The following is a 57,671-nucleotide window of genomic DNA, read 5'->3' on the forward strand; positions in this document are numbered from 1 at the left end:
ATATTTATAGTTTAGAGTAGTATTTTTACAAAGTCAAATTTGTAAAACTTTTTATGAATTTTATAAAAAATAAAATCAACTCTTTACTATTTGCGTAAAAGAAAATATAATTAAGTATATAGTATTTTTAACTTATATTTGGGGAATCAGTAATGGCTAAGAAATAATATCTAATTTTCATCGTCTAAAATCCTCTAAATCATCGGGATTTTGTCCTTGAGAATAGGTCGTTATTTCTAAGGCACTCATTAGCTTTTTAATAAATTACGACTGGAGATGTTTTTGTGAGAATTTCTGGCATAACTTATACACAAAGAAAACGTAGAATGCCAAAAAAATTTATTATCTCAGTAATATTAATATTATTGTTAGCCGCTTTGGTTATATCAGCTATTTCCGTATATACTGCATGGGATTTAACAAGACCTGAAAAGTTGGACTTACCTGTTTTTTCAGCAAACATTGTTCCTGAATACGACAGTGTATCCTTTAAAGATATAAACGATGAGCTTACTTTAAGGGGCTGGTTTTTTGATGCACCTGAAAGTAACAGCACAGTCATTCTAGCTCATGGCTACGGTCAAAACAGACTACCTTTTGGGGAAAATACCATTGAATTAATTAAAAGCTTTTTAAATGAAGGATATAACCTTTTGACTTTTGATTTTAGAAACTCTGGAGAGTCTGAAGGTAAAATAACATCTGTAGGCTACCTTGAAAAATATGATTTACTTGGTGCAATTGAATATGCTAAAAGAAGGGGTTCTGATGAAATAATACTTTTTGGGGTTTCTATGGGAGCCTCAACAAGTATTCTGGCCGCTGCTGAAAGCCAAGATGTAGATGCAGTGATAGCAGACAGTCCTTTTTCTGACCTTACCATGTACTTAAATGAAAACCTCAGCGTATGGAGCAACTTACCTTCTATACCCTTTGATAAAACCACTTTACTTGCTGTAAAACTTGTATCAGGTGTAGATACTAATGACGTAAGTCCAGTAGATGATATAGATAAAATTTCACCAAGACCTGTATTGCTGATTCACAGCACAGATGACGAAACAATACCTGCCAAACACAGTCGCCTGCTCAAAGATGCTTCAGATAGCACTGTAGAACTCTGGGAAACATCCGGTGCAAGTCATATTAAAACTTATGAAGAATATCCTTATGAATATATAAAAAGAATATTTGACTTTCTAAAAATTAATGAAGAAGAATCAGAAGAAGAATCAGAGGAAGCCTCAACTACTTCTTCTGATCAATAAAATATGACGATGCTCTCTTGTCTGAACCTTGGCTGTAAACATTATTGGCTTTTCTGCCTTGATTTATTTTTTTTATCTTTCCTCCCAAGCCACCAAGTATATCTTTTATTTTTTCGCTATTTTGTTTCTCAACTTCACCAATCTCTTGAAGTATTCCTTTTATTTCACCTGTCAACTTTTGAAGTTCTTCAGCCTCTTTTACATTTGAAGTCTCCAGATTATCCAAGCTTTCAATTTTAAACTCCTGCTTAATTTTTTTATAACAGGCTCTAAAATCTTCATCGTTTTTATTTATTTCTTCAATTTTCTTTTGCTTGTCATCTAGTAGCTTCTCAAGACCTTCCACACCTTCTTTTTCTATTAACTCAGCTTGAGCCTTAGTCAGATAAAGTATGTCTTTTACTTTCCTTTGCTTTTCCTTTGAAATCTCTGTAAGTCTTCTAAGGTACTTCTTAAGTTGATTATCCATTGTATAATTCTCTCCCATTAGCCGCTCTGGGCTTTTTTATTTTTGTTTTTAGCAATTTTTATAGCCTGAGACCAAGTATCTCTCAATTCTTTTACCATATTTAATACTTCTTCAACAATTGAAGCTTCCTTTTTCACATTGGCTTCTAAAAGCTGCCTGTGCATATAATCATATAAAAGCTCCAACTGCTGCGAAACCTCATAATTCATATCTAAAGTATTTTGAAACTCTGCAATTATTGCTTGAGCTTTTATTATTGCTGTATTAGCTTTCTCGATTTTTTTGTCGTTTAAAGCCATCTGTGCCTGCATTAAAAATTTAACAAGACCATTATATAACATAAGAGTTAATTCTTCACTGCTTGCTGTATAAACTGTGTTTTCCTTATATTGCCCATATGGGTTACTGTTCATCATTAAAGACCCCTCCAAATTCTCTTTGTAAAGATTTTATATTCCTAGTTGCTGCATAAGCCATTCAGATTGGCTCTGCATTTGGTTTAACATTTTTTCCATAGTAGCAAATCTTTGATAGTATGATTCCTCTCTTTGATGCATTCTATCAATCATTCTTTCAATTGTAGAGTCTTTTCGGTTTATTTCATTTTCTATTGTATTGTTAAACTCAGTTGTGTCTCCTACTATACCTGCTCTTTCAAGCAATTCCCCTTTTCTTCCATCCGACCCTCTGGTAATTCTTATATTTTGATCTAGTATGTTATGTATTCTTTGAGTTATTCCACTTTCATTATACCTTTCAATCATTTTTTCACCATCACCAGCAACATCATTTTCAGAATGTTGTGAGGTATTTGTAAATAAATTAACCACTTCATTGAAATTATTATTAAGAGCTTCTCTTAATTTTTCTTCATCAATGTTAAGTTTACCCCTTTCAAAATATGCACCAGTTGTTATTCCTACATCAAAAATACTTATAGAAGAACCTTCCACATTGTCAAATAACGCTCTTCTCATATCATTAACCATTCCAGACAATAACCTGTCATTATTCAACAATCCTGATTTGGCCTTTTCTTCCCATTTTTCAATCTCATCATCACTCATAGCTTCTCTTTGTTCTCTTGTAAGAGGTCTATAGTCCCTATCTCTTTTTTCATTTATTAAACCATTTGTTTCATCTAAAATGTCATTGTAGCTTTCAACAAAACCTTTAATATTATCAACTACAGCATCTACGTCATTGTTAATATCAATTGTTACCGGCTCTGTTGAAATTCCATTTAATGAAAATTGCACTCCATCAATTGTAAACTCATTACTGCTTCTTTTCATGTTTTCCACGCCATTTAATGTAAACTCCGCATCTGTTCCCTCACTATATGTCCCATCAACAATCCCCAATGATTTTAACAGTCCATTTTCATCACTTGTGTCTTCAAAGGTAATTGAAGATGCTGCACCTTCAACTGTAGATGTCAAATTAAATTTGTCATTTAAAGAATCATACTGCATCCTTACACCAGCATCACTATAATTTATCGCATTCATAACATCTCTTATATTTGCATCTTCATAACTCTTGCCCACATCTATAACTGTGTCATTTATTGTGAAAACAACATTTTCTTCTGGATTATCTATATCTAGGCTATTAATAAAATTATTTTTAATGCTGTCAAGTCCTGATATTAAGGATATTCTATTGCTGGTATTGTCTTCTGGTGCAAACCCCAATTTTTCAAGACCACCTGACGCATTGCCACCATCAGCCAACATTAAAGTACTTCCATTTAAAAGCACATCAAACTCTATTCTTCCTTCTTCGCTGGAAACTTCTATTTTCCCTGCCCCAAATGCATCTGCTAATGAAGCATTAATACCATCAACCATATCATTAATATCACTGTAATTTTCTAAATCAATAGTTTTTGTAACTCCATCTAAAGTGACATTAATAGATCTTTCACTTAATTCAAAATCATCTACAGCTTCACTTCCAATTATATTTCTGGTAATGTTTGAAGCACCCTCAATTTTAGCACCTGACGCCAATGCTTCAACCTCTATACTGTGTGTTCCGCTTTCTGCTGATGAATCTGCAACTGCTGTGGCTACTGCTTCATTACTTGAATTTATATCAAATGAACTAAAAGCAGATGGAGATCTGAAATTTGTTTCAGGTTTTAAAAGGTTAAAATATTCATCAGAAAACCCTCTAAGCTTATTTGTAATATCCCTATATGCATCTCTTTCCCACTCTAATAATTGTTTATCTTGCTCAACTCTGCCTACTTTCATTTTTTCAGCTCGCATCATTTGACTTATCATATGATCTGTATCAATTCCTGATGCAAGACCTGAAAATCTTAATTGATTGTTATCCATTCCTGTCATTCCATGTACTGGCATGATTTACCTCCTCTCATCTACTATTATGCCGGCTAATTCAAACATTTTTGCCACCATATCTAAAATTTTTTCAGATGGAATTTCTCTCACAACTTCATCTGTCTCTTGGTTAATAACTTTAACCATTATTTCTTTTGTTCCCTCATGTATGGAAAATTCCAATTGAGTTTTAGTTCCTACTATTGATTTGTTTGCTTTTTCAATGGCATCAATAAGTACATTCTCCGAAATATCTACATTCTTTTGATTAGGATTGCTTTTCTTTGTATCCGTGTTATTATTCTCTAGGTTGCTTTTTTTGGCACCAGTAACATCTCGTGTTGTATCCTGGCTGTTTTTTGATTGCATTGCAGTAGCATCCATGCTATCAATTTTCATAAATATCCCTCCGTGATTTTCTTCTCACTATTATTATCGGATTTTTATCTCACCTAGTTTACAATTAATTTCAGAACAGGGGAAGGATTTTCTTATATTTCATCATAGAAAAAAGGGGTAACCCCCTTACCTTAAGGCAAGAAAATCACCCTTTCTGATTTTTAAATGTTCACATCAATATTTTTACCTAAGCTTGGATTTACAGCCTGCTCCATCTGTTTTGTGTTTTGATTCAGCATCTGGGTCATATCCTGCATCTGCCTTTTTCCTGTGTCCATTGCCATTTTTAATACTGAAATTGAAGCCTGCTGCTTAATTTGTGATTGACTCAGCATAGTTGACATTGCTGCAACATCCATTTTATCAACTCCTTTACCCTATCCATTGTCCATAGCACTACCTAATCAGACAAAGATTTTTCAATTTCAGATTTCCAGTCTGAAAATGTTGGAAGCATTTCATTTGTAATACTCTCTTTTAAATTAGATTCAGTTTTATTTTCATAATTCTCCACAACTTTATTCATAGAGTCTTTAACTTTAGATGTAAGAGCGTCTATTTGACTTTCTGGAAGTTCTTCCTGCATTTTTTGCATTACCTTTTCAATACATGCAACCCCCTGCATGGTATCTTCTAAAACTAACAATGCTTCTTCATATCGCAGTTCTGAAAGTTGCTTTTGTACATGAGTGATTCCTTTCTCCATTGTTTCAAGTAGCGGAAATATCTGCTTTACAACCTCGGTATTCTTGTTCATCGACATTCAACCCCCTTTGTCTTTCCTGTATTATAGAAAGACCTGAACGGAAAATTTTAAATTTCTTTGTTTTTTTATTATATCGTCAAATTTCCTTAAATTCCTTATCACTTTTTCAAAAAGACAGAAAGACAGGGGGACAGACAGGGGGACGGTTCTCTTGTCTCATCCATATTCCTAATTAATTACAACATTTCTCGTGTCTGACTTCCAATCTACATGGACTCCTAATGCTTTTGCCATATATCTAGGTTATCTCTCATTATTTCCATAGATTGTTCTGAAAATCATTTACAAAAACATACGCTTATATTCTTATCAAAACGCCTTCCTATAAGGTTTTTAGACATCCTTTGTAATGGCAAATAAACTTTAACAGTTTTTGTTCAATAAGATTTTACGATATTTACCATTAATTGTCAATCAGGTGTATAAATAACGACATTTGCACAAGCCCAAAAAAATAAAAATGAGACAAGAGAATCACCTCCATGTCTCACATGTTTTATAATCTATTTTTAAAAAATTTGCTGTCACTAATCACCTTTGCAAAAAATAAATTTCCTGTTAAATCCTACGCTCTAAAAAATTAGCTTTGTAGTTCTTCTTTTATTTTTATTACTGTCTCTTTATCTAACTCTGTTATTTTTGCAATAAAGTCTACATCTGCACCCTCTTTTATTGCTTCCCTCGCTACCTTAAGTGCTTTTTTCCTTTCGCTTTCTTTTGCAATAGCTGGATTGTATAATGATGTTAACATAGTTTCAACCTCCTTCTCCACTTGTTTATATTCTCCATATTTATTATATATATAATCTGATATACTTTTTAGCACCAATAATATTCTCTCAAAATCACTTGATTTTATTTCTTCCTCCTCATATAACTCTGCTGACCTTTTTCCTACACTTTCAATTACTTTTATCAGTTTATTAAATTCAATTTTTATAAGCTGAGCTTTCTCTTCATGTGCTTTACTGCTGTTTGAAATATTCTCTATTGCCTTTCGTGTATTAAATACCTGAAATGGCAACAATGCATACATTTTCTTATTTATTAACTCCTCTTGAGTGTATTCCCAATACTTCATTGTTGGAAATTCATATTGTTCTATGCTTCCATCTGGCTTTCTTATTTTTAGCACTATCATGTCTTTTATGTTTTGATTTTCTTCTAAATATATCACTGACTGCTTTGGAAAATCCAGTACTATTTCTTCTCCTTCTTGGTTACATGTCAATTCCAATGCTTTTTCAAAACCATATCTAAACATCCTTATTGCCATCATTTTATCATTTTGTGTCTGAAATTCTATGTGGTAATTTACCGAGCGTTTTTCACTCTGAACTGTTATGAACATGTCTCCTTGAATCTTCTTTAAGTTATCTTGAAAAAACTCTCCATTACCATATTCTATTTTCACTTTTTTATAGTCATAATTTTCATCAAATAACCCATTTAATAAATTCACTGTGACCTTTTTTGATAACTTAAACATTACCTTCATCATCTGATCAAGTTTTATCTTTTCTTTCTTTTTGTTATTCATTTCAAACTCCCCCACTTGCTTATATTATACCATATTCAATTTATTCACTGCAAATTTTAAGTTTTACAGTGTTTTACGAGCCAACCTTTAGAATAGTTTTAAGCTTCTTGTTAAGCAAAAACTAAAACAAGGGAACTTGCCATTCCCTTCTCCGTCCTTCGAGTGATTTTTCTGTTTATTCAAGTACAAAAAGTGAGACAGGAGAACCGTCCCCCTGTCTCACTGTCTCACTTTTGAAATGGAATTTATCCTAGTAATTGAAGCACTCCTTGTGGTGCTTGGTTTGCCTGAGCAAGCATTGCTTGAGCAGCTTGTTGAAGTATGTTTTGTTTTGTAAATTCCATCATTTCTTGAGCCATGTCTACGTCTCTGATTCTGCTTTCAGCAGCTTGTAAGTTTTCTGCTGAATTATCAAGGTTAGAGATTGTATGCTCAAGTCTATTTTGGTATGCTCCTAAATCAGATCTTTGAGCTGATACTGTTTCTATTGCATCGTTTATTACACTTACAGCTGCAGTCGCTTTTTCATGATCTGATACGTCCAATGCATATTCTGTTCCTGTATTTGTTGTTCCGTCTGTTACTTCTTTTATATCTACATAGTTGGCTTCTGCTCCATTGTTAGCTGTAACAGTTCCACCAGTTTCAGTTCCAGTTATTCCTAGAGCATTTGATCTCATGTCATCTAACTCTATAGACATACTTTGAGCAGTATTAGCACCAATTTGAAGGTTAGCTGTGAAAGAACTGCTTCTTCCGCCATCTTCAACGGATACAGAACAGTTTCCATCTTCACCATTTTCAGCTGCTACAATATTAACCTGTGTTGCAGTGTCTTCATCAACTTCAACAGTGTAATTATCAGTGCTGTGTGAGTTTAGCTGACTAGCTACTGTTGTAGCCAATGCTTCCTCTACTGTTCCTCCACTTTCTGCTACTCCATATGCTTCACCAAGACTGATTCCTATAGCCGAACCTGTGTATGGACCATCAACTGGATTATAAAACTCAAACTGCTGACCGTCAACAGTGAATCCTGTACCTACCAGCTCATCAAGAGAATCTGCATCTGTATAACTAGCTAAATCAATATTGATTTCTGCTGCTGTATATTCTGTACTACCTACCTGTGCATCAACAGCACCGGCTAAAACATCTTGATCAGCTGTCTCTGCTATGTAACCTTGGTCACCGTAATATTCGCCGCCATCATCCTCACCTAATGCATATACTGCAAATTCATTATCAGCAACACCATTTATAACAGTGGTAAAACCAGTACCACCGCCAACAACATTAGTATGAGTAGCTGCATAATTGCCAGAAAGCACATCATTTTCTGCAATTATTTCATTTAATGCATTTGCAATTGCTTCTGTTGCATCTGCATCTTCTACTTCACCATTAAAATTTAAAGTTGCAGAATTTCCTGTTACACTGTCAGTGTCTAAAGCCATAGTATCATCATCTAGACTATCATCTTGAGAAAATGTAACGGTTATTTGTTCTCCCTGAATGGTCATTTGAAGTGTATCTCCATCACCTACATTAATGCAATCAGTACCACTAACATCAACAGTATCAATTTCAACCAATTGAGCTGCCTGAGTGTGGTCAGTCTCGCCACCTTCAGGACTGCTTTGTGTTATAAGTCCTGATGCCTCAAGTCTTGATACTCCTCCACCGTCTAACAATTTCTGTGTGTTAAACTCAGTGGTATTACCTATTCTGTTAATCTCAGAAGATAACTGATTTATTTCCTTCTGAATTTCCTCACGGTCTACACCAACATTGGTATCATTGGCTGATTGAACTGTCAACTCTCTCATTCTTTGAAGAATAGAATGAGTTTCATTTAAAGCACCTTCTGCAGTTTGAATCATGGAAATACCGTCTTGAGCATTTCTTGACGCTTGACTCAATCCTCTTATCTGACCTCTCATTTTCTCAGATATTGCAAGACCTGCTGCGTCATCCCCTGCTCTGTTGATTCTAAATCCTGAGGATAACTTTTCCATTGATTTTGAGCCTGCATTGTTTGTGATTCCCAATTGTCTGTGAGTGTTCATTGCCATTAGATTATTGTTGATACGCATATAAAATACCTCCTTGTTTTTTTAAGAATCAATCATCCTTGATTGATTCAGTTTTGGTTTATATATAACAAGTCTTCGGCCGCAAGGCTTATTACCAATAAAAGATTTTCTTATTTTATATATCGTTATAAAATGAATTTAACTTAATACTTTTATAGGAAAAAATGAATTGTATAAAAAAATCTAAGACCTGCTACTTTGGCAAGTTCTTTAAGTTTACCTTCTTTACATCTGCTGCCTTTTTATTTTCATCTTGAATTTCAAGATGAATTTCTTTTCTGTGAATAGAGACATTTTTTGGTGCATTGACGCCTATTCGCACCTAATCTCCCTGTACATCAACTATTGTGATTTCTATATCATCGCCTACCACTATAGACTGATTTTTCTTCCGTGTCGACACCAGCACCTGTTTTTACCTCCTGTCTTCCCAGTTCCCCTACAATATAGTGTCTCACGCAATATCTATCTGTGTCAAAAACAACCTGCATACCTTTATTGTTTTTTGTGTTGATAATTATAGGTGCTTTAGTGTTCATACTGATTTTTTCAACATCTTCTGTTACAATCACTATGGACATACCATTATTTCTTCCAGCTTTTCTATTTCAAGCTTTTCCACCGCTTCTAGGGGTATTTCTCCATCATAGTCAGCTACAATGGTCATTAGCTCCACCACTGCAAATGCCAAATTGGTATCGTCAATGCTCTGCATCCACCTAAAAGGAAAACATTCTTGCATAATACCCTTCTATATACATTTCTTCTCTCAATTCTACTGAAATATCATCCTTTTTAGATATTGCGTTCATCATTTTATTTACACTTTCCTCACTGAACTTACTGCTTAACATATCCTTAACCATCTTTACATTTTAACTTTCTCCAACGACATTTACATTCAAATACATATCAGTTTCAGCATCATCTAGACTGCTCTTAAATACATACCTAGCATATAAATACCTAGTGCAAAATTTCGTAAATTCATAAGCATACTTAATCCAACTTTTATGATTGTTTTGAGCATTAAAATATGCTCACATAATTACTGTGTCTTGCACTAGGCACTTCATACCCATTAACATGCACTGGTTGGTGTAATTCATATAACTTTTCAGCTTCTTGTCTTTCATGTGCTTTAACCCTCATAAACCATCTTGGGTCTTTTATATAGTTTTTTAATCTTAAAGCCATAGTAGCCACCTGTGCTCTCGTAGCTGTTTCTCCAAACCCAAATACTCTTAATCCATCTTCTGCCCAGCCAGAACCTTCTGTTAAGTAATTATCAAATGTAGCGTTTATATAATATCTTTAAATATTACTTCTATACTGTTATAAGGCTCTACATCTAATGCTTTACATGTATATTTAATCATTTTCTCACGTGTAATTGGTTGATTTGGATCTATCACCTCATCATCTTCTAATACTCCCTTTTCCCTACATGAATCAATGAATTTTTCATACCACTCCCCATAATCTTCCTTCGATTCTACTTCATCATCAATTAGTCTACTTATTGTGGTTAGGTATTCTGCGTAAGTAATTTGAGTATTTGGCGAGTATTTACTATCACTAACACCCACTACTAATCCGTAAACTCCAGCCTCCATTACATCATTATAAAACCACCACCTTCTTTAACATCATCAAAACTTGTATTTTTTGTCTCTACTTGACCCTTAATATTATCACCGTATAAGCTAACTGCGTCACTTTCTTCATCTAACCTTACCTCTTTTCTTTCTTTAGCAGCTTTTTTATTAGCTTCGTCAATCTCTCCGCACCATATACCTCAATTTTTATCTCCCCCACATCCTGTATAAATACCTCTACATCCTCCGTTGTAGCTTTTAATGATACTAGCTGCTCTAATATTATAATTCCAGTAAGGTCTGGAATTACCAATCTTTTAACTCTCATAAACTTTCTATCCATTTTTTTAGTTTTCCTTTATATTCTTTTTTTCATAAAAGAGTATATAATCCTTCGCCACCTCTATATTTAAAAAAGTCTCTTTAAAAAATTTATCATGTGGATTCTGCATCTTCATCTCATCACCTGCCTACTTCTATTATATCATGTAATCATTTATTGTAAGATAATATTTTTATTTCTATAAGGTTTTCAGACATCCTTTGTAAATGGCAAATAAATTTTAACAATTTTTATTCAATAATATTTTACGGCATTTACCATCAATTGTTAATAAAGTGGATAAAGCACTAAAAGAATCCGTATACACCCTAAAAACACAAAAATGAGACAAGAAAACTACCTCTATGTCTCACATGTTTTATAATCTGTTTTTCAAAAAATTTTCTGTCACTCATGACCTTTGCAAAAACTAAAATTCATGTTGAATTTTGCTCTCTAAAAAATTAGCTTTATAGTTCTTCTTTTAGCTTTATTACTGTCTCTTTATCCAACTCTGTTATTTTTGCAATAAAGTCTATATCTGCCCCCTCTTTTATCGCTTCCCTCGCTACCTTAAGTGCTTTTTTTCTTCTCCTCTTTCTTCTCCTATCTTTCTGTTTTCTTCTGTTTATTCAAGTGGAGAACCGTCCCCTGCTTGAATGGAAAAAGTGAGACAGGAGAACCGTCCCCCTGTCTCACTTTGGAATGGAATTTATCCTAGTAATTGAAGCACTCCTTGTGGTGCTTGGTTTGCCTGAGCAAGCATTGCTTGAGCAGCTTGTTGAAGTATGTTTTGTTTTGTAAATTCCATCATTTCATCAGCCATGTCTACGTCTCTAATTCTGCTTTCAGCAGCTTGTAAGTTTTCTGCTGAATTATCAAGGTTAGAGATTGTATGCTCAAGTCTATTTTGGTATGCTCCTAAATCAGATCTTTGAGCTGATACTGTTTCTATTGCATCGTTTATTACACTTACAGCTGCAGTCGCTTTTTCATGATCTGATACGTCTAATGCATATTCTGTTCCTGTATTTGTTGTTCCGTCTGTTACTTCTTTTATATCTACATAGTTGGCTTCTGCTCCATTGTTAGCTGTAACAGTTCCACCAGTTTCAGTTCCAGTTATTCCTAGAGCATTTGATCTCATGTCATCTAACTCTATAGACATACTTTGAGCAGTATTAGCACCAATTTGAAGGTTAGCTGTGAAAGAACTGCTTCTTCCGCCATCTTCAACGGATACAGAACAGTTTCCATCTTCACCATTTTCAGCTGCTAAAATATTAACCTGATGAGCATCAGTTTCATCAACTTCAACAGTGTAATTATCAGTGCTGTGTGAGTTTAACTGACTTGCTACTGTTGTAGCCAATGCGTCCTCTACTGTTCCCTCAGCTTCTGCTACTCCATATGCTTCACCAAGACTGATTCCTATAGCCGAACCTGTGTACGGACCATCAACTGGGTTATAAAACTCAAACTGCTGACCGTCAACAGTGAATCCTGTGCCTACCAGCTCATCAAGAGAATCTGCATCATCATAACTACTTAAATCAATATTGATTTCTGCTGCTGTATATTCTGTAGTACCTACCTGTGAATCAACAGCAGCATCTAAAACAGCTTGATCAGCTGTATCTGCTATGTAACCCTGGTCGCCATAGTATTCGCCACCATCATCCTCACCTAATGCATATACTGCAAATGCATCAGCACCAACAGTACTTATATCAGTGGTAAAACCAGTATCACCGCCAGTAACATCAGTATGAGTAGCTGCATAATTGCCAGAAAGCACATCATTTTCTTCAATTATTTCATTTAATGCATTTGCAATTGCCTCTGTTGCATCTCCTTCTCCTACATCACCATTAAAATTTAAAGTTGCAGAGTTTCCTGTTACACTGTCAGTGTCTAAAACCATTTCAGTATCAGTTACACTATCATCTTCAGAAAATGTAACGGTTATTTGTTCTCCCTGAATGGTCATTTCAAGTGTATCTCCATCACTTACCACAATATTATTACTATCAGTTTCAATATCAACCAATTGAGCTGCCTGTTCATGTGTGGTAATACCACCTTCAGGACTGCTTTGATCTATAAGTCCTGATGCCTCAAGTCTTGATACTCCTCCACCGTCTAACAATTTCTGTGTGTTAAACTCAGTGGTATTACCTATTCTGTTAATCTCAGAAGATAACTGATTTATTTCCTTCTGGATTTCCTCACGGTCTACACCAACATTGGTATCGTTGGCTGATTGAACTGTCAACTCTCTCATTCTTTGAAGAATAGAATGAGTTTCATTTAAAGCACCTTCTGCAGTTTGAATCATGGAAATACCGTCTTGAGCATTTCTTGACGCTTGACTCAATCCTCTTATCTGACCTCTCATTTTCTCAGATATTGCAAGACCTGCTGCGTCATCCCCTGCTCTGTTGATTCTAAATCCTGAGGATAACTTTTCCATTGATTTTGAGCCTGCATTGTTTGTAATTCCCAATTGTCTGTGAGTGTTCATTGCCATTAGATTATTGTTGATACGCATATAAAATACCTCCTTGTTTTTTAAGAATCAACCATCCTTGATTGATTCAGTTTTGGTTTATATATAACAAGCCTTCGGCCGCAAGGCTTATTACCAACAAAAGATTTTCTTATTTTATATATCGTTATAAAATGAATTTAACTTAATACTTTTATAGAAAAAAAATGAATTGTATAAAAAATCTAAGACCTGCTACTTTAGCAAGTCCTTTAAGTTTACCTTTTTTACATCTGCTGCCTTTTTATTTTCATCTTGAATTTCAAGATAAATTTCTTTTCTGTGAATAGAGACATTTTTTGGTGCATTGACGCCTATTCGCACCTGATCTCCCTGTACATCAACTATTGTAATTTCTATATCATCGCCTACCACTATAGACTGATTTTTCTTCCGTGTCAACACCAGCACCTGTTTTTACCTCCTGTCTTCCCAGTTCCTCTACAATATAGTGTCTCACACAATATCTATCTGTGTCAAGAACAACCTGCATACCTTTATTGTTTTTTGTATTGATAATTATAGGTGCTTTAAGGTTCATACTGATTTTTTCAACATCTTCTGTTACAACCACTATGGACAATACCATTATTTCTTCCGGCTTTTCTATTTCAAGCTTTTCCACCGCTTCTAGGGGTATTTCTCCATCATAATCAGCTACAATGGTCATTGGCTCCACCACTGCAAATGCCAAATTGGTATCGTCAATGCTCTGCATCCACCTAAAAGGAGAACCTTCCTCTCCATCATACAGCACAATAAAGCGCCTCTGATTTTCAAAGCCAGGTATTCCATCCTCAAAGCTTATTATTTTTTCTTCATCAACATCAATTTTTCCAAAATGTTTTGTGTTTAAAATCATTTTCCCCTCCAGCTTACACATATTGGCTTACATTGTTCCCGATATACTCTATATCCACCGAATAACTTTGCTGCATATAAATATTAACATTTCCTGATACATAGTTTGAATTAAGACTCTGAGGTACAAAATTTTTCTGTACACTGTTAAGAACAACATTTGAACCTCCCTCAAGTTCTCTTTTTAGTTTTCCTTCCTCAAGTGTTATCTCAGGCCCTGTCTTTGGAATGAAATCTATATTAAAATCTTTTTTGGTATAGGAAGCTCTTTTGGCAAATTCTACAATAGGATCACCACCTTTATGTATTGCAGCCAAACGATCTCCATCTGATGCTTTCCTTGCAATATATTCCATGACCTTTTGATAACTTATTTGTGCATTTTCTTTTGTAAGGTCTAGAGGCTTTTTCAACCCAGCACTTGCAAATGCCTCATACTGGTCTATCTTTACCTTTGGAGGCTCTGTTTTTATTTTCATTTTAGCATGGTTTTGCTTAAGCTCCAACCTTGCCATGTCGGTTTTAGTTTCAAGTCGTGCAGGTGTGGTTTCAATACCAAGTCTAGCATGTGTAGTATTAATGCTAATATCCATATATACCACCTCTAAAATTTACTAAAGCCTCAATGTTTAGCTTTAGCTAAACGGGTTCACTGCTCATTGTCCTACCTTAAAAAATCCATCAAAGACGGTTGTATTACTCTAGCACCACCTGCTAGAGAAGCATTATACACATTTTCTTCACTTTTCAGAAGCATAATATTTTCTGCCTGATCTATATCTTCATTTTCGCTCATAAGTTTTGTGAAGTTAAAAATATTTCCACTTAGTCTATTCTCAGTAAGCTCAAGTCTATTATACCTTGCACCCACATCAGCACGTACTCTTGAAAGATTGTCCATGTGATTGTCTATATCTCCAAGAAGTCCACTTATTGTCTCATGGTCACCTTCATTTAATGCAGTAATGAGTCTATCAAAATCCTCCATCACAACACTGGTATCTCCTTCTACTGCTTCTTCACCATGGTTAAAAACATCTCCACCTGTTAAATTGATATGTATGTCATCTCCTATACCCACTTCATATGTTATTTCCTGTGTATTGCTTACATCAATTGCAAAGCTGCCGTCTTCATCTAATAGATTCTGGTCAGTCTTGAATCCAGAAAAAACATACCTTCCTGAATATGTTGAATTTCCAAGCTTAATTAGCTGAGTCTTTAACTGCTTAACCTCTTCTTCTATTTTTTGAGTATCCTCTGGAGTTGTTGAACCATTTGCTGCCTGTACCGACAATTCCCTTGTCCTATGAAATATATCTGACATATCTCCTAATGCAGACTCTGTTATTTCCATCCAGGACATTGCATCCTTTACATTTCTGTCGTATTGCTCTAAGCGCGATACATCTGTTCGCAATTTTAAAGCTCTTGATGCAACAACAGGGTCATCTGAAGGAACGTTTATCTTTTTTCCAGTGGCAAGACGATCCTGTATTTTTTCCATTCTTCTAAGGTTTGTGCCTATATTGTTTACCATATTGTTTATAAGCATTTTGTTTGTTACTCTCATATTAACCCCTCCACCACTTTTGTCATATTCCAACTCTATTTACAAGCAAATCATATATTTCATTCATTGTATTTATCATTCGAGCCGCTGCTGTATATGCATGTTGATGTCTTACCATATCTGCCATCTCTTCATCTAAAGACACTCCCGAATCTGAAAGTCTTCTGTTTTCAATCTGTTTGGTTAAAATCTTTTGGTTGTCTGCAAGCCTTACTGCCTGCTGGGAGTCGACCCCCATAGTGGATACTATTGATACCATAAAGTCCTCTGGTGCCCCTTCTGAAAACATATGAGGGTTGTGTCGCATTTTTATCAATTCATTTAAATTAACTATATTACCTATTTCCTCAGGTGCATCTGCTGCTGCTATTGTGCTTAAATCTTCCATTATGTCAGCTGACACTGAGAAGTTTTTGGCAGTTAAATTCTCATACCTAGCCTCTATATCATTCATACCTGAAGCTCCATCTATAAAGTCTTCACTGTTTACAGGCTCTCTATCTTCTCCTGTCATTGTAAAAAACCTTGTACCTGTAACTGGGTCATTTCCATCATAAGAAATACCATATCCATCTGCATGTCCCATTCCATCATTGCCATCAATATATCCTTCATTAAATGACATGGCGAAAGTTCTTACAAACTCATCTAGTTTTTTTATATAAAAAGGTATCCCTTTATATACAGGACTTCCATTTTCACCTTCATTTCCATCTCTAACATCAAGCAAACCCTTTAATTCTCCGCCTTTTATATCAAGGCTATTTCCATCTTCCCATTCTACCCTAAAGAGGTTTTCAATATCCTCATCATTTATCTTTTCATCCCTCTGTTTAACTGAAAGAGAACTAAAATGAAAATGATTTACAAATGCCTTTCCACTTATGGTTATAATCATTTTTTTGTCTTCTTCCCCATTTGGAAGCTTCCCTGTCACCACTTCATTTGCGTCTATATTTACAATTCCCGAAAGCTGATCTATTAAAACAGTTCTCTGATCTCTAAGGTCGTTTGCACTGTTCCCATCCAACTCTGAATTGTATATTTGTTTGTTTAGCTGTTGAATTTGCATTCCTAAAGAATTTGCCTCTGCAACCTTTGTATCTACCTGATAATTCAAATCATTTTGAAGTTCTTCAAAGTGGTTGGCTAAACTGTTAAAATAATTTGTAACAGTCTCTCCTGTCTGTCGTACCAAAGACCTTACTGCAAGGTTTCCAGGATCTTTTGAAAGCTCTTGAAGGGAATCGAAAAATTCATCTAGTATGGCATTAAAACCACTTTCGGAAGGTTCACCCAACATAGCTTCCATATCACCTAGTACTGTTTTTTTTGCTTCCCACTCATTAAAAGCCGTATTTTCACTCCAGTATTTAAAATCCAAATACTCATCTCTGACTCTATCAATCCCAATAACTTCAGATCCTGTACCCAGCATACCTGTACCGTCAAGTAATGCCATCGGCCTTGAGACGACCTGATCGGTTTTTTGCCTAGAAAAACCAGGCGTGTTTACATTGTTAATATTGTGATTTATAACATCTAAATTTTTCTGGGATGTATAAAGCCCTCTTTGTGCGACGTTAAGTCCATAAAAAGATCCTCTCACAGATCATCACCTCCCTACGATTCCCATTCTGCTAACTACCGTCTCTATCATTTCATCTAAAACATTCATTGTTCTTGCCGAAGCAGTATACCCAAATTGATACTTCATCATTCTTGTCATTTCTTCATCCATGGATACACCCATTATTGACTGTCTCTGTGCATCTACTGAACCCACTAGCTTCATCTGGTTTTCACTTATTCTTTCAGCCTCTGATCCTCCATTTCCTACACCAAGTACTATTGATTGATAATAGTCATCTGTAGTAAGTATTCCTTTATAATCCTGAATAAATGCCCTCTGTCTCAAACTAGAAATCTCTATACAAATGCTATTGTCTCCACTGTCTCCTTCGGTAGAGGCAACTATATTATTTAAATCTGAAAGATTTTCATTTAATTTTATATTTTCCATCTCTAAAGGATACTCTGAATTTATAGTTGTAAAAAAGTCATCTCCATCTTCTGGTGGATTACTTAAAGTTTTTCCACTCTTGTGTATGTAATTTATTTCCCTTACAAGTATATTTATCAGGGCATTTAATTTTTTATTCAAGTCAGACACTATGTCCAAAGAATCAGGTACAACACTTATTTTATCATTTATATCTTTGTTCATGCTTCTATAAACTTTTGTCATGGCATCTAAAAAGTCTTCAACCTCAATATTATGAAATTCTCCATTTGTTTCACCAGAAACAGTCTCCCAAGCATCTACAACATCGGCTCCAAAACTTGTTTCATCCTTTACTACGGAAGTATTTAAACCTATTGAATTTAATCTGTCTGCATAATCTTGAGCCTGAGCATCTGTAATATTTGAACCTGTTCCGCCTTCACCTGTAAAGACAAGTGCATATTTATTTGAGTTTTCCCTGAAATCATCTGCATTTTCTAAAATATTTACAACACCTTCAAACTCTGTTCCGCCACCGGCATCTTCTTCAATATTGTCAACTTCATCCAGTAATCCTTCAATATCATTTCCAAAATTAATTTCTTCCTCAGTTGCTCCTCCATATAAAACCAACCTGTAGTTGGCATCAAGCCCTATTTTTTCTGTTCCCTCAACATATTCCTTTATTGATTCTTTTACACTGTCTAAATAATCATCACCTGCATTTGAAACATCAACTGCAAACGTTATATCAGACATTGTATTTGGGGTTCCATTCTCTATGCTTCCCTTTTCTCCAATAACTTCCCCTCTAGACTCCATAAGCCCTTTTATTATGCCGCTTCCAGCTGGCAATTCCACACCTGAATCTTCTAGCACAGGAACATAAAATTGTCCACCTTCTGGATTCTCCACTGCTTTAATATTTGTGTTTTTATCTCTATGTACCAGAAAAAAACCTCCACAGGTTATGTCAAGCTGACCATCCTGCATTTCTCTAACCTCTACATTAAGAAGCTCTGACAGCCTGTCCATCAATAAGTTTCTCTTATCCCTATAGTCATTTGCATTATCCTCAGTTGCCTCTACCTTTAATATCTCTACATTTAAATCTGCAATTTGACGTGTAATGTCATTTACTTCATCTATTCTAACCCTTAATTCAGAGTTTAAGTCTTCTTGCAACTTGCCAAGCTGACTTCCCATATGGTTTATGTGATAGACAAGAGATTCTCCTCTCTGTCTTACCATTGCTCTGGCTGTAAGGCTGTCTGGTTCTTTTGAAAGTTCCTGCCAGGAATCCCAGAATTGATTCATCACATCCTGCAAACCACTTCCCATAGGTTCTGCCAAAATAGCCTCAACATCACTATAAGTTTTTGACCTTGTTTCCCAGTATCCCAAGCTTGTACTTTCCTGTCTATATATATTGTCCAAAAATGAATGCCTTATCTGTCTTGTCTCCTGTATATCTGCACCAAGCCCAATTTGTTTTTGACAATCCAGATTAACGTTAGGACCTGTAGCAATCATAGACTGTTGCCTAGAAAATCCCGGTGTATTTACATTTGATATATTATGCCCTGTTACAAAAAGGCCTCTTTCATTTACATACATTCCAGAACGAGCTGTTTGAAAAGCACCAAATCCGACTGACATAGTATTACCTCCATGTATTGTTGCTATTTTAAAGTTTTAAATCCATATATGTTTTTTTCTTTTCTTCATTTACTTCTCCATTATCACCATAGTTATTATTACTTTCGGTTGCAGAAGATAAAATGTTTAGTGAAAAATCAATATAATCTATGGAATTTTTTATAAGCCTTGAATTTAAATCATTAATATCCTTAAGCTCTGTTAAGATATTTCCTATCTTTTCTTTATAGTCAATAAGTTTTTTTGAGTTCTCTTCATTTAAATGCTCTGAAAGTTCAGAAACTGTTAGTTCAGAAGATTTTATATTTAATTGATTGGATATTTCCTCAATACAATTTTCCCTTAGAATTTCTAGTTTTCCTATTTTGATTACAAATGACTGTTCAAGTTTAGTCATCTCATCAAGCTCTGACACCTTCCCACCAATAATTACATCTGTTTTGTCTTTAGATATTTGTAAGATGTTTTCATAGATACGTGATTCCTCATTTAATACATCAATTAGCGAATTTAACTTTTCGTATTCCATCCTATACACCACCTGAAATTTATTTTGTAATATGTTATTTCTTGGCCATTGCTAAATAAACTTTTTGCGGGAAAATCACGAACTTAATTCGCTGTTAACCCGCAAATTTGAAATGAAACTATAATTTTTTTTCAGTAAGCCCTTTTAGTACACTATTCGCAATATCTTTTCCACTTACCTGATAATTTCCAGACTCCATTTGATTTTGAAGCCTTTCTACTTTGTCCTTTCTAATATCAGGAACATCTTTTAAAGCTTTCATAGCAGTCTGAAAGTCCTTTGCCTGACCTGAAATAGATACCACGTCTTTTTTGGATGTTGCCTTGCTAGCTTTGTCTGCCTTATTAATGTTTTTTTGACTGTCATACACTCCGTTTACCTTTGGGATCTCTCCCCGGATTTTCATAAGTACCACCTACCTCCTCCTGGAAAAATTTTATATATTTAACACCTCAGTGCTACCTAAATATTATTTACCTTACTTATATATTAAACTGTATTTTTTACTGTGTAGTAAGAGAATATATAATATTTAATTAGCACTGTATAGTATTAATATCATCATTAGTTCATCAATTCTTTCCCCCTATATAAATATTATCGTCCAATATAAAAAATAATTTAATACATTTTTTGTTTTTTATCAATACTTATACTTTAATCTTAAAAAATGTAAATCTATCTATCTTTTCTATTTAAATATCTCATTCCTGAGCCTTTCTTTTTTCCTTCCCTTTCATTTTCTCTATCTTTCATCATCGACTTGCTCATCTGACTGGTTGTTGCCCTGATACTATCAACAACACTGCTAGAACACTCCTTACAAAATCTCCCGCTGCTAATTGCTTTTCCACATTTTTCGCACTCTAATAGCATATTCCCTTCACTTCCAATTATCTCTAAGCGTTCATCTCGCAAATATGACTTTATTCTTCGCACACTTATTTCTAATTCGTTTGATACCTGAATAATAGATGCTTTAGGATTGTCATATAGATAATCCTTCACCCTTTGAAAATCCTCCTCATCCTTTTTTTTACAAGTTGGACAAATAGGATAGCCTCCTAAATGATTGAAAATTTTACCACAGCTTTTACAATTCCTAACATCCATAACCTTCATTACCTCCTATATTTATTATTGATTGTTTTTTTTGCCTAACTTTGTCTGTTTAAAATTAAGTAAACTGAAAGTAATGAAAACAAACCCTGTAATTGCTAAATATTTTTTCTATATAATATATTTCGTCAAATAAAGTGAGAAACTTTATCATAATAACATAAATATCTTGCAATAATTTATTAAATATGAAATTCTCGTATTCCTAAAATTTTCTGCCTGATGCTAAAACAGCAACAAACACCTTTTTAGCACCAGCTTCTTTTAATGTACGACTGCACTCATCTAGAGTGCTCCCTGTGGTCATTATATCATCAAATAGAAGTATGTGTTTATCTTTTATTTGAGAAGGATCTACCACCAAAAAAGCCTTTTTCACATTAAAAGGCCTTTTATATTTAGGCAAAAGACTTTGACTCTCGGTATTTTTCACCCTTTTTAATAAATCGGATTTTTCTTTTATTTGGATTAATTTGCTCAGTTGATTTGAGATAAGATATGCCTGATTGTATCCTCTAAATTGTTCTTTCTTTTTATGAAGAGGTACACTGATTATTAAATCTATATTGGGAAGATTCTCTGTTTTGTTTATTTTATCCGCCAAAAGTCTAGCAAAAACCTTATAATAAGATGTTTTGTTGTAGAATTTATATCTTATAATCGCATCTTTTAAAATCCCGGTGTATTTACACATGCATATTATCCCATCGTAAAAATCTCCCGTCTTAATTATTCTGTTGCCTTTAAGGAAGGGGATTTTAGATGGACAGTTGTTGCAAATACATTCTTCGCTTTTAACATCCAAAATTTCATTGCAAAATATACACTTTGGCGGAAACAATAAATTTCTAAGCCATTTTATCATTTTATCACCAGCTAGTATGCTATTTTTATCTCTTAATACAATTTAATAATTTCCCTGCCAAATCTGAATTTCTACTGGTTTCCCTGTCATTTTGAATCATCTGTTGGAGAATTTTTTTACAGCCAACAAGAATAACCAGATTTCTTGCCCTGGTCACAGCTGTATACAGTAAATTTCTTGTCATCAACACCTGAGGTCCTGAAAACACAGGCATTATTACTACTGGAAACTCACTTCCCTGACTTTTATGAACTGTAACTGCAAATGCCGGCTCTAATTCATCTAAAACTGTAAAGTCATAGTGAACTATTCTTTCATCTTCAAAACAAACAACCACCTTTTGCTCTTCACTGTCTATTTTGAGAATAATACCAGTGTCTCCGTTAAAAACACCTGTACCTTCTTGAAGGGGGTCATCTTTTTTTTCCCACTTTAAGTTATAGTTGTTTTTTATCTGCATCACCCTATCCCCTTCACGAAATAAATACTCTCTAAAAAGCTTTTCTCTTTTATGTTTTCCCGGGGAATTTAATATTTTTTGCAATTCTTTATTTAAATTTGAAACTCCAGCCATACCCTTTCTCATAGGTGTCAACACCTGTATATCTCTCATAGGTTCAAAGCCATAACATTTAGGTATTCTTGTGCTGCTAAGTTCTATTACAGCTTTAACAATTTCCATAGGGCTGTTTCTAGATACCAAAAAAAAGTCCTTGTCCTTATTATTTAAAATAGCTTCTTCTCCTCTATTAATCCTGTGGGCATTGACTACAATCATGCTCTCCTGTGCCTGCCTAAACACTTCTGTAAGTTTTACAGTTTTGATAACCTCACTTTTTATGATGTCGCATAAAACATTTCCCGGTCCTACTGAAGGAAGTTGATCCACATCTCCAACAAGTATCAACCTTGTCCCACATGCCACAGCTTTAAGAAGGTTATTCATAAGAAGTATATCCACCATTGACATCTCATCTATTATAACCACATCTGCTTCAATTGGATTTGCTTCTGTCTTCATAAATACAAGCTCGTCCTCATCTCCTGCATACCCTATTTCTAAGAGCCTGTGGATGGTTTTTGCCTCATAGCCTGTAGCTTCTGTCATTCTCTTTGCTGCACGACCAGTGGGAGCTGCCAATGCAAATTCATATCCTTCGCTATCTAAAAGGTTAATGATTGTTTTTATAATGGTGGTCTTACCTGTACCAGGCCCCCCGGTAATTACAAGCACCCCATTTATTAATGCTTCTCTTACAGCCTCCTTTTGTTTGTCGGCAAGTTCAATCCCCTCTTTTAACTGGACAGATTCTATTTTTTCGTCAAAATCACTTAAATCACCTTTAAACTCAACCATGGACAGGTCAAAAAGTTTCCCACATGTACTGAGTTCTGCATTGTAAAAGGAATTTAAATATACCCTGTTACAGTCTTCACATTTTTCAACATAAACTGATTTGTCCATAGCAAGAGATATAAGCATATCATCAATATTTGAAATATCAACATCTAAAAGGTGGGAAGTGTACTCAGTCAATTTATCACTTTGGACAAAAGTATGTCCACCAATTGCAGCCTGTGACAATACATATTTTATACCACTTACAATTCTATGCTCCGAACATGGATCAATTCCAATGCTTTTTGCAATTCTATCTGAAGTCTTAAAAGTTATCCCATATATCTCTTCTGCAAGTACATAAGGATTTGATCTGATTTTTTCAATAGTTTCACTTCCAAAGAGCTTGTATATTTTAGCAGAAAAAGTTGGACTTATTCCATATTCCTGCAAAAATATAACAACATCTTTAAGGTCTTTTTGCTCTTCAAAAGTCTCTCCAATTCTCAAAGCCTTTTGAAGGTTTATACCTTTTACATGGGACAGTCTTTCTGGATTAAACTGAATAACGTTTAAAGTGTCCTCACCAAACTTGTTTACAATTTTTTTAGCAGTTGCAGGTCCAACACCTTTTATAAGGCCTGAACCTAAATATCTTTCAATGGCTTCAATTGTTTCAGGGAGCATTTTTTCATACATCTCAACCTTCAGCTGCTCTCCATAATCCGGGTGGTTCACCATTTTGCCGGTAACCTTTAGTATTTCCCCAACATTTATAAATGGCATAAAGCCTACAGCAACTATGTCATCTTCATCACATTTTATTTCACATACAGTAAATCCATTTATTTCATTAGTAAATATTATCTCCTCAATTGTACCTTTATAAGTAATCAACACATACACCCTTACTCTAAATTTAAATTATCAAATTAATTATAACATACCCTTAAGGCAGCTACAATCAGGTTAGTTTGTTCTACTCTCTCCCTCTTCTTCAAATGTGTTGAAGATAGTGTCTTTTTCACTTTTCTTTAATACTTCCAAGCATTCATAATCTTTTTCTAGTTTTTCTAATATCTCCAATGTATCATCTTTAGAGCCCATATCCAGTACAATAAGTCTTCCCTCTGGCATAAGCTTTCTTATAAAATTTCTCGGCAAGACATTTCTAAGTACTCCTTCAATTGCATCTCCCTGATTTTTTACTATTAATACAAGTTTAATCATTGAATTTTTGTATTTTGATTTGTTTTTAATTGTCACTGCTAAATCGTGTATAAGTGTGACGAATCCATATGTAGCAAGAATAAACATTACAATTTCAAAAACCTTTTCAGCCACCTTTTCTCCCCCTAAAGTACAGTTTTAGTCTTATATAGCATATGAATTATAAGGCATAACTGTTACAAAAGACAAAAAGACAAGGGGACGGTTCTCCTGTCTCACTTTTTAAAAGTGAGACAGGAGAACCGTCCCCTTGTCTTTTTTTTATATTCTTAAATCATCTGCTTTGTCTGTTTTTTCCCAGGGAAGATCTATGTCTGTTCTGCCAAAATGTCCGTATGCTGCTGTCTGCTTATATATAGGTCTTCTCAAATCCAAGCTCTTTATTATACCTGCGGGCCTTAAATCAAAGTGCTTTTCAACTAGCTGTTCAATTTTTTCTTCATCAACTTCACCTGTACCAAAAGTATCAACTCTCACCGAAACAGGTCTTGCAACACCTATTGCATAAGCCAACTGCACTTCACATCTTTTGGCAAGTCCTGCTGCAACTATATTTTTTGCAACATAACGTGCTGCATACGTTGCTGAGCGATCAACCTTTGTAGGATCTTTTCCGGAAAAAGCTCCTCCCCCGTGTCTTGCATATCCTCCATAAGTGTCAACAATTATTTTTCTCCCAGTAAGCCCTGCATCTCCCTGTGGCCCTCCTACAACAAACCTTCCTGTTGGATTGATGTAAAACCTAGTTTCATCATCAATAAGGTTAGAAGGAATTACAGGGGTTATAACATGCTCAACTATATCTTTTTTTATTGTTTCTAAATTAACATCATCACTGTGTTGAGTGGAAATTACTACAGCATCCACCCTTACAGGCCTGTCCCCTTCATATTCAACTGTAACCTGGGACTTTCCATCAGGTCTTAAATACTTAAGTACATTTTCTTTTCTCACATCGGTAAGCTTTTTGGTAAGCTTGTGAGCAAGTGAAATTGGCATAGGCATCAATTCTGGCGTCTCATCACAGGCATATCCAAACATCATTCCCTGATCACCTGCACCAGTTGCTTCAATTTCTTCATCTGTCATTTCGCCTGTTTTAGCCTCTAATGCTTTATCAACGCCCATGGCAATATCTGGTGACTGCTCATCTATAGCAGTCAAAACAGCACAGGTATGCCCATCAAATCCAAACTTTGCTCTATCGTACCCTATTTCTTTTATTGCATTCCTTACAATCTTAGGTATATCAACATAACACCTGGTTGTAATTTCACCGGAAACAAGAACCAGACCTGTGGTAACCGATGTCTCACAGGCTACTCTTGCCATAGGATCTTCAGAGTAAATTGCATCTAACACTGCATCAGATATCTGGTCACATACCTTGTCTGGATGACCCTCTGTAACAGATTCTGATGTAAATAATTTTCTTGCCATCCCCAAAACCTCCTTATTTTAACAAGAAGACAAGGGGACGGTTCTTCTGTCTCACTTTAAGTGAGACAGAAGAACCGTCCCCTTGTCTCTTTTATGCACCGCTAAGTAATTCTTCAAATTCATTACCATCAATCTTTTCTTTTTCTATCAATGTATTTGCCACTGAATGCAATTTATTAATGTTTTCGTTTAATATATTTGTTATTTTATCATAGCAGGAATCAATTATATGCTTAACTTCTCTGTCAATCTGAGCTGCAACTTCTTCACTGTAATTTTTTGACTGAGCCATATCCCTTCCTATAAACACTTCATCGTTTTCATTACCAAAAATTAAATTCCCCAGTTTCTCACTCATTCCATACTTAGTTATCATACTTCTTGCAACTCCATTTGCTCTCTTTAAGTCTGAATAAGCCCCTGTACTTACTTCACCAAGTATAAGATGTTCAGCAGCTCTCCCGCCTAGTGCAACAACAATGCTCTCTAGCAAATGGGACTTTGTATTATAACTTTTATCTTCGTCAGGCTTAGGGGCTGTAAAACCCCCTGCCATACCTGATGGTATTATTGATATTCTGTCCACCGTATCTGTTGTAGATACGTATTTTATTGCCATAGCATGACCTGCTTCATGGTAAGCTGTAAGTTTCTTTTCCTTTTCGCTCATAACCCTGCTCTTCTTTTCCGGCCCAACAATAACCTTAAATACCGCTTCTTTTATTTCTGACATAGTTACTTTTGTCTTATCAGCCCTTGCAGCTAGTAATGCTGCTTCGTTAAGAAGATTCTCAAGGTCTGCACCAGTAAAACCCGGTGTACTCTTTGCCAAGTCATCTAACTCTACATCTTCTGATAAAGGCTTTCCTCTTGAATGAACCTTTAATATTTGCTCTCTACCCTTGATATCCGGCAATCCTACCACAACTCGCCTGTCAAATCTTCCAGGCCTTAAAAGTGCCGGGTCTAAAATATCAGGTCTGTTTGTTGCTGCTAGAATAATTACACCTTCATTAATGCCAAAGCCGTCCATTTCAACAAGCAACTGGTTTAACGTCTGCTCACGCTCATCATGTCCGCCTCCTAGGCCTGCTCCACGATGTCTTCCAACAGCATCAATCTCATCTATAAATATGATACAGGGTGCATTCTTTTTTGCCTGTTCAAATAAATCTCTTACTCTTGATGCACCAACACCTACAAACATTTCTACAAAGTCTGAACCACTTATACTAAAGAAAGGAACTCCTGCCTCACCGGATACCGCCTTTGCCAAAAGAGTTTTACCTGTTCCAGGAGGTCCTACCAAAAGAACTCCCTTAGGAATTCTAGCCCCTAATTCAACAAACTTTTTCGGCTGCTTTAGAAAATCTACAATTTCTTCAAGTTCTTCTTTTTCTTCGTTTGCACCTGCAACATCATTAAAATTAACTTTCTTTTTATCATCAACAGACATCTTTGCTCTGCTTTTGCCAAAAGACATAACTCTGTTTCCGCCTCCGCCTTGAGATTGCTGGAGAAAGAAAACCCAAAACAAAACAAATATGACTATCAAACCTAATGTAGGTATCATAGCTACCCACCATGGAGGTGTTGGAGGTTCTTCAAAGATGTAATTAAATCCTCCTTCTCCTTTATAATACTCTTCTGTCTGTAAAGAAAAGAGATGTACATCAGGTATATATGATGTTTCAACTTTATCTTCTTCACCTACCATTGTTATCGTAGCTTCATTTCCTTCAAGTATAATTTCTTCTACATTTCCATTTTCAATTTGCGTCATAAGTTCAGTATATGACATATCATCAGGCTTTCCACCGTCTTGGAAAAGCATAATAACCAATAATAATATTATAAATAATACAATATAAAAGCTCATGTTTTTAAAATGTTTCAAATAGCTCCCTCCTCAACTTTTTAACTTTATAAATACTAGTACTCTTAAAACCTTTTAGCAATTTAAGTAGTAATCTTTAACTAATCATGCATACAACAATTATTCTACAAATACAATAAAAAATCAATATAAAAAACATTAAAAATATTTTTTTTATGATTATTCGTAATAAACATGTGGTTTTAGTATACAAACGTCTGGTAAGTTTCTATATTTTCCCGCAAAATCCAGCCCGTATCCAACAACAAATTCATCAGGTATTATTGTTCCCTTATATTCAATTTCAATTTCCACTTCTCTAGTGGAAGGCTTATCCAATGCGGTGCAACACTTTACACTTTTAGGGTCTCTTGCCACAAAAAGGTCTTTGATGTATCTTAAGGTAAGTCCTGAGTCAACTAAATCTTCAACAATTAAAACATGCTTACCCATTATATCAATATCAATATCCTTTATTATACGGACTATACCAGATGAGCGAGTAGAATCTCCATAGCTTGAAACTGAAATAAAATCTATATCTAAAGGCAGGTCTATTTCTCTTATAAGGTCAGCTAAAAAAACCACACCTCCCTTTAATACTCCTATCAAGACAAGTTTTTTCCCCTGATAGTCCTGTGTAATTGTTTTTCCCAGTTCCTTTACTCTCTTTTTCAACTCCTCTTCGGTAATCAATACCTTTTTAATATCCTCAATCATATTTACCTCCCTGTTTCCTTCAACTCTTTTTTTTTATAAATTCAAGTTTTAATACTTTTTTAGTACTTTCAGTAACTTTATATTTATCATTTATAGTATATCCTATTATCCACACTATTTCTTTGTCTTTTGCAACAAGAGGAATTTCATTCCTTATATCTATCGGAATTTTTTTATCAATAAAATACTTTTTTATTTTTTTTGTACCATTTGAATTAAAGGGTTTAATTCTATCTCCATCTTCTCGCTTTCTTATATTTATTCCCTCTTCTATCCTGTCATAATCAAAATACTGAATTGCTGCATTCATTTTATTTTTTTTATACTCATCTAAATTTACAGCATCAATCACACTAGCTCTCACAATAGATTTTTCTTCCTTAATAAAAGTATCACCAGGTATATTTAGCTTTATGTTGTAAAAATTAATCTGTTGAAAACCTTTAAATTGATACACCCTTAGAGTTTCGTATGATTTTTTCACTCTTATTTCACGAGGAAGATGTATCTGTGCTCCTACTCTGCCATCTAAAGCCAGTTTTATTATATCCTCAATATGTATACTTTCTATTGCTTTTATACAACCTGTCGCTTCTATTATTGCCTTTCTTAATATCCTTCCCTTTGCTCCTTTATGATAAGTATTAAATACTTTTGTATTTAATACTGTCTCTCCATCTTTTCTTTCAACTAAAGACTTATTATACAATTTCTCAGTAGAATATTCAATAAAATTATCCTCAAATTTTATTATTTCAGACATTTTTACAAGTTTAGATGTAACATCTATATCAAAGAGACTGTTTATATATGGTATCAAATCAAGTCTTACCTTGTTTCTGGTGTAAACTGTCTCTAAATTTGTCCTGTCAATTCTCGGATCTAAACTATGTACATTACAATATTCTTCAATTTCAAACCTTTCAATATCAAGAAGAGGTCTTATAATCTTACCTCTTTTAAACTCCATACCCTTTAAACCTGAAAGCCCTGTACCCCTTATGATATTCATTAAGACTGTTTCAGCTTGATCATTTTTATTATGTGCCACAGCTATTTTTTCTGCATTAAACTCTTTTGCTACTTTTTCAAAAATTCTATATCTTTCTTTTCTACCTGCCTCTTCTATAGAAAGCTTTTTCTTTTTTGCAGTATCTTTTAGGTCTATACGCTCTGTTTTTAAATTAATATTTAGCTTTTCACAAAGTCTTTTGGCATATTTTTCATCTTCGAAGGAATCCTTTCCTCGAAGCATATGATTTACATGGACTGCTAAAATTTTTATATTCATACTCTCTTCCATGCCTTTAAGAACATGAAGAAGACATACTGAGTCCGGTCCTCCGGACAAACCAACTATTACAGTATCACCTTTTTTAATAAGGCATTTGTCTTTTATGTCTTTTAAAACTTTTCCAATCATACGAATATGATAGCTCCCCTAATTTATATTTTTGTAATGTGCAAATATTTTTTACAAATTACTCTCTAAATTTTTCCAAGTTGGCAAATTTAGTGTATTGCCCTAGCCAAGCTAAATCAACAGCTCCTGTGCCCCCGTTTCTGTGCTTTGCAATCATTACCTCTGCCACATTCTTTTTTTCTGTTTCAGGATTATAGTAGTCGTCTCTATAAAGAAACATTACAATATCTGCATCCTGCTCAATTGCCCCTGATTCTCTCAAATCACTCAAAATAGGTCTGTGATCTGCTCTAAGCTCTGGAGCACGACTAAGCTGAGACAGTGTTAAAACAGGTACATTTATCTCTTTTGCAAGGATTTTCAAAGACCTTGATATTTCTGATATTTCCTGCTGTCTGCTGTCATTTCTTCCTCTACCCTGCATAAGTTGTAGATAGTCAATAATAACAAGCCCCAGATTCTTCTCCATTTTTAGCCTTCTGCACTTTGCCCTTATTTCCATAGCTGTCATTCCGGGAGTGTCATCTATATAGATTGGAGCATCAGAAATAGGCCCTAAAGCCTTGGCCACCTTTTCCCAGTCACTGTCTTCTAATTGACCAGTTCTCATTCTTTGGGCATCTACCATGGCCTCACAACACAGCATCCTGTTAACAAGCTGTTCTTTTGACATCTCAAGACTAAATACAGCAACTGGAACCTGAGAGTGAATCGCTGCATGCTGTGCAATGTTTAAAACAAACGAAGTTTTACCCATGGCCGGTCTGGCTGCAATTAAAACCAGGTCAGAATTATGAAGTCCCGACGTCTTTTGATCAAGATCTGCAAATCCTGTAGGAATACCGGTAACATTTCCTTTGTTGTTGTAAAGTTCTTCTAGCCTATCAAAGGTTTCTAAAAGCACATCCTTTATTTGAACAAATCCTTGATTATTCCTCTTTTGGGAAATATCAAAAATGCCTTTTTCCGCCCTGTCCAAAATATATGCAACCTCTTCTGATGCATCATATCCCATGTTAATTACTTCAGAGGAAGATTTAATAAGCTTTCTTAATATGGATTTTTCCTCAACAATTTTAGCATAGTGTCTGGCACTGGCAGTAGTTGGAACTGCGTTCACCAAATTAGTAAGATATTCTAATCCTCCTACACCATCTAAAGAACCTCTCATTTTAAGCTGTTCAGATACTGTAATTAAGTCAATAGGCTCTCCTTTTTCGTATAAATCCATAATTGCCTCAAAAATTTCCTTATGGTCTTCCCTGTAAAAATCAGAGCCATCAATTGCCTCAGTTATGCTTGATAAAACCTCTTTGTCTAAAAGAGCAGCACCTAAGACTGACTGTTCAGCTTCTATATTTTGAGGAGGTATCCTCCCCAATGAACCTAAGTCCATATCCTTACCCCTTAAATTTTATTTCTTTCTTTACCAATCCACTTAAAGCTCACATGTTTAGCTTTAGCTAAACGAGTTCACTATTTCTCTGGTTCAACCTTTACAGAAATCTTTCCTGATACACCAGGATACACTTTTACCTCTCCTTGGTATGTTCCTACAGCCTTTATAACCTCAGAAAAATTAATTTTCTTTTTGTCTATTTTTATTTTATGCTTCTTTTTTAATTGTTCAGAAACATCCTTGCTTGTAATAGAACCAAATAGTTTACCATTATCACCTGCTTTTACTTTAAAGTTCACAGTAATACTTTCAAGTTTTTTGCAAAGTTCTTTTGCATCGGCAAAATCCCTATTTTTTTTGTTTTTTTCCGCCTGTTTTTTAATTTTCATATCGTTCATGTTTTTAGAAGTTGCCTCTACTGCAAGTCCTCTTGGAATTAAAAAATTTCTGGCATATCCATCATTGGGATTTACCATATCTTCTTTTTTACCTAATCCTTTTACATCTTCTTTTAAAATTACCTTCATATTATCTCTCTCCTTCAAATTGTATACTTACAGAAATAACTTTTTATTTATTTCTGATTTATAACATCTGTTAATTAGAGTCGGGTATCTCTTCCTTATATTCTTCTATAGACTCTTTAAGTTTTTCAATTGCTTCTTCAACTAAAACATCTTTAAGTTGTGCTCCTGCAAAGGTCAAATGACCTCCTCCTCCAAGCTTTTCTAATATTATCTGGACATTTATATCTCCTAGTGACCTCCCACTTATGGATATCCCATTTTTTGTGTCACACAGTACAAAAGCTGCCTGAAGTCCTTTAAGACTTACAAGTTGATCTGCTGCCTGTGCCGCTATTACAGTTGCATTTTTTATATCAGATGGACATATTGAAATAGCTATACTATCATTATATAATTTCGCAGCCCTAACAACATTTGAAATATGAATATATGTATCAAGGTCATTTTGAAACATTTGTTTTACGGAAACGGTATCCACTCCCTGCCTTCTTAAAAATGCTGCTGCTTCAAAAGTCCTGACCCCCGTCTTGAATGTGAAATTTTTTGTATCCACCATTATCCCTGCATATAGTGCTTCAGCTTCAATAGAATTAAGTTTTACATTTTCATCAACATATTGCAAAATCTCTGTGAGCAACTCACAGGTTGATGATGCATATGTTTCTTGGTATGTAAGAACTGCATCCTTTAAATAATCGGCTCCCCTTCTATGATGATCAATAACAACTATCTGCTCTGTATATTTTATCAAATCTGGTGTTTCTGTAAAGCTGGGTTTATGTGTATCTACAATAACCAGCAAGGTCTTTTTGCCTGTTTTCTCAAGGGCATCCCCACTAGATATAAAAAGATTTTCATATTTTTTGTCTGCCTCAATTTTAGAAATCATACTGTCAATATTTGAATTTGACTTGTTTAAAACTATATTAGCCTGCTTTTCTCTTTTTTTTGCTATGCTGTAAATCCCTAAAGCAGCTCCAAGACAATCAATATCACAATTTTTATGTCCCATAATTATTACATCTGATGACTGATCAATAAGCTCTCTAAGTGCAAAAGCAATCACCCTTGCCTTTACTCGCGTTCTCTTTTCAATCTCTCTTGTCTTTCCCCCATAAAAGGATATCTCTTCACCATCTTTTATAACAACTTGATCCCCTCCTCTACCTAACGCAATATCCAAAGCAGCATTTGCATAACGAAATTTATCTAAAAGGGAATCTCCACCTTTTCCAATACCTATACTAAGGGTAACAGGTATTTTATTTCCAATATTTATCTCTTTAATGCTGTCTAAAATATCAAACTTTTTCTCCTGAAAGCTTTTTAAATATTTATTTTCAAAAATAAATAAATATTTATCTCTTTCATATTTTTTAACAATCCCACCTGTGTACCCTGTCCAGCTGTTTAACTTAGTCTCTATTTCTACAAACATCTGAGGCACCTGCGTATCTTCAATGCTCTGCATCAAATCATCATAATTATCTATGATAAAAATACCAACTACCACTTTCTCATCATTATATATCTTTTTCATATTCACCAGCTCTGTATTGTCAATAAAATACAAGAGCAATATAATACCATCGTCATTAATCTTGCTGTCAGCTTCTATAAAATTGCCTAAAACACAATAGTTTCTGCCATGAATTTTAGTTTCGTCTGAAAAATTCATAGTTTCATTTGAAAAACTTTCAGGATTTAATTCCTCTGCAAATGTCTGTATTGTCTTTTCTAACAGTTCTTCCCCCTCAAACACCTTTTTAAAAGACGAATTATACCAGATTATAGTTCCATCCAATTCAATTAATACTAAAGGCATAGGAAAATTTAGTAAGGTATCTTTTGTTGCCATATCAATATTAAATGTAAGGTTTTCAATATATTGAGTTATTTCCTTTTTTCTTTTATAATTTGATTTAAAATTATAGTACAAAAGAAACATAAAAAATATAAACCCTGGCACAGCCACCATTATTTCTAAAAATGCAGTTATTATTAATAATATAAATATTATTAATAGATAAAAACTGGCTTTTTGTATAAAAATCCCTGCAAACTTTTTACCTTTCATTATTTATTCTCCTGTATTTCAAGTTGTTTGACTTTTTTAACATTTATATGTAAAATATCTATTTATTATTTATCCTTGAGCAGTTAAGGTGTTTTGAAAGTTCTGACAAATCGCCATAATGCTTCTCCACATCATGATTTTCTAAAAGCCCAAGCTTCACTTTATTTTCTATCTTAATTTCAATTGCATTATAGTTTATTCCTAATCGCCTTCCTAGCAAATAACAAATCAAAATAATATTAGACAAAGTTTCTGCAATTGATTCGTGAACTTCTTCTCTAACTCCATTTACCAACACTTTGAAAAGTGTTGCAATATCGGTAAGAAGTTCACTTTTAAGCCACTCAATAATTTTTATATTTCTTGTAATGTCAATTTCTCTATCAAAAAAAGCCATGTCATCACTCCAACAAGTTGTATTTATACAAAGTATAGTTGTTAAATGTTACTGAATTTTATGCTGCCATATATTATAACATTAATTATTTAATACGTGTGAAATTTCCCAAAAACAACCTCATTATTTAATACTGTATTCAGGATATGAGCCTAAAAACTTGTAAAAGGATGTTTTTCTTTTCACCATTGTCAGAGAATCTTTCAAATCTTCTTCCTCTACATGACCATTTAAGTCTACAAAAAATATGTACTTTCCCAATTTGTTTTTTGCAGGTCTTGATTCAATTCTAGTCATATTAATATCCCAAAGACTAAATATGTCAAGTATTTTATATAGACTTCCAGGCCTGTTGTCAGTTGAAAAAACTATAGATGTTTTATTTTTCGACTTTTTCTCAGCATCCTCTTTAGATACAATTACAAACCGAGTTAAATTGTTAAAATTGTCCTGTATGGATCTATCTACAATTTCCATATCATAAGCATGGGCTGCTGTTACCGATCCCACAGCCCCCATGTCTTTATTCCCTTCTGCAACTTCCCTAGCAGCTTCAGCAGTGCTGTACACATATTTTATTAACGCATCTGGAAACTTTGAGTTTAAATACTTCCTGCACTGCCCTATTGGCTGGGGATGGGACAAAATATACTTTATGTCTTCAATTTTTGTCCCCTTTCTCACCATGAAATTTTGATTAACTGCGATAACTATTTCTGCCTTAATCTTAAGATCTACATCTGTTGCAAGCATATCTAAAGTAACACTTACAGCACCTTCTAGAGAATTTTCAATAGGTACTATCGCCTCATCTATTTCATCATTATTCACTGCATAAATCAAATCAGGCATGGTGTTATAAGAGCACTCCAAAAAGCCTTCCCTGCCTTTAACATATTCAATCATAGCCTCTTGGGAAAATGTCCCCTTAGGACCTAAATAACCTATCTTTTTCATAACATCTCCTTATGTTTACGGTAAATTCACTACATTTCATAATAACACTTTTTTTTCTTTTTTCCAAGGTGAGGCAGGGGGACGGTTCTCTCGTCTCATTTAAATGAGACGAGAGAACCGTCCCCCTGCCTCACCTTCTCACCTAAGCTCAATAGTCTGCATCATTTCATCTAATTCTTCCTCTTGCTCTTTAGTTGAATAGGATGTTATAAATGTTATTGCATTATTTTTTATTATTTTTACATAAAACTTTTGAGTAACATCAAAATCCTCACGCTCAATAGTACTTTCCAAAACGTAAAACTCTGTATTTCCAGCTTTTTCCATATATATTTCTTCTGAAAAATTGTATCCAATATCTATACTCTCAAAACCATCTTTCATAATTTTAAGATATTCCCTTTCTCCATCAATATCATAATAACCTGAAAGATCCTCTGCTAAGCATGTTATTTTAGGTTCAAATGAATCTTCAACATCTTTATATGCCGCTAAAAGATATACCTGCTCAAATTCTCCAGCTTCAAGCTTTTCTTTAAACTTCTCATCATCCCCACCTGCGAATTTCGTTCCTCTAATTGTAATCGCAATTTTTTCCTCCTCACTCATCAATTCCCAATCTTCATTGATTTCTATCTCAAGTCCAAAGTATTCATTTATATATCTTGTCCCGTCCATAGTGCCTAAATTCATTTTTTGGGTCTCACTAGAGCCACAACTGCCTAAAAGCACTAAAGCTATAACAGCTACCAATACAGTACTAATTTTTTTCATCTCTATTCTTCCTTTCTATTCTTAACCTATATAAGCATAGTTTTAATTAAGATTATCATATCAAAATAAGCAGGTATTGTGCAAGTAACTCTATTTTTTAAACTAAAGTTTAGCAGTTTAGAAGCTGTAAAAGCAGGATATATATTTAAATACAAGTGTTTTAAAAGCCTATGAAAAAGCAAAAAAAATTCTATAATATTCTACACGAAGCCTTGATATAAATTTATTATAGTGGTATATTATAAAATATGTATTTTAGGTTCAATAAGCCTCTTGTCTTCTTAACATCTATCAAAGGCAGGAATTATAAAATCATCCCTTAGAGGATATGTGTTGATTTTAAACTTATTGCAAAAGCGTTAAGTAAAATTTAGCTGTAGTAAATACATAAAAAAATTTTGTTTAAAAACATAAAAAATACCGACATTATATAAAGGTATTAATATGTCTTTCATACAATAACAAATACAAGGTGGTGATTTAGTGTCAATTGATTTAATTAAATCGATAACGGAAGTGGAAGAACAGGCAGAGCAAATTAAGAAGAAATCTTTAGAAGATTCCAGACAGATTATTTCCGACGCAAATAACCAGGCAAAAAAAATTGTTGAAGAAGCAGAAGAAAATGCCGATAAAGAGGCTAAAGAAATTATTAACAAATCCGAAGCTTCTGCAAATAAAGAAATTGATAGTTTTAAAGAAGAAGTTTTAAAGGAATGCGAAACAATCAAAAGTCATTCAAGGAAGAATCTTGATAAAGCAATTGATATAATAATAGGAAGGATTGTGAAACCTGATGGCAATAGTTAATATGAATAAACTGTCACTAATAGGCCTTAAATCAGACAAGGAACAAATACTTGAAAACCTTATGAAGATGGGCGTAGTGGAAATTACAGATTTAAGTGAAAAAATGTCGTCAGATGACTGGGATCAGTTAGTTTCAAATGAAGAAAACACCGAAGAGATATCCAAACTTAATGGTAATCTTGACAAAATATCATCGGCACTTGAATATTTGTCAAAAGTCGACACAAGAAAAAAGGGACTCTTTGCAGCAAAAAGAACAGTGAGTATTAACGACTATAAAGATGTTATTAAAGATCAAGATAATCTCTGGGAAGTTGTTGATGAAATTATAGGTTATGACAAAAAGCTTTCGAAATTAAAATCTGAGATAAACAAAAATTCAAATCTCATTTTAAATCTTAAGCCTTGGAAAAAATTAGACGTCCCACTTAATATGCATGGCACTAAAAATACTGCTGTGTTAACAGGCATAGTTCCTGAAATTGCCGACACAAATAGCTTAAGTGAAGAACTGGCTGATGAAGTTCCTGAAAGTCACTTTGAGGTTATTGGAGAGGACAGGGAACAAAGTTATCTTCTTGTTATTTATTTAAATTCAAAAGAAGACGATGTTATGAAAATACTTAAACAATATGGTTTTTCTAAATCAGCTTTTAAAGAGTTTTCCGGTACTGTAGAAGAAAACATTATAAATATGTCAAAAAACATTAAAGATCTTGAAAGTGAAATTTCATCTATAGAGGAAAAAATAGCTTCTTTTACAGATTATCAAAACAACCTTGAAATTTTGCACGATCACATACTTGTTGAAAGAAACAGAAAAAAAGTATCCAGTAATATATTTATAACTAACAAGTCTTTTTTGCTTGAAGGATGGATTCCAGAGACTTCATCAAAGCAAATTAAGCACTATCTTGAAAACACCTATGATTGTTCACTAGAAATTATTGAACCTTCTGAAGATGAGGAGTTTCCTATTTTACTTGCAAACAGAGACTTTTCTCGTTCTGTAGAGCCAATAACAGAAATGTACAGTCTTCCAAACAAAAAGGAAATTGATCCTAACGTGGTAACCGCTCCATTTTTTATACTATTTTTTGGACTTATGCTAAGCGATGGCGGCTACGGTATTATAATGGCAGCCCTTTCAGGCTTTATACTTTTGAAATTTCAACTTGAAGAAGGTATAAAGAAATTTATGAAACTTGTAATGTATTGTGGCTTTTCTACAATGATTTGGGGATTCCTTTTGGGTGGATGGTTTGGCATTTCTGCATTATCTGAAACTGCATTTTGGTTTAGCCTTACTGATGAAACTGAGAAAATGCTAAGTTTCTCACTGCTTTTTGGCATTATCCACATGTTTGTAGGACTTGGCGTAAAAGGCATTAATTTGTATAGGCAAAAAAAGTATTCGGCTATTATATTTGACGTATTCTTTTGGTATGTGCTTTTTACAGGTTTTTCTCTTTTCCTTCTTCCCTATGTTCCTATAATAGATGAAGGATCTGTGTCTGGGCTGGTTGAGATTGGGCAGTATCTTCTTTTAGCAGGTGCTATACTAATTGTACTTAGTCAGGGACGTAACAAAAAAAACATTATACTTAGAATTTTTAGTGGTGCTACAAGTCTTTATGATTTAATAAGTTTTATGAGTGATGTTTTATCTTACTCAAGACTTTTAGCCTTAGGACTTGCTACTTCAGTTATTTCATCAATTGTAAATGAAATGGCACTAATGCTTGGAGTGGATAATATTTTAAAAATAGTATTTGTTGTTGTGATTTTGATTTTTGGTCACCTGTTTAATTTTGCAATAAACGCTCTTGGGGCATATGTGCACTCAAGTAGACTTCAGTATATTGAGTTTTTTGGAAAGTTTTACGAGGGTGGGGGTACAGCCTTCGAACCCTTTAAAGTAGATACAAAATATATTAATCTAAAATACTAGGAGGTAAAATTTATGGAGTTTTTGTTTGAAAATTTGGGCGGTAACATTTGGGCAATGTTTGGGGCAGCAATAGCCTTTTTTGTTGCTGGTATGGGCTCAGCAAAAGGTGTAGGAATAGCAGGTCAGGCAGGTACAGGTGTATTAACTGAAGATCCTGGTAAGTTTGTTCCTGTTATGATTTTAGAAGCACTTGCAAGTACTCAGGCAATTTACGGCTTTGTTATTTCATTTTTAATTCTTGGTAATATTGATGCTAGTGCTACTTTGCCTTTACAAAGTGGTCTTTTCCTTTTTGCCGCTGGTATTCCTGTCGGTTTAACAGGTTTGATGTCAGGTATTTATCAGGGAAAAGTTGCTGCTTCAGGTATAAACTTAATAGCTAAAAGACCTGAAAGCATGGGTAAGGCTATTACACTTGCACTTATGGTTGAAATGTTTGCTATTCTAGCTTTTATAATTTCATTTTTAATGCTAGGTGCAATTAATTAATCTACTAAAAAGGAGTGTCCTATATGTCAGGAGTAAATAAAATCAAAGAGAGGATACTTGATGAAGCTCGCTTACAAGCAGAAGAAACTACTAAACGAGCTAAAAAGGAAGCATCTGAAATAATAACTGATGCCAAAAAAGAGGCAGAAGATAAAAAAAATAAAATAATAGAAAATGCAAAAGCAGAAGCTGTGGAAGTCAAAAAAAGACTTAAAGCAGTGGCTGAACTTGAAGCTAGAAAGCAAAAACTTCAAGCTAAACAGGAAGTTGTTGAAGAAGCTTTTGAAAATACAATTAAAAAGCTAACCCAAATGCCTGATGAAGAATATATTTCTATTATTACTGATTTGATTGTTGGCTCAGTGAGAAATGGTACTGAGGAAGTTGTACTATCTGAAAAAGATAAAAAAAGGTTGCCCTCTGATTTTACAGAAAAAATTAATAAGAAACTATCTTCAAGAAACACCAGTGGAAAGGTCACTGTTTCAAGTGAAACAAGAAATATCAATGGAGGATTCATTTTAAAGCTAGGTGATATAGAAGTTAATAACTCCTTTGATTCAATAATAAGGATGAAACGTGATGAAATTGAAACAGATGTAATTAAATCACTGTTTTAATTTATAACGTTTTCACAGTGTTAAAACTTATTATTTGTGAAAGGAGGATTTCATTTGCCAACTACTAAAAAAATAGATGAATTAAATTATATATATGTTGTTTCAAGAATTCGAGCTATAGAAAAAAAACTATTAAGCAATTTAAAATTTGACAGAATGGTTGATTCAAAAACACCTGATGAAGCACTTAAAACACTTTTAGAAGCAGATTATGGCCTTAAGACAGACGTAAAAAGTGCTCTTCAATATGAAGAACTTTTAAAAGAGGAATATAATAAGGTTTATCAACTTTTAAGCGAACTAGCTCCAGAACCTGACATAATAAATATGTTTCTTATGTCAAATGACTACCACAATATTAAAGTGTTTTTAAAGTCTGAATTTTCTGGTCAGGAATCTACAGACATTATAGTAGAGCCAGGTTCTATACCTGTAAAAACTCTTGAAATAATGATTCAAGACAGAAACTTAAGTGATATGTCATCTGTTATGAGAAATGCAGTTGAAGATTGTATAGAAACTTTTGGAAAGACAAAAAATCCACAAATTATTGACTTAATAATGGACAAAGCACAATATACTCATATGAAGGAACTGGCAGAAGCATCTGGAAGTGAATTTATAAATGATTTAATTGTAATAATGATTGATATTTGTAACTTAAGAATTTTTTTAAGGATAAAAAATCTCAAAAAGACATGGGATTTTCTCCAAAAGATTTTGATTCCCGGGGGGGAAATTGATACTAAAGTATTTGTGGAAAACCTAGATGGCACATTAGAAAATTTTTTGGAAGCTTTAAGATATACTAGATATGGTGATTTTTTAGAAGAAAGCATTGACGGTGGTGATTTTTCCAAAAACCTTACGAAATTTGAAAAGTTATGTGATAATTTTATAATTTCCTTTGTGAAAAAAGCTAAGTTTTTGTCTTTTGGCATAGAGCCACTTATAGGTTATTTAATTGCAAAGGAAACAGAAATTAAAAATGCAAGAATTATTATGGTAGGTAAAATTAATGATATTCCAAACGAAAAAATAAGAGAAAGGCTGAGAGAGGCTTATGTATAAAATAGGAGTTATAGGTGATAAAGATAGTATTATGGGCTTTAAGGCTGTGGGAATCTCTACCTTCCCTGTATCAACACCTCTCGAAGCCCAGGAGACTTTGGAAAAAATAGCTGATGACGAATATGCCGTTGTTTACATTACCGAACAAATGGCCAAGGATATTGTCTCTACAATTGAACAATACAGTGAGAGAAGATTTCCTGCAATAATACCTATACCAGGAAACGCCGGCTCATTGGGAATAGGTGTTCAGGGTGTTAAAAAGAGTGTTGAACGTGCAGTAGGTGCTGATATACTATTTAAAGATGAGTAAAATGATATAGATTAAAGTGCCTGCATTGATTGGTAAAATATTGATGAAAGAAGGGATGAGCATTGAGCAAAGGAACAATAGTTAAAGTCTCGGGCCCTTTGGTAATTGCTGAAGGTATGCGTGATGCAAATATGTTTGACGTTGTACGCGTAAGTGAACACAAGTTAATAGGTGAAATAATAGAAATGCATGGAGATAAAGCTTCCATTCAGGTTTATGAAGAAACAACAGGATTAGGTCCTGGAGAACCTGTTGTTTCAACAGGGGTTCCCCTCAGCGTTGAATTGGGACCTGGACTTATTGAAAATATGTTTGACGGTATACAAAGACCTCTTGAAAAAATGAGAGAACTGGTTGGAAGTAATATAACAAGAGGTATTGAAGTTACTTCTTTAGACAGGGAAAAAAAGTGGAAATTCGTACCCACTGTGGAAAAAGGAATTAAGGTACGTGCAGGCGACATTATAGGCACGGTGCAGGAAACAGTTGTTATAGAACATAAAATAATGATACCCTACGGTGTCAGTGGAACAATCCAAAAAATCAAAGAAGGCAGTTACACTGTTGACGACACTGTTGCTGTAATTAAAAAAGATAATGGCGAAAAAGTCAATGTTCAGATGATGCAAAGGTGGCCTGTTCGTAACGGAAGGCCATATAAAGAAAAGTTACCACCTGACACACCACTTATAACAGGTCAAAGGGTAATAGATACCTTCTTTCCCATTGCTAAAGGTGGAGTTGCAGCAGTTCCAGGTCCTTTTGGGAGCGGTAAAACTGTTGTTCAGCACCAGCTTGCCAAGTGGGCTGACGCTGAAATAGTTGTATATATAGGTTGTGGTGAACGTGGTAACGAGATGACAGATGTTTTGATGGAATTTCCCGAGCTAAAAGACCCAAAAACCGGGGAATCTTTGATGAAGAGAACTGTACTTATTGCAAACACATCAGATATGCCTGTTGCTGCAAGAGAAGCATCTATATACACTGGAATCACCATTGCGGAATACTTTAGGGATATGGGCTACAGTGTAGCCTTAATGGCAGACTCCACTTCTCGCTGGGCAGAAGCCTTAAGAGAAATGTCTGGAAGACTTGAAGAAATGCCTGGTGAAGAGGGATATCCTGCATATCTAGGATCAAGACTTGCACAGTTTTATGAAAGGGCTGGAAGAGTTAACAGCCTTGGAACAAATGGAAGAGAAGGTGCCCTTACTGCTATAGGTGCAGTATCCCCTCCAGGAGGAGATATTTCCGAGCCTGTTACCCAGGCAACTTTAAGAATAGTAAAGGTGTTTTGGGGACTTGATTCATCTTTAGCATATAGACGTCACTTTCCTGCTGTAAACTGGCTTTTAAGTTATTCACTTTATCTTGACAGATTGGATAAGTGGATTATTGAAAATGTTTCGAAAAACTGGGAGACTCTCAGATCAGATGCAATGAAGATATTGCAGGAAGAAGCAGAGCTAGAGGAGATTGTAAGGCTTGTTGGTGTTGATGCCCTTTCTCCAGTTGACCGATTGACTTTAGAGGCTGCCAAATCCATACGTGAAGACTATCTTCACCAAAATGCATTTCACGATGTGGATACTTATACCTCACTTAACAAACAGTTTAGAATGTTACAACTTATAATGGACTTTTATTACCAAGGTAAAAAAGCTATTGAAGCAGGTGTAGGCATAAAAGAATTATTTGACCTACCTGTAAGAGAGAGAATTGGAAGATCTAAATATACAATTGAAGATCAGGTAAATACTAATTTATATAAGATTGAAACTGAACTTAAAGAACAAATAGACTCCCTTATATCAAAGGAGGTGGGCAAGAATGCTTAAAGAATACAAAACCATATCAGAAGTTGCAGGTCCATTAATGCTTGTTAAAAAAGTTGAAGGAGTAAAATATGGTGAACTAGGAGAAATAGAACTGGAAAATGGTGAAATCAGAGGATGCAGAGTTCTTGAAATAAATGAAGACGACGCATTGGTTCAGCTTTTTGAAAGTGCTGCTGGTATAAATGTTGCAGAAAGTAAAGTAAGGTTTTTAGGAAGAGGAATAGAATTTCCTGTTTCATTAGATATGCTTGGAAGAGTATTTAGCGGACTTGGCAAACCAATAGACGGAGGTCCAAAGATTATTCCTGATACAAGACTTGATATAAATGGTATTCCAATGAATCCAGCGGCAAGAAATTACCCTTCAGAATTTATACAAACAGGTGTTTCTGCTATAGATGGTCTAAACACACTTGTAAGGGGACAAAAGCTTCCTATATTTTCAGGTTCCGGTCTACCTCACGCTCAGCTTGCAGCTCAGATTGCAAGACAGGCAAAGGTTTTGGGAACTGACAGTAAATTTGCTGTTGTATTTGCAGCAATTGGTATAACTTTTGAAGAATCTGAATATTTTATATCTGACTTTAAACGAACAGGTGCTATAGATCGTACGGTACTTTTTATTAATCTGGCAGACGACCCGGCAATCGAGCGTATATCTACGCCTAGATCAGCACTTACTGCTGCTGAGTACCTTGCATTTGAAAAAGACATGCATGTACTTGTAATTTTAACCGATATAACAAACTATGCCGAAGCTCTAAGAGAGGTTTCTGCTGCTAGAAAGGAAGTGCCTGGTAGAAGAGGATATCCAGGTTATTTATATACCGATCTTGCCACTTTATATGAAAGAGCCGGAAGGAAAAGAGATTCAGAAGGAAGTATTACTTTAATACCAATACTAACTATGCCTGAGGACGATAAAACTCACCCTATCCCTGACCTTACAGGCTATATAACAGAGGGTCAGATAATACTAAACAGGGAGCTTTATAGACGTGGTATAATGCCTCCTATTGATGTTTTGCCTTCTCTATCCCGCCTAAAGGATAAAGGTATAGGAAAGAATAAAACCAGAGAAGATCATGCAGATACAATGAATCAACTGTTTTCTGCATATGCAAGAGGTAAAGAGGCAAAAGAGCTGGCTGTAATATTAGGTGATGCTGCTTTATCTGACATAGATAAGCTGTATTCTAAATTTGCAGATGCTTTTGAAAAAGATTATGTATCTCAAGGTTTTGAAGAAGACAGAACCATTGAAAAAACATTACAAACAGGTTGGGATCTTCTTTCAATACTTCCTCGCTCTGAGCTTAAACGTATCAAAGACGAGTTTCTTGATAAGTATTTGTCTGAGAAATGACTTTAAATTATTATTTGGTCATTTTTTAAACATCGCAAAAAGGAGTTAATCATTATGGCTGTAATGCGAGTAAATCCAACTAGAATGGAACTTACACGACTTAAAAAAAGGCTTAAAGTTGCAAGAAGAGGACACAAGCTTTTAAAAGATAAAAGAGACGAATTGATGAAAAAGTTCCTTGATCTAGTTCGAAAAAATAAAGAATTACGTGAAAAAGTAGAAGACATGCTAATGAAAGTTCATGAAAATTTTCTTATTGCTAGAGCTGTTATGTCTTCTGAATCACTTGAAGGAGCTTTGATGTTTCCAAAACAGGGAATATCACTGGATGTATCCACACAAAACATAATGAGCGTGGACGTGCCTGTTTTGGATTATAAGATGTCAAGTTCTGAAGAGAGTGATATATATCCTTATGGCTTTGCAACCACTTCTGGAGAACTTGACAGTGCTATAGGGACATTGGCAGAAGTGCTTCCTGCTATATTAGAACTTGCACAAATGGAAAAATCCTCACAGCTTCTTGCACAGGAAATTGAAAAGACAAGAAGAAGGGTTAATGCTTTAGAGTATGTCTTAATACCTCAACTTACTGACACAATCAAGTATATAACTATGAAACTTGAAGAAAATGAAAGAGGTAATTTGACAAGACTTATGAAAGTTAAAGATATGATGTTAGAAGAGGCAAGAAAGGCAGCACATTAGTTGGAAGTTAGAAGTTAGAAGTTACATAAAAGAGAGAGGGGTCAGCCCTCTCTCTTTTATTTTATAGTTTGAAGCTAAGTTGACAGTAAACTTCTGGATTAAAATTGAATTTTAAAATACAATGAGATATTTCATTTGGTTTGTCCTAAAAAAGGTTGTTATTGTCTTATTTTGGAATAACGAGGGTAAAAAAATGAGAGCTCCGGTAAAAAGCTCTCGAACAAGGGGAGTAACTTTGAGAAAAAGAAGTTACTCTATGTTATAATACCACATACACCATGAAATAATCAAGAATATTTAAAAATTTTTTTAATTTTTTTTAAAAAAACTCTTTATATATCTTAAAAAAACCAAATGCATACAAAACAAGTTATATTCAGGAAATATATTGGAAATATTTTATCTTATTCTAGTGTTCTTTCCTCTATACCCAAAAACAGAATTTCACTTGGTCTTTTGATAAAGAGTATTGTCTCTTGCCAACGATATAAATACACCTGCAATACATAATATGCTAAAAATTAAAAATGTGACCCTTTCACTTTTTAATAATAAAAAATAATTCTGTGGATTTATTTCTGATCTTCCTACATATATTCCAATTATCAAGGATGCTACCGCCATACTAAACATCTGACCTGTAACTTTGGTTGTTCCTATAATTGCTGAAGTCAGTCCATAAAACTTTTCTTCAACTGAACTCATTATTGCATGGATATTTGGAGCAGCAAAAAAAGCAAGTCCAACTCCCAACACCATTAAACTTATAACTATAAAAACAATACTGGTTTCTACATTTATAAATGAAAGGGTGAACAGCGAAAGTGAAGTAATAAAAAGTCCAAATGAAGAAATTTTTCTTGATTCTATTTTGTCCGAAAGCCTTCCTGCCAGTATTGAAAACAAAATCATTACCACAGGTTGTGACAGCAATATAAGACCTGTCTGCCCCGGATTAAACCCTTTTATATACTGTAGATATAAACTCAACAAAAAACTCACTGCAAAGGTTGTTCCATAGTTTATAAAAGCTGCAACATTTGAAAAGGTAAATTTTCTATTTTCTTTGAATAGATTCATATTTAAAACAGGCTCTTTTACTTTCAATTCCCACTTTATAAAAAAAACCGACAACAATAATCCAAAAAACAAAAAAAGTATTCCAGTATATTGAGGAAGAATTGATAACCCATATGTAAACATTAAAAGCATTAACCCATAAAGCAGCGATCCAAAATAATCAAATCCTGATGTCTTCTCACCGTACCATTCATTTTTCAACTTAAATAAAATTAGTAAAAAAACAATGCTACCTAATGGAAGATTTGCTGCAAAAATACTTCTCCAACCAAATAAATTGGTTAAAACGCCTCCTATTGAAGGCCCTGCTGTTAAACCAGCATATATTGAAGCTGTATTAATTCCAATAGCTTTTCCCCGTTCTTTTTCTGGATACGCCGATGTTAAAATTGCAGTTCCTGTACTAAACAGCATGGCACTACCTAGCCCCTGTATTACTCTAAAAAAAATAAGCATTCCAGCTGAAAATGAAACAGAACATCCAAAAGATGCAAGTACAAATGTAATTATTCCATAAGTATATATTTTTTTTCTGCCAAATTTATCTCCTATTTTCCCAAAAGGAACAAGAAAAACAGCAGAGGATAAAAGATATGATGTAGCTACCCAACTAAGTAAAATTGCTCCCATAGAAAACTCTTCACCTATATCAGGCAGTGCTATGTTAATTGATGATGCCATAAAAGGCGTTAAAAATGACCCTAAAGATGCAATTATTAAAACAATTCTTTTTGAAGCTAATGCCATGTTAAATAAATTACCTCTAATTTTTCAAATTATTTTTAAGTAATTAAAATATTTTATTATTATTTCCAAAAAGAAAAAAATAATGCAGAAATTTATTTTTCAAAAAATTAAGACAAGAGAACCGTCCCCTTGTCTTTAAGATATTTAGTCTTTATTTTTAATGCCAAATCTTTTATTAAACTTATCAACACGGCCACCTGTATCTACCAGCTTTTGCTTGCCAGTATAGAAAGGATGACAATTAGAACATATCTCAACATGTACATCTTTTCTAGTAGATCCAGTTTCATAAGTGGCACCGCATGCACATTTAATAGTAGTTTCTGAATACTTTGGGTGTATAGCCTCTTTCATATTTTTCACCTACTTTCAAACTTTATACAATTAACTTCACATACTAAATATTTATACATTAATCTTAAAATGCAAAAAATATTGTATCATAAAACAGGGATATGTGCAAGAATTATTTGTCGACAAAAGCCAAATTAATACTATTGACAAAATCAACATTATTCTTTGTTTGCACTAATCGATTTACAAGCATCTCTGTTACTTCACCTGTTCCCATATTACTCATGGCTTTCCTTATAGCCCATATTCCCTCAAGTTCTTTTTGACCAAGCAACAAGTCTTCTCTTCTTGTACCTGATTTGTTTATGTCTATTGCAGGGAATATTCTTTTTTCTGATAGTTTTCTGTCTAAGTGAAGTTCCATATTACCTGTTCCCTTAAACTCCTCAAATATAACATCATCCATCCTGCTTCCTGTTTCAATAAGAGCAGTAGCCATTATTGTAAGACTTCCACCAAACTCTATATTTCTTGCAGCTCCAAAAAATCTTTTTGGTTTATGAAGTGCACCTGGGTCAAGACCTCCTGATAATGTCCTTCCTGTTGGCGGTATTGTAAGGTTATATGCCCTTGCAAGCCTTGTAATACTATCTAATAGTATTACAACATCCTTCTTTTGTTCAACAAGCCTCTGTGCTCTTTCTAAAACCATTTCTGCAACTTTTATATGATGTTCTGGGACTTCATCAAATGTAGAGTATATAACTTCACCATTTATAGAACGTTGCATATCTGTTACTTCCTCAGGTCTTTCATCAATAAGTAATACAATAAGTTCAAACTCTGAATAATTTCTTGTAATAGCATTTGCAACCTTCTTTAATAAAATTGTCTTACCTGCTTTAGGAGGCGAAACAATCATACCACGCTGTCCCTTACCTATTGGTGCTATTAAATCAATTAATCTAGTTGACAATTCTCTTGGAGCTGTTTCAAGAGTAATCCTGTCCTCTGGATATATAGGTGTTAAATACTCAAAAGACGTTCTTTTAGTCGCTGCCTCAGGGGGATCCCCATTAACTGTTTGAACATATAATAAAGCCTGAAATTTCTCCCCTTCTTTTGGGATCCTTCCTTTACCTCTGATTTTATCACCTGTTCTTAAGTTAAAACGTCTGATTTGTGATGGCGAAACATATACATCTCTAGGACCAGATAAATAGTTATCACTTCTTAAAAATCCATAACCATCAGGTAAAACTTCTAGCACTCCCTCAACTGGATCATCACTTTCAATCTTCTCAAATCCATTAGAATGGCTAAAATTTTCTCCGTTTCTTTTGTGAGTTACATTTCTCTTTTCATGCTTAGAACCATTTCCATTCCCTGAATCTTTCCTTGCCTCCGCCTTTTTATCATCACGGTCGGAATGAAAATTCTGTACTGGTCTTTCATCTCTTTTAACAACTTCATTATTTTGTTTCTTATTTTGAAGCTTTTCGTTGGCGGATTCTTTAATATTATTTTGATGATTTTGTGTAGTCTCTTTAACTGTCTGACTTTTGACATCTGTGCTTTCAGTCTTTCTTCTTCCTGTGTCCTTTTCATTATTGTCTTGTTTTTTATTATCTTCTTTGACTTCCCTCTTATCCTCTTTAACTTCTTCTCTGTCTTTTTTTTCAGTATCATCTGAAACTTTAACTGTCTTTGGTCTTCCCCTCTTAGACTTTCTTAACACAGGAGTTTCTTCTTGTTTTTTAGCTTCTTCAGTCTTCTTGGACTTTTTTTCAACATCGATATCTAATTTTTTCGTTTTAGTTTCTACTTTACTTGATTTTTTATCTTGTTCAGCATTTTCAATCTTTTGAGATTGATAAATTTTTTCAATAAGTTCACTCTTTCGCAACCTGGTAATGCTTTTTAATCCCATCATTTTTGCAATATACCTCAGGTCCTCAAGTGTCTTATCTTTAAGATTAATACCCTCCATATCACACCACCTTACTTAAACATAGTTATATATAAATTTACAGGGAGTTCATTAATTAGATAAAGTAAGTAAAACCCTTGCACGGAAGAAAGGTTAGTACTTTGAGGAGAATGTTAGAGTATCTCTACAAACAATAACTATTATATCAACACACATAAAATTTGTCAATTATAAAATTTCACAGTTTTTGAAAAAATCAAGCTGATATAATTATAGAAATCTCCCATCTCTTTTAATTATAAATGGTTCCATTGGCTTTAAATCCACTGGTTGTTCTTCATCTAAAAGCATAATTTTCTTTATCAATAAATTAACTTTCAAGTGTTCATTAGATGAAGCATATATAATTTTATTACCCGGACATAGATTACACCTCAAATAAATTTTATCAGAAAGCAGTAACAATTCAATATCATCATTACCACATTCACAAAATAAATTACCCCTTTCAGCTATATCATGAATGATATTCAATGAATCAAACATAACCTGAGTATTATTAAAATAATTATCATACCCAAACATGTTTATTAACTCATCATACTCTCTTTCTAAATTATCTATCTTTTCTCTTACTATCTGGTCACTCCCCATAAAACATTGCTTCATACCAGTATTTGGACAATTAAAAATATAGATTTCCTGAGCAATAAATTCTTTTACACTCATTAAATAAGTGTGATTAGTTCCACATCCCATACATGGTATAACAGTCCTAAAAGTTGAAGGACTCTCTTTTTTTATTACCAGTGACGATCCTTTGCAGCGACAAGTAAAAACAATCTCTTCTTTTTGTGGTATTTCAAATAGAGATATGTTGTTAAACTGGAATGTTCCACATGAAGAACACTTGTAAGCAAAGGTTGTACCAGTATTAATTATCATTTTACCCACCTCTATATAATTAATTCGTTAAATACACGAAAAATCCTCTTTTTATTTTTCTATTCTTAAACAAATACTTTCAGAATAGATACTTTATTAAATGTACATGTCACTTGCTTTCTAGTATGAGACTCATGCACAAAGACATTCATTTGCGTTCAGTATTTTCATCATATAATTTGTAAACTTTTCATGAATGTCTATTAAAGAGAATATATAAAATTCTATAGAAATGGTTTCCATGAATCATATATATTAAACCCACATTATAAAAATTATCTAATTTTCAACTTGTATGTGCGGCCTAATAAAAAATCCTGCATATGCAAGATTGGAGCTGGTGGACGGACTCGAACCCCCGACCTGCTGATTACAAGTCAGCTGCTCTACCAACTGAGCTACACCAGCTTAAATTATAATATCTTTTCAAAAAAATAATTTGCCTGCCCTAAAACTCTAATCCTAGACAACGACAAATCACTTTGCTAACTTTAAACCCTTGTTACAAACAATCTTTTAGCTGTAATTCATTGGTCGGGGTGAGAGGACTTGAACCCCCGGCCCCATGGTCCCAAACCACGTGCGCTACCAGCTGCGCTACACCCCGATTTTTTTTAGCAACAAAAAGTATTTTACTACATAGTATATTATTATTCAAACTGATATTTCTTCAATTTTTCGATATTAGGTCTGTAAATCTCTATATTTCTTGCTTTTTCGCTCATATTCTTATACATTTAAAGATATAAAATATTTTTTTTAAGTTTTAAAACTCAAGAACATGGACAATACTTTGTAACACAATGTTAACTTGCTACTTAGATGTATATATTTTATAATTGTTTTTAAAAGAATCGCTTTGGTTTTTTAAAGTAAAATGAAATACTAAATTAAGAGGTGGAATTTATGAATTACATAAGAAAAAAAGTTGCAATGATTTTAATGCTGGCAATTGTATTTGTGTCCTTTTATTCTAATACAAATGTTAATGCAAATATCATTTATGAAGAAACTACATTGGAAACTATCACTTCAGGAGTTACTTTAGAGAATATAACCCGTTTTTCCGATGAAGGGTGGCAGAACATTAATGTATTAAGAGTAAATCTTACTAACCCTAATGTACAAATTGATACTCTCTCAAATAAAGACTCACTAAAAAACCTTACAAATACAAAAGAACTTGTCGAATCTCACGAAGCGATAGCTGCAGTAAATGCAGGTTTTTTCAGCTGGATGCAGGAAAGTGGAAAAGCATCCCCTAACGGTCCTTTTGTAAAATCTGGCGAACTTATGTCAGTCAATCACGAACATAATAGATATAGCGACTCAATGGCCACTATTTCACTAGACAAAAAAAACAATGTGCTTTATGATTTTTGGAAAATAGACATGGAAATGATAGCTTATAATGGAAAGTCCATGGTTGTGTCCCGATATAACAAGTCCAGCTTTAACGACTACGAAGATGTAACAATGTGGTGTAGAAATTGGGATGAATATTCTCATGGTGCCACTGAAGAATACCCTGATATGGTTGAAATGGTTATTGAAAATACACTTGTTACAGATATACGTGAAGGCAAACCTCCTGTGGAAATCCCAGAGAACGGTTATGTAGTAATGGCAAGGGGTGAAAGAGCAGATTTTATCAAAAACAATTTTATTGAAGGAAGTCCTATTTTCCTTTCTATTTCAACAAATCCAGATTGGGAAAATATGAAAATGTCTGTTGGAGGTAGTGCCATTCTCGTGAAAAACGGCAAAATACCTTCAACTTTTTCTTATAAGATTGGAGGCAGGCACCCACGTACAATGGCCGGCAGCTCAAGCAATGGAAGGGAATTACTTCTTGTTACAGTTGATGGACGTCAGCAGGGAAGTTTGGGAATGACCCAGACTGAATCTGCATCTCTTATGCTAGAACTTGGTGCATATAATGCACTAAATCTAGACGGCGGCGGCTCCACTACAATGGCAGCAAGAAAACCTGGGACACAAAATATCGAAATTGTAAACACCCCTTCTGACGGCTCTGCTAGAAGAGTTTCCAATGCAATAGGTGTCTTTTCAGTTTTTCCACCTTATCCATTGGAACATCTTATGATTGATACTATAGAACCAAATGTTTTTGTAAATACCTCAAGAGAATTTAAAGCTATTGGCATTGACTCATATATGAATCCTCACAGCATAAGTCAGAGCGACGTAGATTGGAGTGTCTCAGGTGTAGAAGGAAGCTTTGAAAACAATGTGTTTTATCCTGAATCATCAGGCACAGCAACTATTACTGCCTCTTTGGGAAGGGTAGAAACTTCTATGGAAGTTAATGTGCTGCCTTCTCCTAGCGAACTTATACTTAGTTCAAATTCTCTCAAAATGAATGTTGAGCAAATTAGAAGTATTTCTGTTATAGGAAAGGATAATCAAGGATACTCTGCACGCATAAGCTCTAAAGATGTAGACTGGTCCCTTACAGGAGATATTGGAGAGCTTGAGTCAAATACATTTACTGCAAAAGAAACTGGAACAGGTTATATTACAGCTTCCGTTGGTGATGCCAAAGCACACTGCACAATTTCAGTAGCTCTTGAAACTGATTACGTAATAGATTCTTTTGACAAACTAAACGGTTCCTTTGAATCTGTGCCTGAAACTATTTCTGGCAGCTATGAAATCACCAAGGAAATAGATAATGAGAGCAGCGGCAAATTAACATATGACTTTGATACGCCTGATGGAACAAGAGCTGCTTATCTGATATTTGAAGATGAAGGCATAGAGTTAAAGGAGAACACCACTAAAATAGGTTTTTGGGCATATAACCCTCATGAAAATTCCAACTGGTTAAGAGGAGAAGTGATTGACTCTAGAGGTAATAAACATTTTATTGATTTTGCCGAAACTTTAGAGTGGTCAGGATGGGAATATGTTGAGGCCTCTGTTTCAGGCATAAACTCACCTGAAAAACTTACAAAAATATATGTGGTTCAGGTTAATCCTGTAACAAGCACCGGAAGTCTTTATTTAGATGATCTAACTTTGACTACTGCAACATATCCAGTTATTGATGAAGATGAAATACCTAAAGATACTACTCCTGTACATGAAGCAGACAGATCTGTCAAACTTTCTGAAGAAGATGATTTTAAAAAATTCATTGTGTTTGGAGAAAAAAATAAAGCAGACAATCTTTTAGAAAACCTTTTGCTTATGAACTTGCAAGAAAAAACTGAAATTGAAAATAATTTAGAAAATAATTCAATTGAAACCAAATTTTTAACCGACTACAGCACTTATAGATCTTATGATTCTAACGGTTGTCGTTTTATTGAGCTAAATACGTCTAATAACAGTATTAGAACAAGTGCATCAGGTCAATGGCAGTGGTTATTAAGGCAACTTGATTCATTTACAGGTGAAAACTTATTTATTTTCATGGAAAACTCTCTAGATAATTTTAATGATCATTTAGAGGCAGAACTTCTAAAAGATATACTTGCTGAGCACAAAAATAATGGCAAAAATATCTGGGTGTTTTTTAATGACAGCAAAGATAGTGTCAATATGGAAAACGGTATAAAATATATTGGTTCAGCAGGGCTTAATGCAGATAACCTAACTCCGGATAATGCACATACAGTCAAGTACGTTGAAGTTACTATAAAGGGAAATGAAGTAACATATCAAGTTAGAAGTTTGATTTGAGATGTTAGAGGTTAGATGTTAGAGGTGAGAGGTGAGCTCGTTTAGCTAAAGCTAAACATCGAGGCTTCAGCTGGAGACTCAACTCCACCTGAAGATTTATAAGAGCAACTCCACCTTATAGGTGGAGTCTTAGAATAAGTTAGAATTATAAAATGGGAGCGATAAAATTTTTCGACGCTCCCATCTTCTATTTTATAATTGTTCTGATATTGTTTTTAAATATTCAGAAAAGTCATTTTTCAAATCTTCTCTTTTTAGTGCAAACTCCACAGTTGCCTGTAAAAATCCAATCTTGTTTCCAACATCATAACGTTTTCCAATAAAATCATAGGCATACATTGCCTCTTCTCCTATAAGGCTCTTTAATGCATCAGTTAATTGGATTTCTCCTCCCTTTCCAGGTTTTGCAGTCTCAAGGTATTTGAATATTTGAGATGTAATTATATATCTTCCTAGTATGGCCACATTAGATGGTGCCTCTGACTTGTTTGGCTTTTCTACTAAATCCTTCACCTTATACACTCTGTCATCTACCTGTCTGCAAGCTACTATCCCATATTTTGAAACATCTTCCTCTGGAACAGTTTGAACACCTAAAACAGTTGTCTTATACTCATTATATATGTCTATCATTTGTTTTAGACAGGGAACCTCTGAATCTACAATATCATCTCCTAATAATACAGCAAAAGGTTCATCTCCTATAAATGACTTGGCACAGTATATAGCATGTCCCAGTCCCCTAGCTTCCTTTTGTCTGATATAATGTATATCTACCATATTTGAAATGTCTTTGACTATATTAAGAAGTTGCTCTTTTCCTTTGTTCTCAAGCTCCTGTTCTAGCTCGTATGATTTATCAAAATGGTCTTCTATAGCTCTCTTACTTCTACCAGATATGATTATTATGTCTTCAATTCCAGATTTAACTGCTTCCTCAACAATGTATTGAATTGTTGGCTTGTCCACTATAGGTAACATCTCTTTCGGTTGTGCCTTTGTAGCTGGTAAAAATCTTGTACCTAGACCTGCTGCAGGTATTATCGCTTTTCTAACTTTCAAGTTTTAAACACCTCTTTTCATGTTTTGTTGTAAAGATTTTTTTAATTATATAAAAATATATCTTACCATCTATTCTAGCAAATAAACAACTATATTCCAACAATATTTAGAAATCTTCACATTTTATCATATATAGCTGCATGTATTTATGCGAAATATTTACAAGCTCTGAGCTATTCTCCTATGCAACCTAGAATGTAGAGCATTGTCCCAAGGAAACCATAAGGTTACATTAGGAACAAGAAAATTTTCTTGATTCAATACTAAATTTAGAGGTATAATAAATACATGTACAATTTCTGTATTTCTCACTTTTCCAAAGGAGATGCTTTATAAATGTTCCCTAAAAGAAATAGTAATCTGTTTAAAATTCCAAAAAGAATATACTTTCGCTTTAAAGATGATAATATTACTGCTTTTGCATCACAACTTACTTATTCATTTATTTTATCCTTTTTCCCTTTTTTAATTTTTCTGCTTACACTACTAAGTTATACTCCGATAAAAAGCAAAAGGGTTTTGGACTTTCTTTCTGCCACCCTTCCAGAAGCGTCATTTGATATTGTTTTAAATACAATTAATCAAATTATTGCATCACGCAGCGGTGCTCTTTTGTCAATCGGAATGATTACAACTATCTGGATGGCTTCAAACGGAATGAATGCTGCTATAAAAGGCTTAAATAAAGCATTCGATCAAAAAGAATCCCGTCCATTTTGGAAGGTTAGAGGAATTTCTATTATTGCCACGCTTATTTTAGCACTTACAGTTCTTTTTTCTTTTGTCCTTTTAGTTTTTGGAGAAATTATAGGGGAAAATTTATTTCAATTTCTTGGTTTCTCCCATCTATTTGTTACTGTTTGGAATTTTGCACGATACATAATTACTTTTTTCTCTATGATTTTTGCGTTTTCTCTTTTATATCGCTTTATTCCAAACAATCCTCCAAATTTTAAAAAAGTCATACCTGGGGCTATTTTCACAACTTTAGGATGGATAATTGTCTCTTTCTTTTTCTCAATATATATTAATAATTTTAATAATTACTCTAACATGTATGGAGGTATAGGAGGCATTATCATTCTGCTTATATGGCTTTACTGGATAAGTGTAATAATACTCCTTGGAGGAGAACTTAATGCATCTTTAATCATACTGAGAAAAAAGTGAACTCGTTTAGCTAAAGCTAAACATCGGGGCTTTAGGTGGAGACTCAACTCCACCTGAAGATTTATAATAGGAACTCCACCTTATAGAAGGTGAAGTCTTAGAATAATATAAAACTTTATACGTAAAAAGCAGCATCTCCATTATAAGTGGTGACACTGCTTTTTACATTTATATATTTAACTTTGCACTCATATAATACCTATTCTGAAGTATATGGTAATAACGCAATATGCCTTGCCCTTTTAATTGCTCTTGTCATTTCCCTCTGATGCTTTGCACAATTTCCTGAAATTCTTCTTGGTAAAATTTTTCCTCTTTCAGAAAGAAATTTTCTCAGTTTTGCAATATCTTTATACTCTATATCTGTTACTTTATCAACACAAAAAGCACAAATTTTTCTCTTTGCTCTTCTTCCTCTCATTGGTCTGTCATTATCTCTTCTTTGTCCTGCCATAACTCAAATTCCTCCTTTCCTTACCTTTTAAAGTAGCAATATTTTACCCCTGTTTTAGCCGTAAAATTGGCACACTACTGTTCTTTCCCTATGCAACCCGTTTTAAGGAAAGGTGTCTTACGTTGAAGACTATTAAAACCTCGCCTTATATCACCCACCTTAAAGAAGGTGTCTTACGGCGAAACCTGATAAAATATTTTTAGTACATTGTCTTTAAACAACTACTTAAAATGGCAACTCATCGTCATCATCCACAGGATTGAATCCCTGTGAAGGCTGTTCATTAGTATCCTTAGAACCATAATCATTATTATAAGAATTTTCTACTTTTTTACTTTCCGCAAAATAAGTTTCTTCTGCAACAACTTCAGTTATATAATTTCTCTTTCCTTCATTGTCATCCCATGTCCTCGTCTGCAACCTACCTACCACTACAACTTTCTTGCCTTTCTGAAAGTAGTTTGAACAAAATTCTGCATTCTTACTCCATGCGACAACAGGGAAAAAATCAGCCTGTTCTTCGTCGTTTTGCTTAGAAAAACGCCTGTCCACAGCTAACCTAAAACTACAAACCGGAACATTGTTTGTATTTGTGTACCTAAGTTCTGGATCCTTTGTAAGTCTTCCCATCAAAATAACCTTATTCATAACATCACCCTAATTATCCTTTTTAATAATAATATCCTTGATAATTCCATCGGTTATCTTATACATCCTCTCAAGCTCCTGAGGAAAATCCGATTTAGCGGTAAAATTAATCAATACATAATATCCTTCATTAAAATCGTCAATTGGATAAGCCAGCTTTCTCTTTCCCCACTCGTCAATATTCTCCAATTCAGCTGAGGACTCTATCAGGTTTTTAAATTTCTCGATAAGAGAATTAGTATTTTCTTCATCTAATTCCGGATTGATAATAAAAATAGTTTCATAATTATTTAACATTCTTCTTCACCTCCTCCCGGACTAACGGCTCTGTTTTATA

The 57,671-nt window shown here is 34.2% G+C and carries 54 protein-coding genes, 2 tRNA genes and 3 pseudogenes; 12 read left to right on the top strand and 47 right to left on the bottom strand.

Annotated features, from left to right (window positions below; genetic code table 11):
* Positions 1 to 284: 284 nt before the first annotated feature.
* On the top strand, positions 285 to 1,268 hold the full coding sequence (locus RBH29_RS01365; protein ID WP_306694595.1) for an alpha/beta hydrolase: 984 nt from the start codon (positions 285 to 287) through the stop codon (positions 1,266 to 1,268).
* On the opposite strand, the gene flgN is transcribed toward RBH29_RS01365, so the two are convergent.
* The 37 genes and pseudogenes from flgN to RBH29_RS01550 all read right to left on the bottom strand — a co-directional run bounded on the left by flgN (position 1,249) and on the right by RBH29_RS01550 (position 36,127).
* On the bottom strand, positions 1,249 to 1,737 hold the full coding sequence (gene flgN, locus RBH29_RS01370; protein WP_306694597.1) for a flagellar export chaperone FlgN: 489 nt from the start codon (positions 1,735 to 1,737) through the stop codon (positions 1,249 to 1,251). The genes RBH29_RS01365 and flgN overlap by 20 nt on opposite strands.
* A 17-nt stretch (positions 1,738 to 1,754) precedes the next feature.
* A complete protein-coding gene (gene fliS, locus RBH29_RS01375; protein WP_306694598.1) occupies positions 1,755 to 2,153 on the bottom strand; it encodes a flagellar export chaperone FliS in 399 nt (132 codons plus the stop codon).
* Positions 2,154 to 2,186: 33 nt separating this feature from the next.
* Positions 2,187 to 4,109 (bottom strand): flagellar filament capping protein FliD, encoded by a 1,923-nt coding sequence (gene fliD / locus RBH29_RS01380; RefSeq protein ID WP_306694600.1) that lies wholly within the window; start codon positions 4,107 to 4,109, stop codon positions 2,187 to 2,189.
* A gap of 3 nt (positions 4,110 to 4,112) precedes the next feature.
* Complete coding sequence (locus RBH29_RS01385) at positions 4,113 to 4,487, bottom strand: flagellar protein FlaG (RefSeq protein ID WP_306694601.1); 375 nt, start codon at positions 4,485 to 4,487, stop codon at positions 4,113 to 4,115.
* 161 nt (positions 4,488 to 4,648) lie between these two features.
* A complete protein-coding gene (locus RBH29_RS01390) occupies positions 4,649 to 4,846 on the bottom strand; it encodes a YjfB family protein (RefSeq protein WP_306694602.1) in 198 nt (65 codons plus the stop codon).
* A gap of 41 nt (positions 4,847 to 4,887) precedes the next feature.
* Positions 4,888 to 5,244 (bottom strand): hypothetical protein, encoded by a 357-nt coding sequence (locus tag RBH29_RS01395; RefSeq protein WP_306694603.1) that lies wholly within the window; start codon positions 5,242 to 5,244, stop codon positions 4,888 to 4,890.
* A gap of 589 nt (positions 5,245 to 5,833) precedes the next feature.
* Complete coding sequence (locus tag RBH29_RS01400) at positions 5,834 to 6,793, bottom strand: Rpn family recombination-promoting nuclease/putative transposase (RefSeq protein WP_306694604.1); 960 nt, start codon at positions 6,791 to 6,793, stop codon at positions 5,834 to 5,836.
* A gap of 245 nt (positions 6,794 to 7,038) precedes the next feature.
* On the bottom strand, positions 7,039 to 8,889 hold the full coding sequence (locus RBH29_RS01405) for a flagellin N-terminal helical domain-containing protein (protein ID WP_306694606.1): 1,851 nt from the start codon (positions 8,887 to 8,889) through the stop codon (positions 7,039 to 7,041).
* A gap of 193 nt (positions 8,890 to 9,082) precedes the next feature.
* A pseudogene (gene csrA, locus RBH29_RS01410) lies at positions 9,083 to 9,298 on the bottom strand (carbon storage regulator CsrA).
* Positions 9,249 to 9,631: pseudogene (fliW, locus tag RBH29_RS01415) on the bottom strand (flagellar assembly protein FliW). The pseudogenes csrA (RBH29_RS01410) and fliW (RBH29_RS01415) overlap by 50 nt, the downstream one beginning before the upstream one ends.
* Positions 9,609 to 9,755, bottom strand: coding sequence for a hypothetical protein (locus RBH29_RS01420; protein ID WP_306694607.1), 147 nt, complete (start codon positions 9,753 to 9,755; stop codon positions 9,609 to 9,611). The pseudogene fliW (RBH29_RS01415) and the gene RBH29_RS01420 overlap by 23 nt, the downstream one beginning before the upstream one ends.
* A gap of 163 nt (positions 9,756 to 9,918) precedes the next feature.
* Entirely contained in the window at positions 9,919 to 10,086 is a 168-nt protein-coding gene (locus tag RBH29_RS01425; RefSeq protein WP_306694609.1) for a hypothetical protein, read from the bottom strand.
* A 104-nt stretch (positions 10,087 to 10,190) separates the two neighbouring features.
* Positions 10,191 to 10,514: pseudogene (locus RBH29_RS01430) on the bottom strand (hypothetical protein); the annotation flags it as partial.
* A 109-nt stretch (positions 10,515 to 10,623) separates the two neighbouring features.
* A complete protein-coding gene (locus RBH29_RS01435) occupies positions 10,624 to 10,830 on the bottom strand; it encodes a hypothetical protein (protein ID WP_306694612.1) in 207 nt (68 codons plus the stop codon).
* 691 nt (positions 10,831 to 11,521) lie between these two features.
* A complete protein-coding gene (locus RBH29_RS01440; protein WP_306694615.1) occupies positions 11,522 to 13,360 on the bottom strand; it encodes a flagellin N-terminal helical domain-containing protein in 1,839 nt (612 codons plus the stop codon).
* A 192-nt stretch (positions 13,361 to 13,552) separates the two neighbouring features.
* Positions 13,553 to 13,768 carry a carbon storage regulator CsrA gene (gene csrA, locus RBH29_RS01445; RefSeq protein WP_306694618.1) on the bottom strand — a complete coding sequence of 72 codons (216 nt, stop codon included), beginning with the start codon at positions 13,766 to 13,768 and terminating at the stop codon, positions 13,553 to 13,555.
* Positions 13,719 to 14,219, bottom strand: coding sequence for a flagellar assembly protein FliW (gene fliW / locus RBH29_RS01450; RefSeq protein ID WP_306694620.1), 501 nt, complete (start codon positions 14,217 to 14,219; stop codon positions 13,719 to 13,721). Before fliW (RBH29_RS01450) ends, csrA (RBH29_RS01445) begins: the two co-directional genes overlap by 50 nt.
* A 13-nt stretch (positions 14,220 to 14,232) precedes the next feature.
* Positions 14,233 to 14,811 carry a DUF6470 family protein gene (locus tag RBH29_RS01455; RefSeq protein WP_306694622.1) on the bottom strand — a complete coding sequence of 193 codons (579 nt, stop codon included), beginning with the start codon at positions 14,809 to 14,811 and terminating at the stop codon, positions 14,233 to 14,235.
* Positions 14,812 to 14,882: 71 nt separating this feature from the next.
* The gene (gene flgL, locus RBH29_RS01460; RefSeq protein WP_306694624.1) at positions 14,883 to 15,791 is read right to left on the bottom strand and encodes a flagellar hook-associated protein FlgL; all 909 of its coding nucleotides are present in this window, start codon (positions 15,789 to 15,791) and stop codon (positions 14,883 to 14,885) included.
* A gap of 22 nt (positions 15,792 to 15,813) precedes the next feature.
* A complete protein-coding gene (gene flgK / locus RBH29_RS01465) occupies positions 15,814 to 17,400 on the bottom strand; it encodes a flagellar hook-associated protein FlgK (protein ID WP_306694626.1) in 1,587 nt (528 codons plus the stop codon).
* Between the two features lie 6 nt (positions 17,401 to 17,406).
* Positions 17,407 to 19,455: a flagellar hook-associated protein FlgK gene (gene flgK, locus RBH29_RS01470; protein ID WP_306694628.1), complete on the bottom strand. Its 2,049-nt coding sequence runs from the start codon at positions 19,453 to 19,455 to the stop codon at positions 17,407 to 17,409.
* Positions 19,456 to 19,483: 28 nt separating this feature from the next.
* On the bottom strand, positions 19,484 to 19,984 hold the full coding sequence (locus tag RBH29_RS01475) for a flagellar protein FlgN (protein ID WP_306694630.1): 501 nt from the start codon (positions 19,982 to 19,984) through the stop codon (positions 19,484 to 19,486).
* 118 nt (positions 19,985 to 20,102) lie between these two features.
* A complete protein-coding gene (gene flgM / locus RBH29_RS01480; protein WP_306694631.1) occupies positions 20,103 to 20,390 on the bottom strand; it encodes a flagellar biosynthesis anti-sigma factor FlgM in 288 nt (95 codons plus the stop codon).
* A gap of 272 nt (positions 20,391 to 20,662) precedes the next feature.
* Positions 20,663 to 21,097, bottom strand: a complete 435-nt coding sequence (locus tag RBH29_RS01485; RefSeq protein WP_306694633.1) for a MerR family transcriptional regulator — start codon at positions 21,095 to 21,097, stop codon at positions 20,663 to 20,665.
* Positions 21,098 to 21,308: 211 nt separating this feature from the next.
* Positions 21,309 to 21,968, bottom strand: a complete 660-nt coding sequence (locus RBH29_RS01490; RefSeq protein WP_306694635.1) for a ComF family protein — start codon at positions 21,966 to 21,968, stop codon at positions 21,309 to 21,311.
* A 25-nt stretch (positions 21,969 to 21,993) separates the two neighbouring features.
* Positions 21,994 to 24,204 (bottom strand): SF1B family DNA helicase RecD2, encoded by a 2,211-nt coding sequence (gene recD2 / locus RBH29_RS01495; RefSeq protein ID WP_306694637.1) that lies wholly within the window; start codon positions 24,202 to 24,204, stop codon positions 21,994 to 21,996.
* 72 nt (positions 24,205 to 24,276) lie between these two features.
* On the bottom strand, positions 24,277 to 24,651 hold the full coding sequence (locus RBH29_RS01500) for a glycosyltransferase family protein (protein ID WP_306694639.1): 375 nt from the start codon (positions 24,649 to 24,651) through the stop codon (positions 24,277 to 24,279).
* A gap of 147 nt (positions 24,652 to 24,798) precedes the next feature.
* Entirely contained in the window at positions 24,799 to 25,977 is a 1,179-nt protein-coding gene (gene metK, locus RBH29_RS01505) for a methionine adenosyltransferase (protein WP_306694640.1), read from the bottom strand.
* Positions 25,978 to 26,068: 91 nt separating this feature from the next.
* The gene (ftsH, locus tag RBH29_RS01510; RefSeq protein WP_306694641.1) at positions 26,069 to 27,874 is read right to left on the bottom strand and encodes an ATP-dependent zinc metalloprotease FtsH; all 1,806 of its coding nucleotides are present in this window, start codon (positions 27,872 to 27,874) and stop codon (positions 26,069 to 26,071) included.
* Positions 27,875 to 28,033: 159 nt separating this feature from the next.
* Entirely contained in the window at positions 28,034 to 28,573 is a 540-nt protein-coding gene (gene hpt / locus RBH29_RS01515; RefSeq protein WP_306694642.1) for a hypoxanthine phosphoribosyltransferase, read from the bottom strand.
* A gap of 19 nt (positions 28,574 to 28,592) precedes the next feature.
* The gene (tilS, locus tag RBH29_RS01520; protein WP_306694643.1) at positions 28,593 to 29,996 is read right to left on the bottom strand and encodes a tRNA lysidine(34) synthetase TilS; all 1,404 of its coding nucleotides are present in this window, start codon (positions 29,994 to 29,996) and stop codon (positions 28,593 to 28,595) included.
* Between the two features lie 58 nt (positions 29,997 to 30,054).
* Positions 30,055 to 31,392: a replicative DNA helicase gene (gene dnaB, locus RBH29_RS01525; RefSeq protein ID WP_306694644.1), complete on the bottom strand. Its 1,338-nt coding sequence runs from the start codon at positions 31,390 to 31,392 to the stop codon at positions 30,055 to 30,057.
* Positions 31,393 to 31,472: 80 nt separating this feature from the next.
* Entirely contained in the window at positions 31,473 to 31,922 is a 450-nt protein-coding gene (gene rplI, locus RBH29_RS01530; RefSeq protein WP_306694645.1) for a 50S ribosomal protein L9, read from the bottom strand.
* A gap of 70 nt (positions 31,923 to 31,992) precedes the next feature.
* Positions 31,993 to 33,999 (bottom strand): DHH family phosphoesterase, encoded by a 2,007-nt coding sequence (locus RBH29_RS01535; protein ID WP_306694646.1) that lies wholly within the window; start codon positions 33,997 to 33,999, stop codon positions 31,993 to 31,995.
* 58 nt (positions 34,000 to 34,057) lie between these two features.
* Positions 34,058 to 34,396 carry a MazG-like family protein gene (locus tag RBH29_RS01540; protein WP_306694648.1) on the bottom strand — a complete coding sequence of 113 codons (339 nt, stop codon included), beginning with the start codon at positions 34,394 to 34,396 and terminating at the stop codon, positions 34,058 to 34,060.
* Between the two features lie 123 nt (positions 34,397 to 34,519).
* Positions 34,520 to 35,353 (bottom strand): prephenate dehydratase, encoded by an 834-nt coding sequence (gene pheA / locus RBH29_RS01545; protein ID WP_306694649.1) that lies wholly within the window; start codon positions 35,351 to 35,353, stop codon positions 34,520 to 34,522.
* A 138-nt stretch (positions 35,354 to 35,491) separates the two neighbouring features.
* Complete coding sequence (locus RBH29_RS01550) at positions 35,492 to 36,127, bottom strand: hypothetical protein (RefSeq protein ID WP_306694650.1); 636 nt, start codon at positions 36,125 to 36,127, stop codon at positions 35,492 to 35,494.
* A gap of 483 nt (positions 36,128 to 36,610) precedes the next feature.
* On the opposite strand from RBH29_RS01550, the gene RBH29_RS01555 reads away from it, so the two are divergent.
* From RBH29_RS01555 to RBH29_RS01595, 9 genes are all read left to right on the top strand, one after another.
* Positions 36,611 to 36,937 carry a hypothetical protein gene (locus RBH29_RS01555; protein WP_306694651.1) on the top strand — a complete coding sequence of 109 codons (327 nt, stop codon included), beginning with the start codon at positions 36,611 to 36,613 and terminating at the stop codon, positions 36,935 to 36,937.
* The gene (locus tag RBH29_RS01560; RefSeq protein WP_306694652.1) at positions 36,924 to 38,888 is read left to right on the top strand and encodes a V-type ATP synthase subunit I; all 1,965 of its coding nucleotides are present in this window, start codon (positions 36,924 to 36,926) and stop codon (positions 38,886 to 38,888) included. Before RBH29_RS01555 ends, RBH29_RS01560 begins: the two co-directional genes overlap by 14 nt.
* A 12-nt stretch (positions 38,889 to 38,900) precedes the next feature.
* Positions 38,901 to 39,377 (top strand): V-type ATP synthase subunit K, encoded by a 477-nt coding sequence (locus RBH29_RS01565; RefSeq protein WP_306694653.1) that lies wholly within the window; start codon positions 38,901 to 38,903, stop codon positions 39,375 to 39,377.
* 23 nt (positions 39,378 to 39,400) lie between these two features.
* Positions 39,401 to 39,997, top strand: a complete 597-nt coding sequence (locus RBH29_RS01570) for a V-type ATP synthase subunit E (RefSeq protein WP_306694655.1) — start codon at positions 39,401 to 39,403, stop codon at positions 39,995 to 39,997.
* A gap of 54 nt (positions 39,998 to 40,051) precedes the next feature.
* A complete protein-coding gene (locus RBH29_RS01575) occupies positions 40,052 to 41,068 on the top strand; it encodes a V-type ATP synthase subunit C (protein WP_306694657.1) in 1,017 nt (338 codons plus the stop codon).
* Positions 41,061 to 41,381 carry a V-type ATP synthase subunit F gene (locus RBH29_RS01580; protein ID WP_306694659.1) on the top strand — a complete coding sequence of 107 codons (321 nt, stop codon included), beginning with the start codon at positions 41,061 to 41,063 and terminating at the stop codon, positions 41,379 to 41,381. The genes RBH29_RS01575 and RBH29_RS01580 overlap by 8 nt, the downstream gene beginning before the upstream one ends.
* A 116-nt stretch (positions 41,382 to 41,497) precedes the next feature.
* Entirely contained in the window at positions 41,498 to 43,222 is a 1,725-nt protein-coding gene (locus RBH29_RS01585) for a V-type ATP synthase subunit A (RefSeq protein ID WP_459076747.1), read from the top strand.
* Positions 43,215 to 44,588 carry a V-type ATP synthase subunit B gene (locus RBH29_RS01590; RefSeq protein ID WP_306694662.1) on the top strand — a complete coding sequence of 458 codons (1,374 nt, stop codon included), beginning with the start codon at positions 43,215 to 43,217 and terminating at the stop codon, positions 44,586 to 44,588. The genes RBH29_RS01585 and RBH29_RS01590 overlap by 8 nt, the downstream gene beginning before the upstream one ends.
* 54 nt (positions 44,589 to 44,642) lie before the next feature.
* Entirely contained in the window at positions 44,643 to 45,296 is a 654-nt protein-coding gene (locus tag RBH29_RS01595; protein WP_306694663.1) for a V-type ATP synthase subunit D, read from the top strand.
* Positions 45,297 to 45,740: 444 nt separating this feature from the next.
* On the opposite strand, the gene RBH29_RS01600 is transcribed toward RBH29_RS01595, so the two are convergent.
* The 6 genes from RBH29_RS01600 to RBH29_RS01625 form a co-directional block, all read right to left on the bottom strand.
* The gene (locus RBH29_RS01600; protein WP_306694664.1) at positions 45,741 to 47,123 is read right to left on the bottom strand and encodes an MFS transporter; all 1,383 of its coding nucleotides are present in this window, start codon (positions 47,121 to 47,123) and stop codon (positions 45,741 to 45,743) included.
* A 144-nt stretch (positions 47,124 to 47,267) separates the two neighbouring features.
* Positions 47,268 to 47,477, bottom strand: a complete 210-nt coding sequence (gene rpmE, locus RBH29_RS01605; RefSeq protein ID WP_306694665.1) for a 50S ribosomal protein L31 — start codon at positions 47,475 to 47,477, stop codon at positions 47,268 to 47,270.
* Positions 47,478 to 47,589: 112 nt separating this feature from the next.
* A complete protein-coding gene (gene rho, locus RBH29_RS01610; protein WP_306694666.1) occupies positions 47,590 to 49,407 on the bottom strand; it encodes a transcription termination factor Rho in 1,818 nt (605 codons plus the stop codon).
* Positions 49,408 to 49,617: 210 nt separating this feature from the next.
* Positions 49,618 to 50,292 (bottom strand): hypothetical protein, encoded by a 675-nt coding sequence (locus tag RBH29_RS01615; protein ID WP_306694667.1) that lies wholly within the window; start codon positions 50,290 to 50,292, stop codon positions 49,618 to 49,620.
* Positions 50,293 to 50,624: 332 nt separating this feature from the next.
* Positions 50,625 to 50,700, bottom strand: a tRNA-Thr gene (locus RBH29_RS01620).
* A gap of 123 nt (positions 50,701 to 50,823) precedes the next feature.
* Positions 50,824 to 50,899, bottom strand: a tRNA-Pro gene (locus RBH29_RS01625).
* A gap of 299 nt (positions 50,900 to 51,198) precedes the next feature.
* On the opposite strand from RBH29_RS01625, the gene RBH29_RS01630 reads away from it, so the two are divergent.
* A complete protein-coding gene (locus RBH29_RS01630; protein WP_306694668.1) occupies positions 51,199 to 54,000 on the top strand; it encodes a phosphodiester glycosidase family protein in 2,802 nt (933 codons plus the stop codon).
* A gap of 192 nt (positions 54,001 to 54,192) precedes the next feature.
* Here the strand turns inward: RBH29_RS01630 and galU are convergent, their stop codons facing one another.
* Positions 54,193 to 55,062: a UTP--glucose-1-phosphate uridylyltransferase GalU gene (galU, locus tag RBH29_RS01635; RefSeq protein ID WP_306694669.1), complete on the bottom strand. Its 870-nt coding sequence runs from the start codon at positions 55,060 to 55,062 to the stop codon at positions 54,193 to 54,195.
* Between the two features lie 336 nt (positions 55,063 to 55,398).
* Here galU and RBH29_RS01640 point away from each other — a divergent pair, with 336 nt between their 5' ends.
* The gene (locus tag RBH29_RS01640) at positions 55,399 to 56,232 is read left to right on the top strand and encodes a YihY/virulence factor BrkB family protein (protein ID WP_306694671.1); all 834 of its coding nucleotides are present in this window, start codon (positions 55,399 to 55,401) and stop codon (positions 56,230 to 56,232) included.
* A gap of 199 nt (positions 56,233 to 56,431) precedes the next feature.
* Here RBH29_RS01640 and rpsR read toward each other — a convergent pair whose 3' ends face one another.
* The 3 genes from rpsR to rpsF all read right to left on the bottom strand — a co-directional run bounded on the left by rpsR (position 56,432) and on the right by rpsF (position 57,631).
* A complete protein-coding gene (rpsR, locus tag RBH29_RS01645; protein ID WP_306694672.1) occupies positions 56,432 to 56,686 on the bottom strand; it encodes a 30S ribosomal protein S18 in 255 nt (84 codons plus the stop codon).
* 225 nt (positions 56,687 to 56,911) lie between these two features.
* Positions 56,912 to 57,334: a single-stranded DNA-binding protein gene (locus RBH29_RS01650; protein WP_306694673.1), complete on the bottom strand. Its 423-nt coding sequence runs from the start codon at positions 57,332 to 57,334 to the stop codon at positions 56,912 to 56,914.
* A 9-nt stretch (positions 57,335 to 57,343) separates the two neighbouring features.
* A complete protein-coding gene (rpsF, locus tag RBH29_RS01655; RefSeq protein ID WP_306694674.1) occupies positions 57,344 to 57,631 on the bottom strand; it encodes a 30S ribosomal protein S6 in 288 nt (95 codons plus the stop codon).
* Between the last annotated feature and the right edge of the window lie 40 nt (positions 57,632 to 57,671).

The sequence above is a fragment of the Herbivorax alkaliphila genome (assembly GCF_030848475.1).
Lineage (GTDB): Bacteria > Bacillota > Clostridia > Acetivibrionales > Acetivibrionaceae > Herbivorax.

Bases quoted from the DNA above. Each gene is read 5' to 3' on its own strand.
- RBH29_RS01475 (WP_306694630.1), bottom strand. From the start codon at position 19,984: ATGGAATACGAAAAGTTAAATTCGCTAATTGATGTATTAAATGAGGAA.
- dnaB (WP_306694644.1), bottom strand. From the start codon at position 31,392: ATGGACTTAGGTTCATTGGGGAGGATACCTCCTCAAAATATAGAAGCT.
- fliW (WP_306694620.1), bottom strand. From the start codon at position 14,219: ATGATTTTAAACACAAAACATTTTGGAAAAATTGATGTTGATGAAGAA.
- RBH29_RS01615 (WP_306694667.1), bottom strand. From the start codon at position 50,292: ATGATAATTAATACTGGTACAACCTTTGCTTACAAGTGTTCTTCATGT.
- fliS (WP_306694598.1), bottom strand. From the start codon at position 2,153: ATGATGAACAGTAACCCATATGGGCAATATAAGGAAAACACAGTTTAT.
- RBH29_RS01400 (WP_306694604.1), bottom strand. From the start codon at position 6,793: ATGAATAACAAAAAGAAAGAAAAGATAAAACTTGATCAGATGATGAAG.
- RBH29_RS01390 (WP_306694602.1), bottom strand. From the start codon at position 4,846: ATGGATGTTGCAGCAATGTCAACTATGCTGAGTCAATCACAAATTAAG.
- RBH29_RS01535 (WP_306694646.1), bottom strand. From the start codon at position 33,999: ATGAAAGGTAAAAAGTTTGCAGGGATTTTTATACAAAAAGCCAGTTTT.
- RBH29_RS01385 (WP_306694601.1), bottom strand. From the start codon at position 4,487: ATGAAAATTGATAGCATGGATGCTACTGCAATGCAATCAAAAAACAGC.
- rpmE (WP_306694665.1), bottom strand. From the start codon at position 47,477: ATGAAAGAGGCTATACACCCAAAGTATTCAGAAACTACTATTAAATGT.
- RBH29_RS01565 (WP_306694653.1), top strand. From the start codon at position 38,901: ATGGAGTTTTTGTTTGAAAATTTGGGCGGTAACATTTGGGCAATGTTT.
- rplI (WP_306694645.1), bottom strand. From the start codon at position 31,922: ATGAAGGTAATTTTAAAAGAAGATGTAAAAGGATTAGGTAAAAAAGAA.
- RBH29_RS01595 (WP_306694663.1), top strand. From the start codon at position 44,643: ATGGCTGTAATGCGAGTAAATCCAACTAGAATGGAACTTACACGACTT.
- flgN (WP_306694597.1), bottom strand. From the start codon at position 1,737: ATGGATAATCAACTTAAGAAGTACCTTAGAAGACTTACAGAGATTTCA.
- RBH29_RS01585 (WP_459076747.1), top strand. From the start codon at position 41,498: ATGCGTGATGCAAATATGTTTGACGTTGTACGCGTAAGTGAACACAAG.
- RBH29_RS01540 (WP_306694648.1), bottom strand. From the start codon at position 34,396: ATGGCTTTTTTTGATAGAGAAATTGACATTACAAGAAATATAAAAATT.
- flgK (WP_306694628.1), bottom strand. From the start codon at position 19,455: ATGTCAGTCGGATTTGGTGCTTTTCAAACAGCTCGTTCTGGAATGTAT.
- flgL (WP_306694624.1), bottom strand. From the start codon at position 15,791: ATGAGAGTAACAAACAAAATGCTTATAAACAATATGGTAAACAATATA.
- RBH29_RS01395 (WP_306694603.1), bottom strand. From the start codon at position 5,244: ATGAACAAGAATACCGAGGTTGTAAAGCAGATATTTCCGCTACTTGAA.
- RBH29_RS01550 (WP_306694650.1), bottom strand. From the start codon at position 36,127: ATGAAAAAAATTAGTACTGTATTGGTAGCTGTTATAGCTTTAGTGCTT.
- RBH29_RS01420 (WP_306694607.1), bottom strand. From the start codon at position 9,755: ATGGTTAAGGATATGTTAAGCAGTAAGTTCAGTGAGGAAAGTGTAAAT.
- tilS (WP_306694643.1), bottom strand. From the start codon at position 29,996: ATGATTGGAAAAGTTTTAAAAGACATAAAAGACAAATGCCTTATTAAA.
- RBH29_RS01630 (WP_306694668.1), top strand. From the start codon at position 51,199: ATGAATTACATAAGAAAAAAAGTTGCAATGATTTTAATGCTGGCAATT.
- RBH29_RS01435 (WP_306694612.1), bottom strand. From the start codon at position 10,830: ATGGATAGAAAGTTTATGAGAGTTAAAAGATTGGTAATTCCAGACCTT.
- pheA (WP_306694649.1), bottom strand. From the start codon at position 35,353: ATGAAAAAGATAGGTTATTTAGGTCCTAAGGGGACATTTTCCCAAGAG.
- RBH29_RS01580 (WP_306694659.1), top strand. From the start codon at position 41,061: ATGTATAAAATAGGAGTTATAGGTGATAAAGATAGTATTATGGGCTTT.
- RBH29_RS01560 (WP_306694652.1), top strand. From the start codon at position 36,924: ATGGCAATAGTTAATATGAATAAACTGTCACTAATAGGCCTTAAATCA.
- rpsR (WP_306694672.1), bottom strand. From the start codon at position 56,686: ATGGCAGGACAAAGAAGAGATAATGACAGACCAATGAGAGGAAGAAGA.
- rpsF (WP_306694674.1), bottom strand. From the start codon at position 57,631: ATGTTAAATAATTATGAAACTATTTTTATTATCAATCCGGAATTAGAT.
- RBH29_RS01650 (WP_306694673.1), bottom strand. From the start codon at position 57,334: ATGAATAAGGTTATTTTGATGGGAAGACTTACAAAGGATCCAGAACTT.
- RBH29_RS01440 (WP_306694615.1), bottom strand. From the start codon at position 13,360: ATGCGTATCAACAATAATCTAATGGCAATGAACACTCACAGACAATTG.
- metK (WP_306694640.1), bottom strand. From the start codon at position 25,977: ATGGCAAGAAAATTATTTACATCAGAATCTGTTACAGAGGGTCATCCA.
- RBH29_RS01640 (WP_306694671.1), top strand. From the start codon at position 55,399: ATGTTCCCTAAAAGAAATAGTAATCTGTTTAAAATTCCAAAAAGAATA.
- RBH29_RS01425 (WP_306694609.1), bottom strand. From the start codon at position 10,086: ATGGCTTTAAGATTAAAAAACTATATAAAAGACCCAAGATGGTTTATG.
- RBH29_RS01455 (WP_306694622.1), bottom strand. From the start codon at position 14,811: ATGGATATTAGCATTAATACTACACATGCTAGACTTGGTATTGAAACC.
- RBH29_RS01570 (WP_306694655.1), top strand. From the start codon at position 39,401: ATGTCAGGAGTAAATAAAATCAAAGAGAGGATACTTGATGAAGCTCGC.
- rho (WP_306694666.1), bottom strand. From the start codon at position 49,407: ATGGAGGGTATTAATCTTAAAGATAAGACACTTGAGGACCTGAGGTAT.
- flgM (WP_306694631.1), bottom strand. From the start codon at position 20,390: ATGAAAATCCGGGGAGAGATCCCAAAGGTAAACGGAGTGTATGACAGT.
- RBH29_RS01590 (WP_306694662.1), top strand. From the start codon at position 43,215: ATGCTTAAAGAATACAAAACCATATCAGAAGTTGCAGGTCCATTAATG.
- fliD (WP_306694600.1), bottom strand. From the start codon at position 4,109: ATGCCAGTACATGGAATGACAGGAATGGATAACAATCAATTAAGATTT.
- RBH29_RS01490 (WP_306694635.1), bottom strand. From the start codon at position 21,968: ATGATAAAATGGCTTAGAAATTTATTGTTTCCGCCAAAGTGTATATTT.
- RBH29_RS01485 (WP_306694633.1), bottom strand. From the start codon at position 21,097: ATGGATGTTAGGAATTGTAAAAGCTGTGGTAAAATTTTCAATCATTTA.
- RBH29_RS01600 (WP_306694664.1), bottom strand. From the start codon at position 47,123: ATGGCATTAGCTTCAAAAAGAATTGTTTTAATAATTGCATCTTTAGGG.
- hpt (WP_306694642.1), bottom strand. From the start codon at position 28,573: ATGATTGAGGATATTAAAAAGGTATTGATTACCGAAGAGGAGTTGAAA.
- RBH29_RS01405 (WP_306694606.1), bottom strand. From the start codon at position 8,889: ATGCGTATCAACAATAATCTAATGGCAATGAACACTCACAGACAATTG.